Here is a 55,589-nt window from a genome sequence, read left to right on the forward strand (position 1 = left end):
GCACATGGTGTGGATCGTGTGATTACAGACGGTATCAAGGAGGGCCTTCTGTACGCCAATCACGACGCGGTGGATTTCTATCATCAGTATCCTGGCGACATCGCATTGTTTGCTGATATGGGGTTCAAGTGTTTCCGCACTTCAATTGCCTGGTCACGCATTTTCCCTCTCGGTGATGAACTGGAGCCGAACGAAGAAGGGCTGCGTTTTTATGACGCGCTGTTCGATGCGCTGCTTAAACAGGGTATTCAGCCCGTCATTACGCTCTCACATTTCGAGATGCCCAATCATCTGGTCACGGAATATGGCGGCTGGAAAAACCGCAAAGTGGTGGATTTGTTTGTCAGATTCAGTGCGGCAGTCTTGAAGCGTTACCAGCATAAAGTGAAATACTGGATGACGTTCAATGAGATTAACAATCAGCGTAACTGGAAAACCCCGTTGTTTGGCTACTGCTGTTCCGGGGTGATCTTCACCCAGGAGCCGAACCCGAAAGCATGCATGTACCAGGTGCTGCACCACCAGTTCGTTGCCAGTGCGCAGGTGGTGAAACTCGGGCATGAGATTAACCCGGAGTTACAGATTGGCTGCATGATCGCCATGGTGCCGTTGTATCCCTTCTCCTGCCATCCCGACGATGTGATGTATGCTCAGGAAGCCATGAGAGAGCGCTTCCTGTTCGGTGATGTACATATGCGCGGCTATTATCCGTCGTACATCCTGAAAGAGTGGCAGCGTAAAGGGTATGACATTGTGATGGCGCCGGGTGACGCACAAATCCTGCGTGAAGGTTGCGCCGATTATATTGGCCTGAGTTATTACATGAGCAATGCCGTCAGCAGCGAACAGGCCGGCAGCGGTTCTGCCCTGTCAGGGTTTGAAGGCAGTGTGCCTAATCCGCATGTCAAAGCCTCAGACTGGGGATGGCAAATCGATCCGGTGGGTTTGCGTTATGTGCTCAATATTCTGTATGAGCGTTATCAGAAACCGCTGTTTATTGTCGAGAACGGCTTTGGTGCGGTGGATGTAAAAGAGGAAAGCGGCGAGGTCAATGATGACTATCGTATCGCCTATCTCCGTTCTCACATTGAGCAAATGAAAAAAGCTGTTCTTGAGGATGGCGTTGACGTTATGGGGTACACCCCCTGGGGCTGCATTGACTGTGTCTCCTTCACCACCGGGCAATACAGCAAACGCTACGGCTTTATCTATGTTGATAAAAATGATGACGGCAGCGGCACCTTTGTTCGGTCGAAAAAGAAAAGTTTTCACTGGTATAAAAAGGTGATTGCCAGCAACGGCGATACGCTCTGAGCAATATTAAACGATACATCATACGCGACAGGGAGGTCGCTCAATAATAAAGGTTGGAAGATGAAAAAAAGAACCTCTCTGTCCCTTACTCTGTTTATAAGCCTCAGTATTACCACGTATCACGCACAGGCAGATTTATCCGTCATACAAAACAGTTTGCTGACCGAACTGCAACAAAAGCCCTTGCTGGTTGAGGATTTAAGTCATCCGGCATTTAGCTGGGCACTGTCAGGCAGTGGTCGGAGTGAAAAGCAAACGGCTTACCGCATTATCGTGGCCACCAGTGACGCGGTGATTAACCCTGCGGGTCGTTTGACCAGAGAAAAAAACGTTGTCTGGGATTCCGGAAAAATACCCTCTGCGCAATCTTCGGCGGTGCCATATAGCGGGCCGCAACTCAGCCGTGCTACCCGCTATTACTGGTCAGTACAGGTGTGGGATCGGCAAGGACAGGTATCGGCGTTTGCTCCTCTCTCTCGCTTTGATACCGCATTGAAAGCGGGCTGGCAGGCAAAACCCATTTGGTCTGAAGCGCAGCCCAACTGGGCCTTCTTCCGACACAGTTTTCGGGCAAAAAATAAACCCATCAGCCGCGCGATCCTTTATGCGACAGGCCAGACGCCCGAAGATACCCGACAGTATGTCTATAAGGTGAATGTGAATGGTACGTTTGCCGGGTTGGGGCCTGTCAGAGGCTACAACAACCAACATTTCTATAACGCCTTTGATGTCACGGCACTGCTGCGTCAAGGGCAAGACAACGCGCTGGGGGCACTGGCGTTTACCTACGGTAAAAAGAAAAGCTTTATGGCGGAACTGCGCATCCATTATCAGGATGGAGAGGTGCAGACGATTGCTACTGATGAGCGTTGGAAAGTGCTGGATGGCACAGCGGCATTCCCTTATGCAGGCGATGTTCATGCTCAGGAGGCGGTATCCTGGGTGGGTTTCCGCTATCCCCATGAAAATATCGTCGCTAAAAATTATCCAGCCGGTTTCGACGTCACGGGTTTTGACGACACGACCTGGTCAGCACCGCGTGTACAGTCACCGATTGATAATCTGACGGGTTACCCGGCAGAGAATCTGACACAGATAGAGGTGAAGCCGCGTAAGGTGACATCACTGGGTAAAGGCCACTTCCTGCTGGATTATGGAACGACGGTCGTCGGTGGTATGACGCTGACCCTGGATAACCGACAGTCGATCGCTAACGACGTCACGATCAAAACGGGGGAGATACTGGCCGCCGATGGCGCCGTAAAATGGCAGACTGCCGCGTTAATTAACAACCTCGATAAATGGCAGCTAAAACCCGGCAAACAGACGCTTGAACATTTTGGTTTCCGCGTCTTCCGCTATGCGGAAATTTCTGGATTGCCGGATGCACTGACTGCCAGTCAGTTGGGTGAAATGCTAACAACGCAGGCGTTACGTTATCCGTTCGATGACGGTGCGGCCACATTCAGCTCATCGAATAAGACCTTGAATGATATCTGGGCGTTCTCAAAAGCGTCAATCAAGGTACTGAATCACGATCTCTACGTTGATTCTCCTAACCGTGAACGTGCGCCTTACGAAGCGGATACTTACATCCAGCAGTTGAGCAATTACCAACTCGACAAGGGTTACCCGCTGGCGCGCTTTTCCACGGAATGGTTGATCGACCACTCGACCTGGCCGATGGAATGGAAGGTCTACAACATCCTCAATGCCTGGAATGATTACCTGTACACCGGCGATGATCGTCTGATCCGCACGTATTATTCGCAGCTCAAAGGTAAAATTCCGGCGAAGCTGACCGCAGGTTTTGATGATAAAACCGGGCGGGTGACAGCGAATTATGGCGATGGGGCGCCGGGACCGGATCATGACATCGTGGACTGGCCTGCCTCATTACGTGCCGGTTATCAGTTCTCCAATACTCACAATGTGACCAATGCGTTCTTTTCTAAAGGAACGCAGACGCTGGCGGACATCGCCGGGGCATTAGGTGAACGTCAGGACCAGCAGCATTATCGCCAGCTGGCGGATGCCTCAGCCCGTGGCTTCCGTTCGGGCTTTTATGACGCCGGGGCTCAGGCCTTTAAAGACAATATTGGCGGTAAACATCATCTCTCCAGCCAGGCGAATGCATTTGGTGTGGCGTTCGGTCTTGCGACGCCTGAAGAGGCCCGCCATGCGGCGACATTCCTGGCAGATAAAAAGATGCTGGAAGGCAGTGTATATAGCGCGCTGTTTGCTCTGAGTGCGATGGCAGAAAACGGCCAGGGAATGGAAGCTATCAATCAGATAACGGGCCTGAACAGTGATGGAACGCTCCGTCAAAATAGCCATAACTGGCGGCACATGATGGAACAGGGATCAGGCTCTACCATGGAAGCCTGGAATGAGTCTGACGACCTAACCGTCAGCCACTCTCATCCGTGGGGGACGGCACCAGTCATTGTCGCTTCTCAGGGGGTTTTTGGCGTAAAACCCCTCAAACCCGCGTATGAGCAGTTTCAGATCAAACCGATATTGCAAGGCCTGACAAAGGCCGACATCACCGTTCCGACTATCCGTGGAGAGATTAGCGCTTCGTTTGAGGTGAACAATCAGATCTGGCATTTGAATGTCGTGATTCCCGCGAATACGGAAGCCTTTATTTATATTCCAGCCCGCAATATCGATGACATTAAAGAAAGCGGTGTGGGATTAAATACGGTGAAGGATATTCAGTTTATTTCAGAGGGCAGTGGTTACGTTAAAGTGTTAGCAGGATCCGGGCACTATGCGTTTGTCTCGAATGGAAACTAAGCACGTTATTGTTTATTTATAAATAACACCCTCTGTTGATAATAAGCATCATTCCGGCAAAGCCGGAGGGGTGCTTATTATCTGAAAAAAATAATAGATAGAGATAATAATGAACACATTTAAAAAACTGCCCTTAACGGTGGCGGTCATTGCCGCGCTGTGCCCGTTTTCTGCTCTTGCGGAGCAAATGATTAGCCAGCAGCAGTTAGATAAGATTGTCGCTCAGGCGGTGGAAAAAGCGCTGGCAGAGCGTGAAGCAAGAGTGAGTGCCGCAACGCAGCCAACGCTAACGCCAGCGGCTGCCCCTGCTGCTGCAACATCCGCTGCGCCAGAAGCTCTCCCTGTTGCCGTCACACCCTCCGCCGATATGGCCATCCCTTACGGACTGAAGTTTTCCGCGTATGCCCGTTATGGTGCCCATTTCCAGGGCGGTGACCAAAAATATATCGCGGTGGATGGTTCCTATAATGGTTCGTCGGGTATTGGTCGCCTGGGGAACGAAGGCTACGGCGGGGAGTATCAGCTGTCTAAAACCTTTAAAGCGGAAAATGGCGCCATCTGGGATGCCAACGTGATGATCGATCACTGGAGCGACGAGCTTAATTTAAAGAAAGCCTACGTTGGCGTTACCAACCTGTTTGAATCGCAGCCCGATGCGTATCTCTGGGCCGGACGTGATTTCCATCAACGTCCACAGCAGGAGCTGAATGACTACATGTGGATGAGCCATGACGGGCAGGGGGCGGGGATTAAGAATCTCGATCTCAACGGCGTGCTGTTTGATCTGGCCGCCGTGGGGGCGGTGGAGTCCTGTGACGCACGGGTGGTAGAAGATGGCGATAATCCTTCGCGAATTTCCTGTACGGGTGGGGCCGGCACGGGTGAAAAAGGCAATTATGCGCTGACGTCAAAAATCCATGGCATCACAGTCGGTCCGGTTGATGTGGCGCTGTACGCCAACTACGGGCTTGACTCAAAAGCGGTAGAAAGCGATGAACGTACCAAAGCGTGGCAGGGGGCCGTAGTACTCAGCCACACGACCGATCGCTCAATGAACCAGTTCATCACGCGCTATTCAGACAACGCAGATAATAGCGTTTATAACAAAACGGACGCGCTGCGCTCGATTTATACCAGCTTTGATGGGGTCTACACCGTTAACCCTCAGACCACCGTCAGGTATCTGTTGGCCTTCCAGGACTATCGTAACAGCGAACTGAGTGAGGATAACCGCAGAAACTACGCCGCGATAATCCGCCCAATGTATTTCTGGAACGAAGTACATTCGACCTGGCTTGAAGGCGGCTATCAGCGCGTTAACTACGAAGAAGGGGGAAGCAACAAAGGGTGGAAGATGACGCTTTCGCAAAATATCTCTTTTGCTATGGGGCCAGACTTCAGACCAATGCTGCGTTTCTATGTCACCGGGGGGGAAGTGGATAACCAGCATACGGCGCGCACCACGGACACTGAGGACACTCGCCTTGATTCCTTCAACGTCGGCGCGATGTGGGAAGCGTGGTTCTGATTCGACCCATCATCGTCTGATCAGCCAGCGGTGTTGTGATGCCGCTGGTTCGTTGCTCTGAGCAGTGAAGCATGACTTGAGCACATGGCAGATGCTATTCTGTGTGGCGTATCCCCCTTTCAACACGCCGCAGCATCCTTGAGCCAGGCACGCATTCAATTATAGTGAGTAACGAATAGTGAGTTTTCAAAGTACTAATGACAGGATCATCGTTCTCGATACCGAAACCACCGGTATGAACATGATTGGTGTCCACTATGAAGGGCATCGCATTATTGAAATTGGTGCCGTTGAGGTGATTAACCGCCGCCCGACGGGCAATAACTTCCATGTGTATCTCAAGCCCGATCGGCTGGTGGACCCGGAAGCCTTTGGCGTACACGGTATTGCAGACGAATTCCTGCTGGATAAACCCACCTTCGCTCAGGTGGCAGATGACTTCCTGGCGTATATTGATGGCGCAGAGCTGGTGATCCATAACGCGTCGTTCGATATCGGCTTTATGGACTATGAGTTTGCCAAACTGCAGCGTGGCATTGCCAAAACCGAAACCTTCTGTCAGATCACCGACAGCCTGGCGATGGCGCGTAAGATGTTCCCCGGCAAGCGTAACAGCCTTGATGCGCTGTGTTCACGCTATGAGATAGACAACAGCAAACGTACGCTGCACGGCGCACTGCTTGACTCCGAAATACTGGCCGAAGTCTTCCTGATCATGACCGGCGGGCAGACCTCGCTGACCTTCTCAATGGAAGGGGATCGTGAAGAACAGGATGATGGCGAAACCATTCACCGCATTACCCGGCCATCCTCGGGGCTGCGCGTGGTGCGTGCCAGCGAGCAAGAGCGGATCGCGCATGAGGCGCGTCTTGATCTGGTGCAGAAAAAGGGCGGCAGCTGTTTATGGCGCCCGATCGATGCCAGTGATGTATAAGTGATTAAAAAGCAGGCGAAAACGCACTTTCGGTGAAAAAGAGAGCAGTTGAGATAATTCCACAGAAAAAGCGTTGACGCAGCGCAGGCCGCCCCGTAATATGCGCCTCGTTCCCGACGGGGAACATCGGTGGAGCGGTAGTTCAGTTGGTTAGAATACCTGCCTGTCACGCAGGGGGTCGCGGGTTCGAGCCCCGTCCGTTCCGCCAAGCATTTAGAGAAAGGCCGATTCGAAAGAATCGGCCTTTTTCGTTTTACGACGATGATGCCCTTCCTGAATATCTCACCCATCCTGTCTGCTTATCCTTTCGATCGTTATCGTGCTGCCGCGCGGTGAATCACCTTATATCGTAAAATATCTATAGATAATGACCGGGAGTCGATGTATCACTTTCCATCCCTCTGATATAAGAAAAAAGATGAAGATTAAACCGTTCAAGGAGGAGCGATGATAAAGCCGATATTTCTCTTCACCGTACTACTGATCGTTACACTCGCATCCGGATTACAAGCGGCCCCCGTTTATGCCGATAAACCTACTGCTGAAGCATCGGATCTCATGAAGCAATATGTCATATCGTCGGTGGCGGAGCGTGCTGAGGTTCTGCACAGACTGGAAGTGCTCTCTACCAAAAACCCTGATAATGTTAACGTAAGACGGATGTATGCCAACCTGCTAGTCTCTGACAGAAAATATGATAGTGCCATCTCACAATATGAAATGCTGAATAAAAAAAATCCGCGCCCGGTGCTCTTACTACCGGAATGTATGTTGAAAGAAAGGGTGGGTAAGAAAGACAAAGGGTGTTACCAGTCTGTCATTGCGATCGCTGAAGAGAAAAACATCCTGGATAGTGATTATCTTACCGCGCTGTATTTTGCGGACGATCAACGTTTCTTGGCAGAGAAAGAGAAACTTATTAACGCTAATAAAATGACAAAGGCTGAACTTGCTGTTTTTTCATTAAGCCGTGATCGCATTCTTTATACCCTGTATCCGTAACTGCGGGCAGGCTTACGGTACAACAAGAAAGCCCAGGGACCAGAAAATCTCTGGCCCCTGGTCATATCACTCTTTCTGCATCGCGACTTTCGCGTTATAGCCTTGTGTTGCGGCATTCTCCACATCGCCACGGGCGATCCAGCGATAGCTGCCTGCGCCCAGTGCCACCCCGATAAACCAGCTAAAGTTTGCCACCGCATGCAGCGAAGGAATAAAGCTGATCACCAGGCCAATGGCTACCGATGGCAGCAGCGCCACAATCGCTTTCGGGTTAAAACCACCGCGATACCAGTATTTACCTTTTGGCGTGGCATCAAACAGATCATCAACGGAGATCTGGCTGCGTTTGATCAGATAGAAATCGGCCAGCAGGATGCCGAACAGTGGCCCGATAAACGCGCCCAGCACATCCAGCGTATAGTGGATCAGCTCCGGTGACTGGAACAGATTCCACGGCGTCAGCAGCACGGAACCGACCGCTGCGATCATCCCGCCGGTGCGGAAGCTGATCTTCTGTGGCGAACAGTTGGAGAAATCGAAAGCCGGAGAAACAAAGTTGGCCACGATGTTGATGCCGATGGTGGCGGTAATCATCGTCAGCAGACCAATCGCCACTGCCAGATCGTTACCGACCATACTCACTGTCTCAATCGGGTCGGTGATCATTCGGCCAAACAGCGACTGTGTACCCGAAACAATCACCACGGTGACCAGCGAGAACAGCAGGAAGTTAAACGGCAGGCCCCAGCGGTTTCCCCGGCGGATTTCACCCATACTTTTACCGTAGCGAGAGAAATCACCGAAGTTCAGCAGCGGGCCAGAGAAGTACGACACCACCAGCGCGGTAGCCGTCAGCATCTGCCATGCCTGCTCGCCGCCCGTCAGCGTCTTGCTTGCCAGGGTGAAGGAGATACCGTCAAACCCGGTTTTGTATACAATCCATCCTGCCAGCGCCACCATCACCACGTACACCGCCGGGCCAGCCACATCAATGAAACGCTTAATCGCGCTCATTCCGTGCCAGAACACCATCGCCTGCAACAGCCACATAATACCGAAGCAGATCCAGCCGAGCTGCGATAATCCCAGCCAGGAGGCGTGCGTCAGTGACGACAGCGCAGGCCAGAACTTCAGCGAGACCAGCATCAGTGCATTCGCTGCAAGGTACGTCTGAATGCCGTACCAGGCAAAGGCGATTAACCCGCGGATCACCGCCGGGATATTGGCACCAAATACGCCGAATGCCTGACGACAGATCACCGCATAGGGCACGCCCGCCATCTGGCTGGGTTTCGCCACCAGGTTGGCACAGACCTGCACAATACAGATGCCGACTAGCAGACACAGCAGCACCTGCCAGCTGGCGAGGCCCAGCGTGAAGAAGCTCGCGGCCACCACATAGCCACCCATGCTGTGTACATCGGACATCCAGAAAGAAAAGATATTGTACCAACTCCAGTTCTGGTCACGCGTTGGCGCCAGATCCTCATTGCACAGCCGTGGGCTGTAGTTGACGGTGGCGTCTGACGCCGCTGCCGGGGAAGAACCATGACTATTTGGCATGAAACCTGCTCCTGTGAATACAGTTATCAATAAACCGGGTTACAGGAGACATTGCAGGATCCAGGCCAGAATGTAATTTCATGTATACAAAAGTCAGTTTTCATGTGTACGATTCTTGACGGAAATGATGTTTACCGGAGTAGGGAATGAAGAGTGAAACCGGGCTGAAAACGGCCTCCGACCTGAGTGACAAGGATGAGCCTATCTATCAGGCGCTGATGACGGCAATCGTGGAACATCAGTTACCACCGGGCAGTAAATTACCGGAGGAGGCACTCTCCGAGGTGTTCGGCGTCAGCCGTACCGGCATTCGTAAAGTGCTGCAACGCCTCGCCGCAGTGCAAATGATCACGCTGACGCCCAAACGTGGTGCGCAGGTCGCCACGCCAACCGTTGAGGAGGCGCAGGATATCTTCCGTACTCGCAGCCTGATTGAGTGCGCGAACCTGTCTGAGGTATTAATGCACTGCCAGGCCCCTCATCTTGCTGCCCTGGAGAAACTCAATCTCCAGGAGCAGCAGGCCCACGAAAATCACGATGGTGCAGCGGCGATCCGCCTCTCAGCGGCATTCCATATTCAGTTACAGGCGATTTCGGGCAACCAGGTGCTGACCGAAATCGTGACGCGGCTGACCCAGCGCTCCTCGCTGGTGGTTGCGGCATATGGTGCGCCCTGGCAGCAGGGCTGCCGCTGTGACGATCACGATCGGCTGGTGGTGCTGCTACGGGAAAAATCACTGACTCAGCTGACTGACGCACTACGGCAACATTTCGATCATATCGTCGCCAGTCTGCGCTTTGAACGCAGCGGCGAAACGCTGCCGGACTTTTCCCGGTTGTTTGCGTCAAAAGGAGCATGATGATGAGTAGCAAACAGGTCATTCAGGTGATCAACCCCAACACCAGCCTGGCAATGACGGAAACCATCGGTGCAGCGGCACGTGCGGTGGCGGCAGGGAATACCGAGATCCTGGCGGTGTGCCCGACGCAGGGCGTGCCGTCGATTGAAGGGCATTTTGATGAGGCTATCGCTGCCATTGGCGTGCTGGAGCAGATCAAAATCGGCCGTGAGCAGGGCGTCTGTGGCCATGTGATTGCCTGTTTCGGCGATCCGGGATTACTGGCCGCACGCGAGATGGCGCAGGGACCGGTAGTCGGGATTGCCGAAGCCGCGATGCATATGGCAACCCTGGTGGCCACACGATTTTCCATCGTCACCACGCTGCCGCGAACCCTGATTATTGCCCGCCATCTGCTTCAGCAATATGGCTTTGAGCATCACTGTGCAGCCCTGCACGCCATCGACCTGCCGGTGCTGGCACTGGAAGATGGCAGCGGGCTGGCGCAGGAGAAAGTGCGCCAGCGTTGTATACAATCCATCCGCGAAGATGGCTGCGGTGCCATCGTGCTCGGCTGCGGTGGTATGGCCGATCTGGCGCAATCGCTGACACGTGAACTGGGCGTACCGGTGATCGATGGCGTGACGGCTGCCGTGAAAATGGTGGAGTCGCTGGTAGCATTAGGTCTGAACACCAGTAAGCACGGCGATCTTGACTACCCGATACGAAAAAACCTGTCGGGCCAGTTTGAGCGCCTAAACTGAACAGTCGGGTCCCATTTCTTTTTGCGACGTTAAGGACTGAGACGATGAGCAACACTTCGGAAAAAAAAGAGTACAGCTTCAACAAAAACTATCCCCGTGACCTGCGCGGCTATGCGGGCAACCCGCCCCATGCGGCCTGGCCGGGTAACGCGAAGATCGCGGTGCAGTTTGTCCTCAACTACGAAGAGGGCGCCGAAAATAATGTTCTGCATGGTGATACAGGCTCCGAGCAGTTCCTCTCCGATATCATTGGGGCGGCCAGCTATCCTGAGCGCCATATGTCGATGGATTCACTGTATGAATATGGCTCACGCGCCGGATTCTGGCGCATCCATAACGAATTTCAAAAACGTGGCCTGCCGCTGACGGTCTTTGGCGTGGCCATGGCGCTGGCACGGCACCCGGAGATCGTCGAGGCGATCAAAGCCGCTGATTACGATGTCGTCAGTCATGGCTGGCGCTGGATCCACTATCAAGGCATGGATGCAAAAACAGAACGCCAGCATATGCAGCTGGCGCTGGATACCCTGACCGACCTGTTTGGCAAGACGCCAACGGGCTGGTATACCGGTCGCGACAGCCCCAACACCCGGCGTCTGGTCGTGGAACAGGGCGGCCTGACCTATGACAGCGACTATTATGGCGACGATCTGCCGTTCTGGACGCAGGTCACCTGTCAGGATGGCACGGTGAAACCGCATCTGATCATCCCTTATACGCTTGAAACTAACGATATGCGTTTTGCCACGCCGCAGGGGTTTAACACCGCGGAGCAGTTTTACACCTACCTGAAAGACAGCTTTGATGTGTTGTACGAAGAAGGGGACAGCACACCGAAAATGCTGTCGATTGGTATGCACTGCCGTCTGCTGGGCCGCCCTGGCCGTTTCCGCGCCTTACAGCGCTTCCTTGACCATATCCAGCAGCATGAAGGGGTGTGGATCTGTACCCGCCAGCAAATCGCTGACCACTGGGTGAAAACCCACCCGGCACCGAAAGCGTAATGCTGACAGCGAGGCTTGCCTCGCTGCCCTGAGCCCGTCCTGTATTATCGCAGAGACCACCAGGTCTCTGCGTACCTGTCAGCTCATCAAACTGACCTGCGCCGCCACAATGCGCCAACCACAGGGGAGCCTGACCCAGGTCTGCTGCTGACGGCCGATTTTGTCGCTGCCCTCGCGGGTGAACTCTGTGCTGCACACCGCAAAATCATCGCCGTAGCTGGTGATCACCGTATTCTGTAACTGACGGAATAACCCGGCTGAAGGACGTGCAGCCCGAAATTCGCGAATCGCATCGATACCGTACAAGTTCTCTCCCGCACCCAGGCGCACTGTGCGTTCGTCGTGCCAGAAAAGTTCATCCAGCACCGCAATGTCATTACTGATTAACGCCTCTTCGTAACGATAAAACGCGGCGGTAACTTCGGCGAGGATCGCCGGGCGGTCAATATGTTCACTTTTCATGATCAATGCTCCCTATCCGCAGGGGCCGCGTGCGTAATGCCCATCTGCTCCAGCGCGCTGGCGGCACGCAGGCAGGCGGCTTCATTAAACGGGGCGGCAATCAGTTGCAGACCGATGGGTAACCCGCTACGGGTACGTAATGGCACCGTGGTCACCGGCAGGCCGAGGAACGAAATGGGCTGGGTTAACATGCCCATGCTGGCGCGGATCGGCAGGTCACTGCCGTTAATGTGCATGGTCTCCTGACCAATCAATGTGGCGCTGGTGGGGGTAGCCGGTGCAATCAACACATCCACATGATCGAACAGCGGCAGCACCTGCTGCTGGAAGTAACGGCGGAAGCGCTGGGCCTGAATGTACCAGGCGGCGGGGATCATCGCCCCGGCCAGCAGGCGCTCACGCGACAAAGGCTCAAAGCGCTCAGGTGCACGGCGCAGGGCGGGGAGGTAATGATTCCCGCCCTCAGATGCGCTGATAATAAACGCCGACGTACGTGCCAGTTCGGCTTCCGGCAGCACGACCTCTTCGCTGGCATTCAGTGCGCTGGCTGCAACCGCCACCGCAGCGCGGGCGTCGTCATCGCACCACTGCTGAAAGTAACCGCCCAGCACGCCAAAGCGCAGCCCTTCACTACCGCGCTCCAGCAGAGGGCTGACCGCCTGCATGGCTTTATCAGCCTGGAAGCTATCGGCAGGATCGCTGCCCTGTAATACATCGTAGACGTGGGTGAGATCGCTGACGCGGCGGGCAAACGGACCAATATGGTCAAGGCTGGCGACAAACGGATGACTGCCGCTGCGCGACAGGCGACCGTAGGTCGGCTTCAGACCAAAGATTCCGCACAGTGAGGCCGGAACGCGGATCGAGCCGTTGGTATCCGAACCGAGGGAGAAATGGACCAGCCCGGCGGCCACGGCGGCGGCCGACCCCCCCGACGATCCCCCGGCAATCCGCGCCAGATCGTGTGGATTACGCGTGGCACCATAATGGCTGTTTTCGGTGGTGAAACCGTAGGCATACGCATCCATGTTCAGCATCCCGGACAGCAGTCCGCCGCCGGCTGCCAGCTTCTGCACGGCCCAGGCATCCTGACATGCCACCGGACGATCGCTGAATAAACTGGCCCCGGCCAGCGTCGCGTGTCCGGCCACATCAAACAGATTTTTGACTGCGTAAGGCACCGCTGCCAGTGGGGGGAGCGGCAGGTTGCCCTGTTTCAGGCGATCAACCCGGTCCGCCTCCTGCAACATGCGCTCCTGGGTAATCTGGGTCCAGGCATTCAGCTCAGGGTTATGCTGCGAGATCGCCGACAGCGTATGCAGGGCGATCTCGCGTGCACTCAACTCACCTTTAGCCAGCAATTGGGTCAGTTCGGCAATCGACAGTGCGGCCAGATTCATGCTTTATACACTCCAGCCACTTCCAGGCGATCGTCCAGCGGGAAGGCCATCAGCGGCGCGGCCATGCCGGCAATGCGGTTGAACTGGGTCAGCAGCTCGGCACGGCGTGCGTCGTCGAGTTCCAGTGCTAGCACCTGCTCCATCTGCGTGACATAGGCTGCCCAGTCGGGCGCCTTTTGCTTGATACTCATCTCAGTTTCCCTCTTTTTTAAAACCCGGCCGCGCTGCCGTTGCTACGCGGATCGAATGCCCCTTCGAGCATCCCGTTGTTGTGACGCACAATCGCGCCCGCATGGCCCACGGCTTCGCTGAAATCAGGCAACAGCTCAACTTCATGGCCCAGCGCCCGCAGCGTGGCAATGGTTTCTGGCGGGAAGCGACCTTCCAGTTTGAGTGAATCGGAGGCCTGACCCCAGGTGCGCCCCAGCAGCCAGCGTGGCGCACTCACCGCCTGCTGCAATCCCATGCCCTGTACCACATGGCGGGTAAAAATGGCCGCCTGAGTCTGTGGCTGGCCATCGCCGCCCATCGATCCGTATACCATCGTCCTGCCATCGTTCAACCGTGCTGCCGCTGGGTTCAGCGTGTGGAATGGCTGTTTACCCGGCATCAGCGCCAGCAGGTGATCGGGATCGAGGCTGAAAGCCGCGCCGCGATTTTGCCAGGTAATACCCGTGCCGGGGATCACCACACCGCTACCAAATTCGTGATAAATGCTCTGAATAAAGGAGACGGCCAGCCCGCTGCTGTCCATCACGCCCATCCACACGGTGTCGCCCGGCCCTTTACCCGTGCCCCACGGCGCCGCCTGATTGACATCGATCTGCGCCGCCATCTGTTGCAGACGATCGCTGTCGAGCAGCGTTTGCATCTGTTCACGCATATGCTGCGGGTCGGTGATGTAACGGTCGCGCAGGCCAAAGGCCAGCTTGGTGGCTTCCACAATGCGGTGAATGGTTTGTGCCTCATCGGCATCGGCCATATTCAGATGGTCGGTGATCCCCAGGATCGCCAGTGATACCAGGCCCTGCGTGGGCGGTGTCATATTAAAGACATCGCCGTACTGATGGTGGATACGCAGTGGCGTCCGGCGTTTAGCCTGCTGACGGTTCAGGTCTTCCAGCGTGACCGGCATTCCCAGCCGTGACATCTCACTGGCGAGCTGACGGGCAAGCGGGCCGCGATAGAAGCTGTCCAGACCGGCTTCGGCCAGATGAATGAGGGTGTTTGCCAGATCGGGCTGGGTAAAACGGCTGCCACACGACGGCACTTCGCCATCGGGTAAGAAGGTGGCGGCAAATCCCGGTTGATTCACCAGTTCGGCTTGTTTACTGGCGGTGGCGGTCGCCTGGGAGGCGGTGACCGGAATGCCATCGGCGGCATAGCGGATCGCATCCGCCAACAGGCGCGGCAATGGCAGTTGCTGACCGCCCAGTTCACGTGAGATGTCCAGCGCTTCTGACCAGCCGCTGACCGTACCCGCCACCGTCAGGGCCGATTTCGGGCCGCGATGGGGAATGCTGCTGCTGCCCTGATAAAAGTCGATTGTCGCCAGCGAACCTGCCGCACCGCTGGCATCGATCGCCACCGGGTCACCCTTCGGCGGGACAATCAGCCAGAAGCCATCGCCTCCCAGGCCATTCATATGAGGATAGGCAACGGCAACCGTCGCGGCAGCAGCCACCATCGCTTCAATGGCATTCCCCCCTTCGCGTAAAATACCCAGTGCGCTTTCACTGGCCAGATGGTGCGGCGTCACCGCCATGCCCAGCGGGGCCATATTACTTTGATTCATTCCATTCCCGTCGTTCAGATAGCTGATAGGTTGACTAAAGCAATAGCCGTTCCAGTTTGTCGAGCGGCAGAATGTTAACAATTGAATATCTGTCGTATGGCTCCGGTTTTTGATTCAAAACCGGCCGATTTTCAGCCCGCAACGGTGTGAGCTACAGACAGGCACGTTATTTGTATATCATTCTGAGGATGAAACAAACGTTACAGGGTTAATCACATGATGCAGCTTGATGAACGCCTGCGCAGCCACTACGCGCAGCTTTCGCCGCAGGAACAACGTATCGCTGATTTTGCCTTCGATCATTTCGATGACCTGATCAGCTACAACAGTGCCGATCTGGCACGTCTCAGCGGGGTGTCCAAGGCCACGGTAAGCCGTCTGTTTAAGCGCCTGGGCTATGAAAAATATAAAGATATGCGCGACGAACTGCGCACCCTGCGCCAGAGCGGGATGCCGCTCACTGACCACCGTGATGCGGTGCAGGGCAACACGTTGCTGGCCCGTCACTATAAGCAGGAGATGGCCAACCTCACCCAGTGGGTGAACGGGATTGATGCGGCGCACTTTGGCGAGGTCGTTCAGGCGCTGGCAAACAGTAAACGTATTTTTATCATTGGGATGCGTAATGCATACCCGGTGGCGCTGCACCTGCGCCAGCAGTTATTGCAGGCCAGAACACAGGTGCAGGTGCTGCCACAGCCGGGGCAGACGCTCTCTGAAGAGCTGGTGGATCTGACACCGGAGGATATGGTGGTGGTGATGGCGTTCCGGCGCCGCCCACGCATTATCCGCCCGTTGTTACAGCAGCTACAGCACAACGGCATTCCTGTGCTAGCACTGTGTGAACCCCAGGCGCAGGCGGTGATTGCCCTGGCGCGCTGGCAGCTGTGCGCGCCGCTGGACAGTGTCTCTGCCTTCGACAGCTATGCAGCGGCCAACAGCCTGATCAACCTGCTGGCCAACGCATTACTGCACGAATTACTCAGTGACGGTCGTCAGCGTATTCATCAGATTGCTGACCTCTACACCCAGCTGGATGAACTGGAACAGCGCTAATGGGGCGCTATTCTGGTGCATTGCATGGTTTTGGGGCGCCGCAAGGCGCCCTTTTTCGGACCCTTTTTCCCGCCAGTGTTTCCCTCTTTTGCCCGGTTTTTCTGTACTGAATATCAGTTTTTTGGCCTGTAATAACGCTTAATGTTTGGATTTAACACACTTTTTGTTTTCTGCGGTTTTACCATCGCGTAAAAAATGTGAGGCAGATAACGCGCTGGCACATTAGTTGCAATTAAATTCTTTAAGAATCTTTCGTTTCATGATGTATTAACCGGGGAAGTGAAGATGAAAAAAGGTTTAATCGCATTACTGGCAGGTGCCGTGCTGTTTTCTCAGGCCATCACGGCGCATGCCGATCAGTTACAGGACATTGAAAAACGTGGCGTTATCCGCATCGCGGTCCCTCAGGACTTCCCACCGTTTGGTTCCGTCGGTACCGATTTACAGCCGCAGGGCTATGACATCGATATGGCGAAGTACCTGGCGAAACAGATGAAACTTAAGTTGCAGCTGGTGCCCGTGACCAGCGCCAACCGCGTCCCTTATCTGCAAACCGATAAAGTGGATCTGGTGATCTCCAGCCTGGGCAAAAACCCGGAACGTGAGAAAGTGATCGACTTCAGCCGTGCCTACGCGCCGTTCTTCCTCGGTGTGTTTGGCCCGAAAGACGGCACGCTGAAAGATGCGGCTGCACTGAGCGGTAAATCGATCGGCGTCACCCGTGGGGCGGTGGAAGATATGGTGCTGACCGGCATCGCGCCGAAAGAGGCACAGGTGAAACGTTATGAAGATAACAACACCACGCTGTCGGCTTATCTGTCGGGTCAGGTGGAATATGTGGCCACCGGCAACCTGGTGGTAGCAGCCATTGCTCGTCAGAACGCGGATAAAGCGCCCGTGGCGAAATTTATGCTGAAGGATTCACCGTGCTTTATCGGCATGAAGAAGAATGAACCGGCACTGAAGGCCAAAGTCGATGCGCTGATTGAGCAGGCGATTCAGGACAAAACCCTGAACGGTCTCTCTGAGCAGTGGCTGAAAGCACCACTGCCAGCCGATCTGGGCTAGTTGGGGCTGACTGATGATGGGGCAACTGAATTTTCCTGCACTGTGGCCCTTCTGGCCGGAGCTTCTCTCCGGCCTGTGGGTGACGATCCAGCTAACGGTGATGGCAACGGTGGGCGGGGTAGCGCTGGGTATCTTCGGCGCGGCGCTGCGCAGCGGTAAACCGTCGACGTTGAGCCGTATCTGGGGTGTATATGTCGAGCTGATCCGCAATACGCCGTTTGTGGTCCAGCTGTTTTTTATCGTCTTTGGCTTGCCCAATCTGGGGTTGAAACTCACGGCAGGGGAAGCGGCGCTGCTGGCGATGCTGATTAACCTGGGCGCTTACAGCACGGAAATTATCCGCGCCGGAATACAGGTGACGCCAAAAGGGCAGTGGGAAGCAGGGCGGGTGCTGGGCCTGACGCGCACGCAGACCTTTATTCGGGTGGTGTTGCCACCGTCAATGAAGCGTATTTATCCGGCGCTGGTCAGCCAGTGCATTATCGTGATGCTCGGTTCATCGGTGGTGTCGCAGGTCTCTTATGAAGAGCTGACCTTTGCTGCCAACCTGATCCAGTCGCGCACCTTTTTGAGTTTTGAAGTCTACCTGGTGACCACGCTGATGTATCTGGCGCTGTCGATTGCCATGCGTCAGTTATTACTGGCCGCGGGCCGTAAGTGGTTTGGAGAGCAGCCATGATGACAACCTTTACTGACTGGGACATCCTGCGCAACCTGCTGCTGGCGGCGCGCTGGACGATTGCGCTCTCCCTGACCGCCTTTTTCGGTGGCACGCTGGTGGCGATGCCGCTGGTGATGGTGCGCCTCAGCGGGCGTAAATGGCCGAACCGCATTATCCGCTGCTATATCGAACTGTTCCAGGGGACGCCGTTGCTGATGCAGCTGTTCCTTGCCTTCTTCGGCGTGGCGCTGTTCGGCATAGATGTGTCGCCTTGGACGGCGGCCTCGCTGGCCCTGACGTTTTACACCAGTGCCTTTTTAGTTGATATCTGGCACGGCAGCATCAAAGCCCTGCCAAAAGGCCAGTGGGAAGCCTGCCGCTGCCTCGGTCTGAGTGTTGGCCAGACGCTTTACCGCGTGGTGCTGCCGCAGGCGCTGCGCATTGGCATTGCCCCCACGGTGGGCTTTGCCGTACAGGTGGTGAAAGGAACGGCGCTGGCCTCGATTATCGGTTTTATCGAGCTGACCAAGGCGGGCACCATTCTGAATAACGTCACCTATCAACCTTTCAAAGTGTTCGGATTAGTCGCCCTCGGCTACTTCCTGATGTGTTACCCGCTGTCACGCTACAGCCAGTATCTGGAGAAGAAATTCAATGCCGCTCATCACCATTAATCAGGTGCAGAAATATTATGGCGACAACCACGTACTGAAAGGCGTGGATCTCGACATCGAAATGGGTGAAGTGATCTCCATCATTGGTCGCAGTGGCTCGGGTAAAAGTACCCTGTTGCGCTGCATCAACGGGCTGGAAGGTTACCAGGAAGGCAGTATCAAGCTGGGCGGGATGACCATCACCGATCGGGATACCCAGGCCCGCGATATCAGCCGCTCCGTCGGCATGGTGTTTCAGAACTTCAACCTGTTCCCGCACATGACTGCGCTGGAAAATGTGATGCTGGCACCGCGCCGGGTACTGAAGAAAAAAGACGCCGAGTGCCGAGAGCTGGCGGCCCGGATGCTGGAAAAAGTCGGTCTGGGCGACCGAATGGATTACTATCCTGCCAATCTGTCCGGTGGCCAGCAGCAGCGCGTGGCGATCGCCCGTGCCCTGGCGATGTCACCCAAGGTGCTGTTGTGTGATGAAATCACCTCCGCGCTGGACCCGGAGCTGGTGGGTGAAGTGTTGAAAGTGCTTGAGCAGCTGGCCAAAGAGGGCATGACGCTGATCCTCGTGACGCACGAAATGAATTTTGCCCGTGAAGTCGGTGACCGCGTGGTGTTTATGCACCAGGGGCGGGTATGGGAGCAGGGCGACAGTAAAACAGTCTTCTCTGACCCACAAACGAATGAATTAAAACAGTTTATCTCCTCGGTGCGTGGGCTTTAGGCTACTTTGTTTGTCATTTTGAACCTGGGCAGTGCTCAGAATCCTCACGTACTAGGTGTACGCTCCGGTTCTTGTGCGCTGTCCGTGTTCAAACTGCCTGCACCAGTAACGCCTAAGGGGTTATTTCAATATAGGAATCGATGATGGATCTCTCTACATTTACCCAAATTAACCCGCCGCAGCGCCTGCTGATGGGGCCGGGACCGATCAATGCCGATCCGCGTGTGCTGCGTGCTATGTCCAGCCAGCTGTTGGGCCAGTACGATCCGGCGATGACGCAATATATGAACGAAGTGATGGCGCTGTATCGCGGCGTGTTTCGCACTGAAAATCGCTGGACGATGCTGATCGACGGCACGTCACGCGCCGGGATCGAAGCCATCCTGCTGTCGGCGATCCGCCCTGGCGATAAAGTGCTGGTGCCGGTATTTGGTCGTTTCGGCCATCTGCTGTGTGAAATCGCCCGCCGCTGCCGCGCTGAAGTCCACACCATTGACGTGCCGTGGGGCGAAGTATTCACCCCGGACCAGATCGAAGATGCCATTAAAAAAGTGAAGCCGCGCCTGCTGCTGACTGTGCAGGGCGATACCTCCACCACGATGCTGCAACCGCTGGAAGAACTGGGTGCCATCTGCCGCAAATATGGCGTGCTGTTCTATACCGATGCTACCGCTTCGTTCGCCGGAAATGTGCTGGAAACCGATGCCTGGGGATTAGATGCTGTCTCCGCCGGGATGCAGAAATGCCTCGGTGGCCCGTCCGGCACCTCGCCGATCACGCTGAGTCCGGCAATGGAAGAGGTGATCCGCCAACGCAAATGCGTGGAAGCCGGGATCCGCACTGATGCGCATCAGGACGGCGATGACGAGATGATCTACTCCAACTATTTCGATCTCGGCATGATCATGGACTACTGGGGCCCTGAGCGATTGAATCACCATACGGAAGCCACCTCGGCGCTGTTTGGCGCCCGTGAATGTGCGCGTCTGATCCTTGAAGAGGGGCTGGATAACGGCATTGCCCGCCACAAGCTGCACGGCGATGCGCTGCTTAAGGGCATCCAGGGAATGGGGCTGGACACCTTCGGTAACCTCGAACACAAAATGAATAACGTGCTCGGCGTGATGATACCGCCGGGTGTCAACGGCGATCAGGTCCGTAAGCTGATGCTGGAAGATTTCGGCATCGAGATCGGCACCTCATTTGGCCCACTGATCGGCAAGGTCTGGCGCATCGGCACCATGGGGTACAACGCGCGTAAAGACTGCGTGATGCAGACCCTGAGCGCACTGGAATCGGTGCTGAACTACCTCGGTTTCCGCAGTACTCAGGGTGCAGCGATGCAGGCGGCCTGGGATCACTACAACGGGAGCCGCGGATGAGTGAGAGCCTGATGAATGCCACTGCCGCCGCCGCCGCCGCTGCGCGCGTGATGGCACGCTGTGATGCGCTGGCAGAAATCAGTGAAACCCCGGGATACCTGACCCGCGTTTACCTTTCGCCGGAGCATCTGCGTGCCAATGCCATGGTGGGCAAGTGGATGAAAGCCGCCGGAATGCAGGTGTGGCAAGACAGCGTGGGTAATATCTGCGGGCGTTATGAAGGCGAGCGGCAGGATGCGAAAGCGCTGTTGTTGGGTTCGCATCTGGATACCGTGCGTAATGCCGGGCGCTACGACGGTATGCTCGGCGTGCTGGCGGCGATTGAAACCGTGCAGTATCTGCACGATCGCGGCGAACGCCTGCCGCTGGCGATTGAGATCATCGGTTTTGCCGACGAAGAAGGGACACGCTTCGGCATCACGTTGCTCGGCAGCCGTGGTCTGACAGGCACCTGGCCCGACAGCTGGCTGACGCACCCGGACGGCAACAGCATTACCGTGGGGCAGGCGATGAGGGATATCGGCTTTAACCCGGATCTGCTGTGGCAGGCTGCGCGTGACGTCGAAGATTTCGTTGCCTACCTGGAACTGCATATCGAACAGGGGCCTTGCCTGGAGCAGGAGCAGCTGGCGCTGGGGGTGGTTACGGCCATTAACGGTGCCCGCCGCCTGAACTGTCGTTTTACCGGCGAAGCCGGACATGCCGGCACGGTGCCGATGAGCCACCGGAAAGATGCACTGGCCGCCGCCGCCGAATGGATGGTGTTTATTGAGCAACGCACCCCGGAGCATAACCCGCAGCTGGTGGCGACCGTCGGGACACTCCAGTGCCATCCGGGTGCGGTCAATGTGATCCCGGGAGAGGTGACCCTGACGCTGGACGTGCGTGGACCGGAAGATCGGCCGCTGGCCGAATTGCTCTCTGAACTGCTTGTTCAGGGCGAAGCCATTGCGCTGCGTCGCGGACTGAGCTTTAGCGCTGAAGAGTATTATCAGATCCCGGCCACACGCTGTGATGACGGTTTGCAGGCGGCGCTGAGCCGTGCGGTGACCACCGTCCAGGGGCGCAGTCTGTCGCTGCCGAGCGGTGCCGGGCATGATGCGATTGCCATTGCCGAACGCTGGCCAGTAGGGATGCTGTTTGTGCGTTGCGATCGGGGTATCAGCCACCATCCGGCGGAATCCGTGATGACGGAAGACGTGGCGCTGGCGGTGCAGGCCTACGTAGAGGTTGTCGTAGGGGTCGGACATACGGCCTGGCCTTCGTAAGGGGTAGGCTTTCGTAGGGGTCGGACATACGGCCTGGCCTTCGTAAGGGGCAGGCTTTCGTAGGGGTCGGACATACGGCCTGGCCTTCGTAAGGGGGCAGGCTTTCGTAGGGGTCGGACATACGGCCTGGTCTTCGTAAGGGGGCAGGCTTTCGTAGGGGTCGGGCATGCCCGCCCCGGCTTGGTGGAGTGATGACTATGAACCTGACGCAGTTCAACCAGGTCAGCGCTGCCGATGCGCAGCACAGTATTGAACATTGTGTCGCGCTACCTGAGTGGGCTGCGGCAGTGGTAGATGCCCGGCCTTATGCTTCGCTGGCGGCGCTACTGGCGCAGGCTGAATCACTGTCGCAGACCTGGGATAGCGTTGCGCTAGCCCAGGCACTCACTGCTCATCCGCGTATTGGCGAGCGTGCGGGCGGGTCAGGCAAAGAGGCTGCACTGTCCCGCGGTGAACAGGGGCAGGTCAATGCTGCGGACCTTCCACTGGCGCAGGCATTACAGGCAGGTAACGCCATCTATGAACAGCGCTTTAGCCAGGTCTTTCTGATCCGCGCCAAAGGCCGCAGCGGTGAGCAGATCCTTACGGAGCTGCAACGCCGCCTGCAAAACGATGCGCAGCAGGAACAGCACGAAGCGCTGCAACAGCTACGCGACATCACGTTATTACGCTTAGAGGAGACGTTCCGTTGAGCACAGTAACCACGCATATTCTTGATACTGCCCTGGGGAAACCGGCGGCAGGTGTGACGATTGCCCTTGAACAAAACAGCCCGACAGGCTGGCAGCTCCTGGCCTCTGGTGTCACCAATGCTGACGGCCGCATTGGCGATCTGACGCCGCAGCCGCTGGCACCGGGCCACTATCGTCTGACGGCCGAAATCGGCGACTATTTTGCTGCCGACGGGCGTGAAACCCTGTACGTCAACGCGCAGATTGATTTCGTGATTGCCACCACCGGCCACTACCACTTACCCTTTTTGATCACCCCGTGGTCGTGGTCCACCTATCGCGGTTCATAAATTGGGGCGACTGGAAAAAAGGGTCGCCCACTCTGTTTTCATCGGCCCGTGACAATCACAAACGAAAACTGTCCGCATCACGCCATGCCGGGAATTTCTCGCGGTACTCGCGCAGGTTCTCCAGCGACAGCGTAGCATCCAGACGGGCAGGTTGATGCGGTTCACCCTGGGCTAAGATTTCTCCCTGCGGGCTGATGATCCGGCTGTCACCGCTGTAGGGGTGGCCGTTGCCATCGGTGCCCACGCGGTTACATCCGGCGATATACGCCTGGTTTTCAATGGCGCGCGCCTGTAACAGCGTCTGCCAGTGCAGCGCACGCGGCGCTGGCCAGTTGGCGACATACAGCGCCAGGTCGTAATCGTTCTGATTGCGGGAAAACACCGGGAAGCGCAGGTCGTAACAGACCTGCGGCAGAATACGCCAGCCACGCCACTCGATCACCTCACGGCGATCGCCCGCCAGATAGTGTTCATGTTCCCCGGCCATACGGAACAGATGGCGCTTGTCATAGAAATGCACCTTGCCCTCAGGTTCCACGAGGAAGAAGCGGTTCACCGCGCCTTTCTCCACCTGAATCGCGGCGCTGCCAGCCACCATCGCATGGGCCGCGGCGGCTTTCGCCTGCAGCCAGGCAATCACCTCGTTTTCGGGCAGTGAGCTCGCCGCCGCCTCCATGGCAAATCCGGTGGTGAACATTTCCGGCAGGATAATCAGGTCACGATCCTGAATATCGGCGAGCAGACCGTCGAAAAAGGCCAGGTTAGCCGGGCCATCCATCCATACCAGCGGCTGCTGAAGGACGGTAATGTTTAAAGTTGACACAGGCGCTCCGCGGCAGCGTCCAGCGTGGCTTCCTGTTTGGCGAAGCACAGGCGGATCAGTTTATGAGGGAAGGCATCAGCGCAGAATACCGACAGCGGTATGGCGGCCACGCCCACTTCTTTGGTCAGCCACTGGCAGAATGCCACATCATCCAGATCGGAGATGGCGCTGTAATCGGCCAGCAGGAAATAGGTGCCTTCGCACGGCAGCAGTTCGAAACGACTGCCCGACAGGGCTTTCACAAAGCGGTCACGGCGCGCACGGTAGAAGTCCGGCAGTTCGCGATAGTGTTGCGGTTCAACCTCCAGCATATCCGCGATGGCCAGCTGTGCAGGCGTATTCACCGAGAAGGTCAGGTACTGGTGGACTTTGCGCACTTCAGCACTGATTGCCGTCGGGGCCACGCAGTAACCCACTTTCCAGCCGGTCATATGGAAGGTTTTACCAAATGAAGACACTGCAATAGCACGGGCACGCAGCTCAGGATGTGCCAGCACGCTGGCGTGACCGTTCTCATCGAAACAGATGTGTTCATACACTTCGTCGCTGAGAACGTAGATTTCCTGCTGGCGAATGGCTTGCCACAGCTGGGCGAAGTCGCTCTGCTGCCACACGGTGGCTGACGGATTATGTGGGGTATTGAGGATCACCAGCCGCGTTTTTGGCGACAGCAGTGCGGCAAACGCCTGCCAGTCAGGGCGGAAGCCAGGTGGCTGCAAGGCGATGCGTTTCATCACGCCGCCAGCCAGCGTAACGGCGGGCGCATAGCTGTCGTAGCTCGGGTCAAAGCAGATCACTTCATCGCCCGGACGGACCAGCGCGGTAATTGCAGCATAAAGGGCTTCGGTAGCGCCAGCGGTCACAGTAATTTCGGTGTTTACATCCGGCGCGTAGCCGTACAACCCGGCGGTTTTCTTCGCAATCGCTTCACGTAACGGGGCGACTCCTGTCATCGGGGCATACTGATTTGCGCCCTGGCTGACATGATGTGCCAGACGCTGTTGCAGATACTGCGGGCCGTCAAAGTCGGGAAAACCCTGGGACAGATTGATGGCGTTGTACTGCTGCGCGAGCGCGCTCATCTGAGTGAAAATGGTGGTGCCCAGCGTAGGCAGTTTGCTCTCTGGGGTGAACGGCGTCTGGCTCATCAGTAATAACCCTTTTGCAACGCAGAAATGTGATGTTGGAGTCCTGTATTGCTGCCAATATAACACGATGTTACTATTTGGCAATCAAGACGCTTAGACGTCTATATCTACCTTTATCATCTTTCACACTAAGGAAAGAGATGACGCAAAGCTCTCAGTTAGATCAATTAGTTGCTGCCTGTCACTGGATTGGTGCTCGCGGCTGGGCCCCGGCCACGGGCGGTAATATGTCCGTGCGCCAGGATGCGCAGTTCTGCCTGCTGAGTGAGTCCGGCAAAGACAAAGGCAGCCTGACGCGTGACGACTTTATCCAGGTCGATATTGCTACCAATCTTGTCCCCTCCGGGCGTAAGCCATCGGCGGAAACGGGTCTGCATACGCTGATCTACCGCCTGTTTCCTGATGCGGGAGCGGTGCTGCATACCCACACGGTGAATTCCACCGTGCTGTCGCGTGTGGAGAAAAGTGCGGCGCTGACATTGCAGGGCTATGAGATGCAGAAGACGCTGGCCGGACAACACTCGCATCTTGATGCGGTGCCGATTGCCCTGTTCGATAACGACCAGGATATTGACGCGCTGGCACAGCGTATTGAACAGTTTGCGGCCCATACCCCGCTGCGTTATGGTTTTCTGCTGCGCGGTCACGGGCTGACCTGTTGGGGCAAAGACGTCAATGACGCGCGCCGTCATCTTGAAGGGCTGGAGTTTTTATTCCAGTGTGAATTACAACGTCGCGTTCTGGAGAAATCATGATCCGCGCCATCATCACTGATATTGAAGGCACCACCAGCGATATTCGCTTTGTGCATAACGTCCTGTTCCCTTATGCGCGTCAGCATCTTCCCGCTTTTATTACTGAACATCAGCAGCAACCGGCGGTGGCCCAGGCGCTTGACGATCTGCGTGTGGAGGCCGGCAATCCGCAGGCGACACCGGATGAACTGGTGCAGGTGCTGTTCGGTTATATGGATCAGGATCGTAAATCCACCGCGCTGAAAGCCTTACAGGGCATGATCTGGCGTGCGGGCTATGAGAATGGCAGTTTTACCGGCCATCTGTATGCCGACGTGCTGCCTGCATTAAAACAGTGGCAGCAGCAGGGCGTGGCGCTGTATGTTTATTCATCTGGCTCCGTAGCTGCGCAGAAATTGTTATTTGGCTACAGCGACGCCGGTGATATCACTGGCCTGTTTAGCGGATACTTTGATACCCATGTGGGTGCCAAACGTGAAGTCGATGCTTATCGCAACATTGCCAGCCAGATTGGGTTGCCCGCAGAGAATTTGCTGTTCTTATCCGATATTCATCAGGAGCTGGACGCCGCACAGGATGCAGGCTGGAACACCGTGCAGTTAATACGCGGCGACGCGGACACTGAGAGCCGTCATCGTCAGGTTGCAGGTTTTGATCAGATTAACCAGGAGCTGTTGAACTCATGAGTGCACTGACTATTTTTACCGATACCGAAGCGACCACACCGGTCTGGCACAGCACCGATGCGGCAGAGATTGCCGACAAGTTGCACAGTAAAGAGGTGCGCTTTGAGCGTTGGGAAGCGGACCGTGACCTGGGTGAAAATCCGGATGCCGCAACGGTGATCAACGCCTATCAGCATGCCATTGATCGTCTGGTGGCAGAAAAAGGCTATCAGAGCTGGGATGTCATCAGCATGCGTGCAGATAACCCGCAGAAAGAGGTGCTGCGCACCAAGTTTCTTTCTGAGCACACCCACGGTGAAGATGAAGTGCGTTTCTTTGTGGAAGGGGCGGGGCTTTTCTGTCTGCACCTTGACGGGCACATCTACCAGATCCTGTGTGAGAAGAATGATCTGATTTCGGTACCCGCCGGAACGCCGCACTGGTTTGATATGGGATCGTCACCCAACTTCACTGCTATCCGTATTTTCGATAACCAGGAAGGCTGGGTCGCGAAGTTTACCGGTGACACCATCGCCGATGCGTATCCGCGTTTACCGTAATCCCCGTCATTCTTCCAGCTGCAGCTGCGTTGACTGCAGCTGCTCACCCTGGTCACATAGCTACCTATGCTCCCAGGGACTCACAGCTTTGCCGCCTTGCTGCAACTCGAATAATTTAGGGAATTCATCGTTCTTAAAGCCGTGGCTGAAACTCACCCGCTTCTACCTGCACAGGGGTGACGACCCCGGTATCCAGCACCCAGCCGCTAATCAGTGAGGCAGGCGTCACATCAAACGCCGGGTTATACACCTGCGCATCGTCTGGCGCCCACTGCACATCACCAAAGCTTCCGGCTACACCGGTCACTTCGCGGGCAGCGCGCTGTTCAATCGGGATGGCCTCTCCGTTCGGGCATTCACGGTCCAGGGTGGTATGCGGTGCCGCAACGTAGAACGGAATGTTGTGATACTTCGCCAGTACCGCCAGGCTGTAAGTGCCAATCTTGTTGGCCACGTCACCGTTGGCAGCAATGCGGTCAGCGCCTACCCAGATAGCATCAACCTGTCCCTGAGCCATCAGACTGGCGGCCATCGAGTCACAAATCAGGCGGTAAGGGATACCCAGCTCACCCAGCTCCCAGGCGGTCAGTCGGCCACCCTGCAACAGGGGGCGGGTTTCATCCACCCAGACACTGGCGACCGTGCCTTCCTGCCAGCCACGTGCAATCACTCCTAACGCCGTGCCAACGCCTGCGGTGGCCAGCCCGCCGGTATTGCAGTGGGTCAGCAAACGGCTACCGGGCGTAATCAGTGCGCTACCGGCAACAGCAATGCTGTCGCACAGTGCTTTATCTTCATCGATCAGACGCAGTGCTTCTGTGCCCAGCGCGCTAACGAAATCATCCTGCGCCAGGGCCAGCTTCATGCGATCAAGGTTATTCATCAGATTCACCGCCGTCGGGCGCGAAGCACGCAACACCTCCAGCGCCTCAGCCAGCTGCGGTTTTGCCATGCCATTTTCGGCCAGCAGGGCCAGCAACAGGCTGGCAGACAGCCCGATCAGCGGAGCGCCGCGCACACGCAGGGCTTTAATATGACCCACCAGCCCGGCAACGTCCGGCGTCGGGCACCAGATTTTCTGCTGCGGCAGGGCCTGCTGGTCGAGGATCCAGAGCTGATTATCACGAACCTGTAAGCTGGTGGTACTGAGTGTTTGCATGAGTTAAATCCTGGTTGCTTTAATGCATCATATTGTGCCAACATGGTTAACGGATGTATAGACGTCTGAACGGCTTATTACAACGAAACATGGGTTATTTTTGAGGGGCAGATCAATGTCGCAATACCGTACGTTCACCGCAGCGGATGCCGTGGAATATGCTCGCCAGTTTGGCGGCGTGGCGAACCCCGAAACGCTGGTTGATTCGCAGGAAGTCGGCGATGGTAATCTCAACCTGGTGTTCAAGATTTTTGATACGGCAGGCGTCAGCCGGGTGATCGTCAAGCAGGCACTACCTTATGTGCGCTGCGTGGGCGAATCCTGGCCTCTCACCCTTGACCGTGCGCGTCTGGAAGCGGAAGTGCTGATTGAGCACGGAAAATTCTGCCCGCAGCATACGGTCAACATCCTTCACTACGATCCGGAACTGGCGGTGATGGTGATGGAAGATCTCTCTGACCATGCGATCTGGCGTACCGAGCTGGTGAACGGTGTTGAATATCCGCAGGCGGCAGGGCAGTTGGGTGAGTATCTCGCGCAAACCCTGTTCCATACCTCTGATTTTTTCCAGCATCCGTACCAGAAAAAAGCGGACGTGATCCGTTTTACTAACCCGGAGCTGTGCGATATCACTGAAGAGCTGTTCTTCAACGAACCCTACGAAGTTCATGAGCGAAATGCTTATCCGCGTGCGCTGGAGCCGCTGGCTGAATCCCTGCGGGATGATCAGGCCTTAAGGCTCGCCGTTGGCGGCCTGAAGCATCGCTTCTACTGCCACGCAGAAGCCTTACTGCATGGGGATGTTCACAGCGGTTCGATCTTTGTGAAAGAAGGCCGCTTGAAAGTGATTGATGCGGAGTTCGGTTTCTACGGCCCGATGGGCTTTGATATTGGCAGCGCACTGGGCAATTTGTTGATCAGCTACTGTGCAGCACCGGGCCTGCTGCCACCGCGTGAAGCGGCCGCCGCGCGTGAAAATCGTCTTAACGATGTGCGTGAAGTATGGCTGAGTTTCACCGAGGGTTTCCTGGCGCTGGCGGCAGAGAAGAGCCGCGATCGTGCGCTGGCCGTGCCGGGCTACTCCCGCGAATTCCTGCGTAAGGTGTGGAGCGATACCATCGGCTATTGCGGCACTGAACTTATCCGCCGTACCGTGGGGATGTCGCAGGTCGCAGATATCAAGAAGATTGAAGATGAAGCGATGCGCATCGAATGCGTGCGCCAGGCGATAATCCTGGGGCGCAGCCTGATCCTGCTGGCTGATCATGTGCCGGATGTGGAAGCACTGATTGCACGTATCCGCCAGAACGGTTAACGTTTTATTGCCTCTCAGTGAATAAAGGCCGATCGATAACGTCGATCGGCCTTGTTACTTTATGCCGCTTCGATTTTACGTGGTGGCTTTACCTCTTTTACCGGTTGAGTTGCCAGCGCATCGGCGTCAAATTCATCCACGTTAATTGAGCGCAGGCGGCTGACTTCAGCACGGATCAGAATATCGGCTTCTTCCTGGGTGACCCATCCCGCCTCCAGCCCTTGTGCTGCCAGTGCATCCAGACGGGTAAACGACAGATGTTTTTTCTGCTGTTTACACAGGCGGTCATGAATCGCTTCTGCGGCCATCACATCGTGCAGCGCTTCTTCCAGCTGGCCTGCCGGGTTGTGTTCACTCGGTGCGAGATACTGACCGCGCCCCAGGCGGTTGCGGGTGGCGGATGGCACCTGCAAAATAAGCGCCAGTTGATGATCCAGGCGGTCGGACGGCGCCCGGCTGTGACGGCCGGTCGGGAACACCACGGCGCGTACCAGGCCCGCCACCAGGCGGTTCGGGAAGTTGCGCAGCAGGTCGTCGATAGCCGTGTCTGCCTGATTCAGCGCATCCTGAACGCCCCAGTGCAACAGCGGTAAGTCTGCTTCGTTACGTCCTTCATCCTCATAACGCTTCAGCGCTGCCGAGGCCAGATAGAGCTGGCTCAGGGTATCGCCAAGGCGCGCCGAAATGCGCTCGCGGCGTTTCAGGCTGCCGCCCAGCACGGACATTGAGACATCCGACAGCAGTGCAAGGTTGGCACTGACGCGGTTCAGATGCTGATAGTAACGACGGGTGGCATCGCGAGTCGGCGAGGCGCTGGTGCGGCCACCCGTGAGCCCCAGCCACAGGCTGCGCAGCGTATTGCTGCCCACGTGGCCGATATGGCTGAACAGCGCCTTATCAAAGGCTGTCACATCATTATTCTGCGCTGCCGCCATCTCTTCCAGCACGTAAGGGTGGCAACGAATAGCACCCTGGCCGAAGATAATCATACTGCGGGTCAGAATGTTGGCGCCTTCCACCGTAATGGCAATCGGCGCCCCCTGATAAGCGCGGGCAAGGAAGTTGCTGCTGCCGAGCATAATGCCTTTACCGCCCGCAATATCCATGGCGTCAACAATTGCCCGCTGACCGCGATGAGTACAGTGGTATTTCACGATGGCGGACAGCACCGCCGGTTTTTCACCAAGCATAATGCCACTGGTGATCAGCGTGGCGGCGGCATCCATCACATAGGTGTTCCCGGCGATGCGTGCCAGCGGTTCTTCAATCCCCTCCATCTTGCCAATCGGCAGGCGGAACTGACGACGAATATGCGCATACGCGCCAATCGCCAGTGCAATGCTTTTCAGGCTGCCGGTGGAGTTGGACGGCAGGGTAATGCCACGGCCCACGGACAGACACTCAACCAGCATCCGCCAGCCCTGTCCGGCCATTTCCGGGCCACCGATAATAAAATCAATCGGTACAAAGATATCCTTGCCGCGTGTCGGGCCGTTCTGGAACGGTACGTTGAGCGGGAAGTGCCGTTGACCAATTTCCACGCCCGGTGTCTGCGTGGGGATCAGCGCACAGGTGATCCCTAACTCTTCCGTTTCACCCAGCAAATGGTCGGGGTCGGAAAGCTTAAACGCCAGGCCGAGCACCGTGGCAATTGGAGCCAGGGTGATATAGCGTTTGTTCCAGGTGAGGCGCATACCCAGCACCTGATGACCTTCCCATTCGCCCATGCATACCACGCCAACATCCGGGATGGCACCGGCATCGGAGCCCGCTTCCGGGCTGGTCAGGGCAAAGCAGGGGATCTCCTGGCCCCGTGCCAGACGAGGCAGGTAGTGATCTTTCTGCGCTTCAGTCCCGTAATGCTGGAGCAGTTCGCCCGGGCCAAGGGAGTTAGGCACACCCACCGTGATCGCCAGAATACCGGAAACCCCTGACAGTTTTTGCAGCACGCGCGCCTGAGCGTAGGCCGAAAATTCAAGGCCGCCATACTCTTTCTTGATAATCATGGCGAAGAAGCGGTGCTGTTTGAGATACGCCCACAGCTCAGGCGGCAGATCGGCCATTTCATGGGTGATCTGGAAGTCATTTGCCATACGGCAGGCTTCTTCTACCGGACCGTCAATAAAAGCCTGCTCTTCCGGCGTCAGTCGCGGCTGCGGATAGGCATGAAGTTTTTTCCAGTCCGGTGTACCACGGAACAGATCGCCTTCCCACCAGGTGGTACCGGCATCGATGGCTTCTTTTTCGGTGCGTGACATCGGCGGCATCACTTTCTGGAAGGTGTTCAGCGTGGGTTTGCTGAACAGCGCCTGGCGCATGGGCAGGAGATTAAATGGCAGCAGAATAAGCACCAGCGGAACCAGCAGCCAAAGTGTCCACAGCCCTGCCAATCCGAGCACAGCGGTCCAGAGCAGCAACGCAGCACTGGCAGCCAGCAGATTAATACGGTGATAAAACAGGGCGCCAATCAGCACGATCGTCGCCACAATACTGAGAACCATCATAACATGTGCTCCGTAAGTAGTAAGAGGTCCGACCTGTTGGGTATATGTTTAGATTACCACGGCGTCAGGTGCAATCTGTTTACATAATAATTACAACCTGGCTCACAAAGCGGTGGCACGAAGCGTTAATCCCTCTGGGGGGCGGGGAGATCGCTTCCCGGCTCTCTGGCAACTTGATAAACTCCTACAGTAACTCTTTCCTAAAAGGACATCCCTATGTATCAGGACATCATTCGCGCCGAGCTGAACGAAGCGGCAGAGACGCTGAATAAATTTCTTAGTGAAGATGCAAACATCGAGGCGATCCAGCGTGCGGCCGTGCTGCTGGCTGATTCATTTAAAGCAGGTGGTAAGGTTCTCTCCTGTGGTAATGGCGGTTCCCACTGCGATGCGATGCATTTTGCTGAGGAGTTGACGGGGCGCTACCGTGAAAACCGCCCTGGCTATCCGGCGATCGCGATTTCTGATGTCAGCCACCTGTCCTGCGTCAGTAATGACTTTGGCTATGATTTTGTTTTCTCACGCTACATTGAAGCGGTGGGGAAAGCAGGGGATGTGCTGTTAGGGATCTCCACATCGGGTAACTCCGGTAATATTATTAAAGCGGTTGAAGCTGCGCGCGCCAAAGGGATGAAAGTAATCACCCTGACCGGTAAAGACGGCGGCAAAATGGATGGCGTGGCCGACGTAGAAATTCGTGTGCCGCACTTCGGTTATGCTGACCGTATTCAGGAAATTCACATCAAAGTGATTCATATCCTGATGCTGCTCATCGAAAAAGAAATGGTCAAATAATCCCCTTCATCTTTCACGCCGCAGGTGCGTTGGCTGCTCTCGTGAACCCCGGTCACTTATTCGTGTAAGTTCCCGGGGATTCACTCGTTTGCCGCCTTCCTGCAACGTGAAATCCATTGGGGATAGAATCTATTTTCACGAGGTAATCCTGTGTGCGAACTACTTGGGATGAGCGCGAACGTCCCGACGGACATCTGTTTTAGTTTTACCGGGCTGGTGCAGCGCGGTGGCGGAACGGGTCCGCATAAAGATGGCTGGGGCATTACCTTTTATGAAGGGAAAGGCTGCCGCACATTTAAAGATCCGCAACCCAGTTTTCAATCGCCGATTGCCCGACTGGTGCAGGAATATCCGATTAAGTCCTGTTCGGTGGTGGCGCATATTCGCCAGGCGAACCGGGGTGAAGTATCGCTGGAAAATACGCACCCGTTTACCCGCGAACTGTGGGGACGTAACTGGACTTACGCGCACAACGGGCAGCTTAAAGGCTATAAAAACCTGGATACCGGCCCTTATCGCCCCGTGGGTGAAACCGACAGTGAGATTGCCTTCTGCTGGTTGTTGCATAAGCTGACCACTCGCTATCCGCGTACGCCGGGCAACTGGCCAGCCGTCTTCCGCTACATTGCGGAACTGGCGGCAGAGATGCGTGAGAAAGGGGTGTTTAACATGCTGCTGTCAGATGGCCGCTATCTGATGGCGTTCTGTTCGACCAATCTGTTCTGGATCACCCGACGTGCCCCGTTCGGCAAAGCCAAATTGCTGGATCAGGATGTGGAAATTGATTTTCAGAAGCAGACCACGCCAAATGACGTGGTCACAGTGGTGGCCACTCAGCCGCTGACGGCGAATGAAACCTGGCACAAGATTGAGCCAGGTGAATGGGCGTTATTTTGCCTGGGTGAGCGCGAGCGCTGATTCCTGTACGGCTGAGTTGCCTGTCATCGGGCGGCTCAGTACGTACTTGCCATCGCTAACGTTGACCGCCGGAGGCTGTTTGGTCTGCACGAACTGCGTGTAACCCGGCTGCAATTGCTTCCAGAAATTGATGTAAGTGGAGTAGCGATGGCGCTGCATGTTGCTGTCGGTCATGCGGAACGGATAAATACTGACTTCAACACGTGGCTGGCCATTGCGCAGCGCGGCTTCCACATAGTGATAAATTTCATCCATATAGGCATCGGTCATGGCATAGCAGCCAATTGACACGCAGTTGCCGTGGATCATCAGATATTTCCCCTGATAACCCTGCTGGCGATCGTATTCGTTCGGAAAGCCGACGTTAATCGCACGATAAAAGCGGCTGTCTGGTTTTAACTGGGAAAGTCCCACGCTGTAAAAACCTTCCGGACTTTTGAAGTCGCCCTGTACGCGTTTTGGCCCCAATCCACCCGAAAAATTACAGATGCGGTAGCTGTTAAGCAGGCGGAATTCGTTGCCGATTTTGCCGTACAGTTCCAGCGTGCGTTCTTCTTTGAAGATTTGCAGGTACACGGGGGTACCAATCAGTTGTTTCTTTAACTCTTTGCTTACCGGGGCCAGTGGGGTAACCGAATCCGGTACGCTGGCGAAGACAACGGCTGGCAGAAAAATCATCGCAAACAGCAGTGCGATTTTGCCCATTCTGGTTCCCTTGAAATGTAGGGGTTGAAAGCAACGCCGGAAGGCGTCTGTACTGACAATATCGGATAATTCCGCTATCGCTGCGTCACCTTAGCATTGTCTATTTTTTTATCAAGATAGCGAAGAATAAAAACCTTAATTTATGTGCGTTCCGTTGCGTATTGAACTCTGGCTTTTTGACTGTATACTTATACAGTATTATCGGAGGGGGCTATGCGTAAAATCATTCACGTGGATATGGACTGCTTTTTTGCCGCAGTGGAAATGCGCGATAACCCCAGCCTGCGTGATATCCCCATCGCGATTGGCGGCAGCGAAAAACAGCGCGGCGTCATCAGCACGGCGAATTATCCTGCGCGGAAATTTGGTGTGCACAGTGCGATGTCAACGGCGATGGCGCTTAAGCTCTGCCCGCACCTGACGGTGATTCGGGGCCGCTATGACGCTTATAAAGAAGCCAGCGCCCATATTCGTGACATCTTTTCCCGCTATACTGCCCTGATTGAACCCCTGTCGCTTGATGAAGCTTACCTGGATGTCACTGACAGCCAGCATTGCCATGGATCGGCCACGCTGATCGCGCGTGAGATCCGCGATACGATCCAGCAGGAGCTGAATCTCACCGCATCAGCCGGGATAGCGCCGATTAAATTCCTGGCAAAAATCGCCTCCGATATGAATAAACCTAACGGCCAGTTTGTCATTACGCCGCAGCAGATGCCTGACTTCCTGCTGGCCCTGCCGCTGGCGAAAATTCCCGGCGTGGGAAAAGTCACGGCGCGTAAGTTAGAAGAGATGGGGCTGAACACCTGTGCCGATGTGCAAAAAACCGATTTGGTCACCTTGCTGAGGCGGTTTGGTAAGTTTGGCCGCGTGCTGTGGGAGCGCAGTAATGGCATTGATGACCGGGAAGTCATCACTACCCGTGAGCGTAAATCTCTTGGCGTGGAGCGGACGCTGTCGGAGGATATTCATAGCTGGGAAGCCTGCCTGGAAATTATCGACCTGCTGTACGATGAGCTGGCACGACGGCTGGATAACATTAAGCCGGATCGCCAGATTGCCCGTCAGGGCGTAAAACTGAAGTTTAATGATTTCCAGCAGACCACGCAGGAGCATGTCTGGCAGGTACTGAATAAGGCCGATCTGATTGAGATTGCGCGAAAAAGCTGGGATGAACGGCGTGCAGGGCGCGGCGTGAGGCTGGTGGGATTGCATGTGACGCTGCTGGACCCGCAGCTGGAAAGGCAATTGTTATTGGGATTGTAAGAGCGTGTCAGGCATACCTGACCCCTGCGAGTGTCGCGATTGTGACAGGGCGCGGGGCATGCCTGTATAGAGGCTGTCGTAGGGGCGAGGCAGGCCTCGCCCGTATCATATGCGCAGCATTACTTAACCGGGATCGCCTTCAACAGCGCAGTCAGCAGCTGCCAGTACAGGTCAACGCTTCCAATATGCACCTGCTCATCCGGGGAGTGGGGTCCGGTGATGGTCGGGCCAATCGATACCATGTCCATCTGTGGGTACGGTTCTTTAAACAGACCGCACTCCAGACCGGCGTGGATAACCTGGATGTTCGGGGTTTTATCGAACAGTTTTTCATAGGTTTCACGCACCAGCGCCATCACCGGTGAGGTGGCATCCGGCTGCCAGCCTGGATAGCTGCCTTTGGCGAGGGTTTTCGCCCCGGCCAGTTGGCCGAGCGCAGTGAGCATTTCCACCACGTACTCTTTGCCGCTGTCGATCAGTGAACGGATCAGTGAGTTGATCTTCGCTTCATTGCCTTCAAACGTCACCACACCGACGTTCAGTGAGGTTTCCACCACGCCTTTCATTACATCTGACTGACGGATCACGCCATTCGGTGTGCTGTTCAGCAGAGCGATAAACGCATCACGGCTGGTGGTGCTCAGAGCCTGCTCCGCATGGGCCAGATCCTCGACCACCACGGCAATGTTTTTCTCTTTCAGGCTCAGCTCATTTTGCAGCGTCAGCAGATAGCCGGCTGCCAGTGACTTCAGCTTATCGAGGTTCGCAACAGGAACCGCCAGCGTGGCGAAGGCTTCACGTGGGATCGCATTCCGCAGCGTACCGCCGCTGAAATCCACCAGACGCAGGTCAAGATCCGCCGCATGGGAGAACAGGAAGCGCGCCAGCAGTTTGTTGGCATTCCCCAGACCCACGTGAATATCACAACCGGAGTGACCGCCTTTCAGGCCTTTCAGCGTCAGTTTCACCGTCTGATAACCGGCCGGAACCGCTTCACGGGTCAGCGGCAGTGTGCTGGTAAAGTCGATACCGCCAGCACAACCCATATAGATCTCACCTTCCTCTTCGGAATCGGTGTTAATCAAAATATCGGCCTGCAACCAGCCTGCTTTCAATCCGAAGGCACCGACCATGCCGGTCTCTTCGGTCATGGTCAGCAGCACTTCCAGCGGACCATGTTCCAGGCTGTTATCAGCCAGCACGGCCAGAGCTGAAGCCATACCAATACCGTTATCGGCACCCAGCGTGGTGCCGCGTGCTTTTACCCACTCGCCATCGATCCAGGGCTGAATCGGGTCTTGGGTAAAGTCATGCACCGTGTCGTTGTTTTTCTGCGGCACCATATCAAGGTGCGCCTGAAGCGCCACGGGTTTACGATTTTCATAACCCGGCGTGGCAGGTTTACGGATCAGGATGTTACCCACCTGGTCGCGCTCATTACAGAAACCCAGCTCCGTCGCCCAGGCGATCACATGGGCAGCCAGTTGTTCTTCATGATAAGAAGGATGGGGAATGGAGCAAATTTTGGCAAAAATATCCCACAATGGTTGTGGGGATAATTGAGACAATTCAGACACGATAACTCTCCTGTGTCAGCACTCCCTTTCTGCCGTGCAGGCAGGAAGCATGCGCTGATATCGGTTGGAAAATTCCCGTCAGCGAATCTGACGCGATGGCAAAAGAATATCACCGATTTCTGACACATGCTCACGATGCCCCAGGAAAAAAGGGGGATACAAGGTGCAGCGGGCTGGTTTTTAGTGCCTCAGATCACTATAATTTCGCGCAACCGCTCCCCTTGCACAATTTTTAAGCCAATTTCATTGGCCGGGATTCTTTTAATGAGTGAAAAATACATCGTCACCTGGGACATGCTGCAAATCCATGCCCGTAAACTGGCCGAGCGCCTTCTGCCCGCTGAACAGTGGAAAGGCATTATTGCCGTCAGCCGTGGTGGTCTGGTACCTGCCGCCTTACTGGCGCGTGAGCTGTGTATCCGCCACGTCGACACGGTTTGCATCTCCAGCTACGACCACGATAACCAGCGCGAAATGACCGTGCTGAAGCGTGCAGAAGGGGATGGTGAAGGTTTCATCGTGATCGATGACCTGGTGGACACCGGCGGCACTGCACAGGCTATCCGTGAGATGTACCCGAAAGCGCATTTCGTGACGATTTTCGCTAAACCAGCCGGACGCCCGCTGGTGGATGATTATGTTATCGACATCCCGCAAAACACCTGGATTGAACAGCCGTGGGACATGGGCATTGCCTACCTTCCCCCGCTGGTAAAAAGCTGATTGATTCACTCTGTCATCAGAGACATTTAGTGTGTTAGATCAAAACACGCCCGATTCTGTCGGGCGTGTTTGTTTTTACCCTTCGCGTGAAACTCCCTGCTACGGTAGACTCAAATCCTACCCGTACGCCAGAGGAACGCCCTGTTATGTCGCCGAAAAACCTCAGCGAAGAACTCTTCAAGCCGCGTTTTAAACACCCGGAAACCTCATCGCTGGTGCGACGTCTGCATCATCATCGCCCGTTGAGCATCCAGTCTGCGCTGGATGGCGAAACCCATGCCGGCTGGTATCGGATGATTAACCGCCTGCTGTGGACCTGGCGTGGACTGACGCCGCAGGAAGTGAGTGAAGTGCTGGCACGTATCGCCGTCAGCACCGTTGAACATACCGATGATCAACTGCTGGATACGGTGATTGGCTATCGCGGCGGCAACTGGATCTATGAGTGGTCAAAGCAGGCGGCGCTTTGGCAGCAGAAGGCCACCGAATGTGATGATGACGCGCAAGCGGGCCAGTACTGGCTCCATGCGGCACACCTTTACAGCGTGGCGGGCTATCCGCATCTGAAAGAGGATGAACTGGCAGAGCAGGCGCAGGTGCTGGCCAGCCGTGCTTATGAAGAAGCCACCCACCGTCTGCCTGGCGAACTGAAAGCACTGGAGTTTGCTATTCCTGGTGGCAGCCCGGTGACCGGTTTCCTGCATATGCCGCCGGACGTGAAAGCCCCTTATCCGACGGTGCTGCTGTGTGGTAGCCTGGATGCGCTGCAAAGCGACCATTACCGTCTTTTTCATGACTACCTTGCCCCGCGTGGCATTGCGATGCTGACGCTGGATATGCCATCGGTGGGCTTTTCCTCTAAATGGAAACTGACCCAGGATTCCAGCTTCCTGCACCAACAGGTATTGCGTCAGCTGGAAAATGTGGCCTGGGTTGATCACACGCGCGTCGCCGCCTTTGGTTTCCGTTTTGGGGCTAACGTGGCGGTCAGACTGGCCTATCTGGAAAGCCAGCGCCTGCGCGGCGTAGCCTGCCTTGGGCCAGTGGTACACAGCCTGCTTAGCGATACCAACTTACAGGATCGCGTACCTGAGATGTATATGGATATGCTGGCCAGTCGCCTTGGCATGTCAGGGACATCCGACAGTGCATTACGCACTGAACTGAGCCGTTTCTCACTGAAAATTCAGGGACTGCTGGGCCGCCGTTGCCCGACGCCGATGCTGTCCGGTTACTGGGCTCATGACCCGTTTAGCCCGGAAGAAGAATCACGGCTGATCACCAATTCCTCCAGCGCCGGGCGTTTGTTAAAGATTAACACCTCCCCGGCGATGGCGAATTTTGATAAAGGCCTGCGTGACATTTGTGACTGGCTGGCGCAGCGCTTAGACGTATGAGTTGCTAATATTCAATAGTTTGCTACAACTATAGACTCAATTATGGAGGTTTTAACGATGACGTTACCGAGTGGACATCCTAAGAGTCGGCTGATCAAGCGCTTTCACTCTTTGGGTCCTTACATCCGTGAAGGCAAATGTGAAGGCGACCGCTTCTTCTTTGATTGCCTGGCCGTTTGCGTCAATGTGAAACCTGAACCGGAACTGCGTGAGTTCTGGGGCTGGTGGATGGAGCTGGAAGCCCAGACTGACCATTTCACCTATGAGTATCACTTTGGTCTGTTTGATAAAGAAGGCAACTGGAAGCCGAGCACGGTAAAGGGTAAGGATAATAATGCCCGTCTTGAAGAGACGTTACGTAACTTCCATGAGCGTTTAAAGGCGCAGTTAGCAGAGATCGAGCTGGGCCTGGTTCCGGCAGCCGGTTTTGCTGACAAGCCGGTTAAACTGACCGCGTAGTCCTGCCTGTTCATTCCTGACCCCCCATAAGAAAAGGCTGGATTGCTCCAGCCTTTGTTTTAGACACATAACGAGGGGTAAATCATTTATCGCTGTGGCAGTGGCGTGTCACAGCGTCAAAGGGATTAGAACTGGTACATCACACCTACAGCAACGATATCGTCGGTGTTCAGGTTCAATTTGTTGTCATCGCTCAACAGGTTAACTTTGTAATCGACAAAGGTAGACATGTTTTTGTTGAAGTAGTACGTCGCACCGATATCAACAAATTTGTACAGATCAGCATCACCAACGCCATTTTCCATATCTTTGCCTTTCGTCTGCACATAGGCCAGTGATGGACGCAGGCCCCAGTCGAACTGGTACTGTGCCACAACTTCAAAATTCGACAGTTTATTCACATAACCTGACACGGCGGTTGTTGTGCCGTTAGCCTGAGTGAAGGTTGCACCGCTGTTGATTGGGTTCATGTTACGCGTTTCAGCGTAGGTCGTTGCCAGGTATACACCGTTGTTGTCATATTTCAGACCGGTTGCCCAGGCTTCCGCTTTGTCACCAGAACCGAATGCCGCATTTTTCTGGCCAAGGCCTGGTGTAGTCTCATTGGCGATCAGGCGGTTAGAAGAAGAAAATGCCCCATTGACACTCAGACCATCAATGATTTTATAAGAAAGAGATGCGCCGTAACCATCGCCGTTACTCACGTTACCCGCACGTGTTGATGAAGCGTCGTTTTTACCCTGATACTGCAAGGCAAATTTCAGACCATCGACCAGACCGAAGAAGTCGTTGTTACGGTAGGTCAGCATGCTGTTACCACGGGTCAGCATATAGGTGTCAGCGCGGGTGTAACCGGTGCCGCCGAACTCAGGCATCATATCGGTCCAGGCTTCCACGTCGTAGATCACACCGTAGTTACGGCCGTAGTCGATAGAACCAAAATCGTTCAGTTTCAGACCGGCGAAGCCCAGACGGGTTTTGTTACCGGCTTGCGCATCAGCACCGCCTTCTGAGTTGCTGGCGCTGAAGTTGTATTCCCACTGGCCGTAACCGGTCAGTTGGTCGTTAATCTGGGTCTGGCCCTTGAAGCCGATACGGACGTAGGACTTGTCAGCGTTGTTGCTGGCATTGGTGTCCGCTTCACTCATGTAACGCATTGCTTTAACTTTACCGTAGAAATCCAGTTTGTTGCCGTCTTTGTTATAGACTTCTGCGGCTTGTGCAGCGGTGGACAGGGCCAGAGCTGCGGTTAAGATTGCCAGTGCGCTTTTCTTCATCATTTTGCTATCAATCCCGAAAGAGTAAAAGTAATAAACGGCCCGAAGGCTCTGTTCGAAGCACGGACTTTTTACCCTTTCTCCATTAAAGTTTTATTACAGTTTTCAACACTTCTTGTTAATTGCGAACTTTTGGACTAGCAAGTGGTCAGGGCTTTTTCGCCCTTTTCCCGCGCTGGCTGTTGGCTTCGGGCACCACACCTGCTAAAACGTTTCTTTGTACTCTTTTTTACGAAATGGCAGGAAATAATGAGCAGCAGCCAGACCCTGGTGGTGAAACTGGGGACCAGCGTACTGACCGGCGGATCGCGTCGGCTGAATCGGGCCCATATTGTGGAGCTGGTGCGTCAGTGCGCACAGCAACATGCCGCGGGCCATCGGATTGTGATTGTGACCTCTGGCGCGATGGCGGCAGGACGTGAGCACCTTGGCTATCCTGAACTGCCCCCGACCATCGCCTCTAAGCAGCTGCTGGCTGCGGTGGGGCAGAGCCGTCTGATCCAGCTGTGGGAACAGCTGTTCTCGATCTACGGTATTCATATCGGCCAGATGCTGCTGACCCGCGCAGACCTTGAAGATCGCGAGCGTTTCCTTAACGCCCGTGACACCATGCGCGCGCTGCTCGATAACCATATCGTGCCCGTCATCAACGAAAATGACGCGGTCGCCACTGCTGAAATCAAAGTGGGTGATAACGACAACCTCTCTGCGCTGGCGGCTATCCTTGCTGGTGCCGATAAGCTGCTGCTGCTCACCGATCAGCAGGGATTGTTTACTGCCGATCCGCGTAATAATCCGGAAGCCGAACTGATCCGCGATGTTCACGGTATCGACGATGCGCTGCGTGCGCTGGCGGGTGACAGTGTTTCAGGCCTGGGAACGGGCGGTATGGCGACTAAACTCCAGGCGGCGGATGTGGCCTGTCGCGCCGGTATTGATACCATTATTGCGGCCGGTAACCGTCCTGGTGTGATTGGTGATGTGATTGCCTCCAACCCGGTTGGGACCCGCTTCCACGCTTTTGAAACCCCGCTGGAAAATCGCAAGCGCTGGATCTTCGGTGCGCCTCCGGCCGGTGAGCTGGTGGTGGATGATGGGGCGCTGTCAGCGATTCTGGAACGCGGTAGCTCCTTGTTGCCAAAAGGTATCCGTGAAATTAGCGGCAACTTTTCCCGTGGTGAAGTGATCCGTATTCGCAGTTTGCAGGGGCGCGATGTTGCCCACGGCGTATCGCGCTATAACAGCGATGCCATGCGTATGATTGCCGGACATCACTCCCAGCAGATCAGCGAAATTTTAGGTTATGAATATGGTCCGGTGGCGATACATCGTGACGATATGATTGTTTCTTAAGGAATACGCATGCTTGAACAAATGGGTAAGGCCGCTAAGGCCGCTTCGTATCAGCTGTCGGTGCTGTCGACCGCACAGAAAAATCAGGTGCTGATGACGATTGCTGACCATCTGGAAGCGCAGAGCGCATCCATACTGGCCGCCAACGAACTCGACCTGGCAGATGCACGCCAGAACGGCATGAGTGCCGCACTGCTGGACCGCCTGATGCTGGATCAGACGCGCCTGAAAGGGATTGCCGATGATGTGCGTCAGGTGTGCCGTCTGGCCGATCCGGTGGGTGTGGTGATCGACGGCGGTAAGCTCGACAGTGGGCTGCGTATTGAGCGCCGCCGCGTGCCGCTGGGTGTGGTCGGCGTGATTTATGAAGCGCGTCCGAACGTGACCGTGGACGTTGCCAGCCTGTGCCTGAAAACCGGTAATGCGGTGATCCTGCGCGGTGGCAAAGAGACGTATCGCACCAACGGTGCCACCGTGCGGGTGATTCAGGATGCCCTGAAACAGCATGGTCTGCCAGCAGGTGCGGTGCAGGCGATTGAAAGCCCGGACCGTGAGCTGGTGAATCAACTGCTGAAGCTCGACCGTTACGTGGATATGCTGATCCCACGCGGCGGTGCCGGGCTGCATAAGCTGTGCCGTGAGCAGTCCACCATTCCGGTGATCACCGGCGGTATCGGCGTTTGCCATATCTATGTTGATCGCAGCATTGAACAGGATGCGGCACTGAAGGTGATCGTTAACGCCAAAAAACAGCGTCCAAGCGCCTGTAACTCGGTGGAAACCCTGCTGATTGATGCGGCGATTGCCGACACGTTCCTGCCTGCCCTGAGCGCCCGGATGGCGCAGGAAGGCATCAGCCTGCATGCGGATCCGCGCTCGCTGCCGCTGTTAAGCAACGGTCTGGCCAGCGTCAGTGCGGTCACTGAAGCGCAATATCGCGATGAGTGGCTGGCACTGGATCTGAACGTCAAGCTGGTGGACTCACTGGATGAGGGCATTGCCCACATCCGTGAGTACGGCACGCAGCACTCTGATGCGATTCTCACGCGCACCATTCAGAATGCTGACCGCTTCGTTAACGAAGTGGATTCGTCGGCAGTTTACGTCAACGCCAGCACCCGCTTTACCGATGGCGGCCAGTTTGGTCTTGGCGCCGAGGTGGCGGTCAGTACCCAGAAGCTGCATGCACGTGGCCCGATGGGACTGGAAGCACTGACCACCTATAAGTGGGTGGCGTATGGTGACGATACGGTGCGCGTTTAACGAATAAAAAGAGGCGGTTGAAATGGTTACGCTTTCCCAGCTTTTACCCTTTGCCGCCATCGCCCTTGGGATGGTGTTAACCCCCGGCCCTAATATGATTTACCTGATCTCGCGCTCCCTTTGCCAGGGACGCAGGGCCGGGTACATCTCTTTGTGCGGTGTAGCGCTGGGCTTTATGTTTTACATGATTTGCGCTGCGCTGGGGATTACGGCATTGGTGATGGCGGTGCCGATGGCTTATGACGCACTGCGCTTAGCCGGTGCGGCCTATCTACTGTGGATGGCATGGCAGGCACTGTTCGGGGGGAAATCCCCGTTTCAGCTGCGCGATCTGCCACCGGACAGCCCGCGTAAGCTGTTTACTATGGGGTTGCTGACCAATCTGCTGAATCCCAAAACGGCGGTGATCTATCTCACCCTGTTGCCGCAGTTTATCCACCCGGAACAGGGCAATGTCCTGGCGCAATCCCTGACGCTGGGTTTCACGCAGATCGCCACCAGTATGCTGGTGAACAGCCTGATTGTTTTTGCCGCTGGTACCATTGCCGCCTTCCTTGCCAGCCGCCCCGGCTGGCAGAAAGCCCAGCGCTGGCTGATGGGAACGGTACTGGCGGGGCTGGCGGTCAAAATGGTGATGGATAAACGCTGAACGGGCCGCCCGGCAGGGCAGCCCACACGTCATCTATCCCTGTCGTGCATGCGCCGCCGCTTTGCGGAACAGGGCATCATCGGGCCGAACGCCGGTATACAGCGCAAACTGTTCCACTGCCTGAATAGCAAACACTTCAGAACCGGTAATGACAGTCTTCTTCTGGCTGCGCGCGTACTGTACCAGCGGTGTCAGTTCCGGTAACGCCACCACTTCAAAAATCACGCTGGCAGCGTCAATAGTCGCACGATCAAATGACAATGCATCGGCATCTGCACCGCCCGCCATTCCGGTAGGCGTGGCATTGATCAGCAGCCCAGGCTGTAGCCCTTCCAGGTCAGCACGCCATTCAAAACCGTACAGCTCCGCCAGTTCGCGCCCACTGGTTTCGTTGCGTGCAATAATATAGCCCTGATGGAAACCGCTGTCTTTTAAGGCGCAGGCCACCGCTTTTGCCATGCCACCGCTGCCACGCAGAGCGAAGGTCAGTCCGGTGGGGACCTGATACTGTTTCAACAGGTTATGGATGGCAATATAGTCGGTGTTATAAGCCTTCAGGTAACCCTCGGTATTGACAATGGTATTCACCGAATTGATGGCTTTGGCGGAGGCGTCCAGCTCATCCAGCAGCGGAATGCAGGCCTCTTTAAATGGCATTGAAATGGCACAGCCACGGATACCCAGCGCCCGCACGCCGCCAATCGCCGCGCTTAAGTCTTTGGTGGTGAAGGCTTTGTAGAGGTAATCGAGATCGAGGGCGTCATAGAGATAGTTATGGAAACGGGTGCCAAAATTGCCGGGCCGTGCCGCCAGTGACATGCAGACCTGGGTGTCTTTATTCAGATTTTTGGTCATCGGGTTGTCTCTGTGAAGGGAGTGGCATCCAGCATGGACTAAAATCACGAGATAAAAAACTGCTGAATTCGCTGACAAATTTCCCCTTTTAAGCAGAACAGAGCGTCAAAGACGCTATTTATCTATTTTGTTGATTAATCAAGATTTCAGAGATTAAATTTCAACATTTTGTTTAGTTTTCTGGAGTGGAATGCTAACCTGCTGGGCGATAATCTCCTCATTGTTGAGAACCTGATTGATGACGGACAGAGCGTATTACCACAACGACAGCCTCGAAATGACCAGCGAAGTGATCAGCTGCCAGCCGGATGACAATGGTCAGTACCGGGTGATCCTCTCTTCAACGCTGTTTCATCCGCAGGGCGGTGGGCAGCCCTCTGACCAGGGAACGCTCGGGGGGATTGAGGTGGTGAAAGCCAGCCAGGAAGAGGGGCAGGTGATCCATCTGTTGGCAACCAGCGTGCCGCTCGGGCCGGTGGCGATCAAGGTTGATGGGCAGGTGCGCGTGCACCATACCCGCATGCACTCGGCCGGGCATCTGATCGGTGTCGTCGGCGAGCAGTTTGGCTGGTATGCCACCAAAGGTGATCATCGCCCCGGTGCCGGGCGCATTGTTTTTGCACCGGGAGAACAGCCTGTGAAAGCCGTGGACGTGGCAGAACTGGAGCGCCTGACCCAGGCGCTGGTGGCGGCAGATTTGCCACGCGTGCTGAGTGAGCAGGAAGGGATGCGTAAAGTCACCTGGGGAGCGCTGCCTGCTTACGCCTGCGGCGGTACGCACGTATTGTCGACCGCGCAGGTTGGCCTGGTGCGCATCACCAGTGCCAAAGAGAAGAAAGGGCAGTTATCCGTTCAGTACGAACTGGACTGAGGGTCAGCCGCGCAGTGCGGCGGCCATTTTTTGCAGGTGTTCAAGGCTGCTGGTGGCACCGCCGCAGACAATGACCAGCAGGTTTTGATAAGCGGCGATCTGCGGATGCTGGTCATAAACCACGGCAAGGCTGGCCCCGCAGGCCGGTTCTACCAGCACCCGGTGATCGTCAAGAAAGCGTTCGCAGGCGGTGACGGCGGCAAGATCTGACACCAGCAGGCTGTGTATCGGATGTTCACCGGCGCAGCGTAGCGCCTGGTCGCACACCCGCTTTGCGCCCAGCGAAGAGGCAATACTGCGGATCTCCGCCAGTTCGACGCTCTTCCCGGCGGCCTGCGCCGCATGGAAAGATGCGGCGCCTGTTGTTTCAACGGCCAGCACAGGAACGTCCTGCCAGCCATTACGCTGTAGCCCGGCCACCACGCCCGCCAGCAAGCCGCCACCGCCCACCGACAGCAGCACGGCGTCAGGTTTCATCCCGCTCTGCGCCACTTCATCAATCATCGTTGCGTGCCCCTGCCACAGCAGCGGATCGTCGAACGGATGCAGAAACGCATCCTGTTTGCCCGTCAGTGACTGTGCATATTGATTCGCTTCCTGCCAGGAGCTGCCGTGTACGATCACCTCAGCGTGCTCCTGCCGCAACAGCTCCTGTGCCCGCAACGGGGTGGTTTCCGGCACCACAACGGTGACGGGCACACCGAGATGGCGCCCGGCCCAGGCCACGGCCAAACCGGCATTGCCCCCTGACGAAGAGACAAAACGCTGTGCCCCCCGGCGCTGCCAGGTTTCGCAGGCAAGGCCAATACCACGGATTTTAAAGGAACCGGGCGGCTGTAACGCCTCCATTTTCAGCATCACTTCGCGGCCTGCCAGCAGGCTTAACGGGCGTGAAGAGAGAAGCGGGGTGGTGATATGCAGGCTCATAAGGTGCTCCCTGACTGTTCGTCGCGGATTTCATCCAGATAGTTGTAAATGGTGTAGCGGGTGACGCCCAGCGCTGCTGCGGCTTTCTCAATCCCGCCCTTGACGATAAACATACCGCGATCCTGCATTTTTCGAACCGCCGCCAGTTTGGCCTGCTTACGCGACACGCGCAGGTTGCCATTCAGTTCACTCAGCGAGTCAGCAATGATATCCGCCATTAGCTGCCCCATATCCACGCTCTCTTCTGTTTGAGGGGGCGGCGCGTCTGCGTTGAGCAGGCTATCAAGGCAGCGTTTCGCCGCCAGCAGTTCGCTGTTATCAGTATTGATGCAGAGTGCGGCAAACGGCTGACCATTGCTGTCACGATAAAGTGCGGTCGCGCTGCGCAGGGTCTGGCCGTTTTTACCCCGGGTGGGATAGTCAGGGATCACTGTCGGCGTCGTATTGCTCGCCTGTGCGTTATCGTTGAGCAGCGCGCGCAGCCCCTGATCCTCTAAGGGAACAGCCAGTACCGGGCTGCCTGGCACGCGGCCGGTGATATGACCGTGAGTGATGGCCAGCACTGATTTTTCCGGGTGTTCCAGGTCATGCAGAACGATTTCAGTATTACGCCCAACCACACTGCCCAGGGCTGTGATTGCGGCGTTCAGGGTTTGCAGGATCAGTGCGCGTTCGCGGGCAATATCTGGGGAATGTGATGTCATAATGACTCAACGAGGGTAAGAGAACAGAATGCAGTAGGTTATCAACAGGATGTTTAGCTATCAACATTTTGTTGATTTTAAGCGAGGATATCGTTTAACAGGCCACTTGCAAAACCTGTAGGCGCTGATTATCTTAAATGCCATAAGGTGATGGTGTTCCACCTTTCCCAACCGCCCTGACTGTAAGGGCTGATGACGCCTGATAACCCTGACTCTGTTTAACCAGAGGTCGGTGTATCAGGCCGTGTATTATTTGCCTGTTGGCACCTTCCTCTCCATTTCTGAGGATTTTATGTTGAAACCATTACTGGCTGTCATGATTGGCGGCTGTGCGGGCTGCGTGATCCGCTGGTTGCTGGCCGTGCGTCTGAATAGCCTGTTCCCCAACCTGCCACCGGGCACGCTGCTGGTGAATCTGGTGGGCGGCTTTATTATTGGCGCAACGGTGGCCTGGTTTGTGCGCCACCCGGGGATTGATCCGGCCTGGAAGCTGCTGATCACCACCGGGCTGTGCGGCGGCATGACGACATTTTCCACCTTCTCGCTGGAGGTGGTGACGCTATTGCAGGCAGGAAATTATCTGTGGGCGATGACCTCGATTCTGGTGCATGTGCTCGGATCGCTGTTGATGACCTTCGCCGGGTTCTGGCTGATGTCTCTTTTGTTCTGATTTAGCGTGCCAGCGCACTGGCGCTGGCCTCATCAAATAATGACAGGCTTTCTATCTGCTCCAGCATGATCACTTTGCGAAAAGCCATGGCCGATTTCGGTTCTGAATCAAGCGTGATGCCATGTTCGGCATACCAGCGGCTGTAATTATGCTCAATGCATAAATTCAGGCTTTTGCCATCGCGGTAACCACTCAGCATCGGGATCAGCACGACATTGGCTGTCGCGACATTGTCATAAGAGGCGGCGTGGATCATACCGATATAAATACGCCGCGATTTCAGCGTGATCCAGGCAAGCTCACCTTCTTCCATGCACTGAAACAGTAATCCCTCAACGCCATTGGCGCGGGAGAGCTTCTTGTACAGCTTTTTGCGGCCAAAGCTATCCAGTCGGGCGCTGCCTGACCAGCTTGAACGGTAAATGCAAAAGGCCACAGCAAAGGTGAGCATGATGACCACGGGTGCCTGAATGCCTAAAAAGCTCCAGGTCATAAATTCGATTTGCCACTGATGATGCAGGCCATCTGCCAGTGACGGAATGGCGTTAAAGGTTGCCGATACGGCCAGCAGCACTAACCAGATCAGTCCGGTGGCCAAAACACCCTGCAGGACAAAAATGCAGCCATACAGCGCCACCAGGAAGTAAACATCCCAGCCAAATGAACGTTTGATTTTGAAACGTGTAGAGAGGTCGCGGCTGGTGTACCAGTAGCCGCAGACCATTAACACCATAAAGATCGCCGTTCCCATCTCAGGCCCTCTTCAGTGCATTAACGTGCCGGGCAAAGTCTTCATGGACTTCCGGGCTGGAAAAATTGACCATCGCGCTGCCATCTTCATCAATCAGAATACGTTCACCCTCTTCGATCGACTCAGCAATATCGCGTTGACTCATCACCTGCAACAGGGACTCGGGGCTGGAAAACAAAGAGCAAATAAAGCGGAACATAGTTTCTCCTCAACGGGTGTCGGGGAAGCCTGGCAGCAGAGTGGCATTTCCGCTATCAGATGAAGGCGAAAACACACTGAGGGATTATCTGGAAATCGCGATCATTTGCCTTATCTTGCGGTCTGTCCTGTTTACCCGGATTGGGGAGAGTGGTAATTTCATACGGATAATCTGATAAGGATAATAGCGACATGAAGCAACTGGTCATCGATATTTTAATGAAGCTCGCCAAAATGGATGTGGATACGAAAGAGCTGACAGCCCAGGTTGAAGCACAATCCCTGCTGATTGCCGCGCTGTTGTTGACCGCAGGCAAAGAGGGATCATCCTCGATCTCTGAAAATATTCAGAATGCAGTACTCACTGCGTCACGCAGTGGCGATGGCTTTCTACAAACTGATGTGGATTTGCTGTTGACCCATGTCAACCGCCTGCTGGCGGTGACCCGTTATGTGGATGATGCTGCATCAACAGAAGACAGCTAACGATAAACCTCCCCACACAGCAGCACCACATTGGGGCGCCGCTTTAAGATCCGTTCGGCCATCTCTTCACAGGCGTATCGGGTGGGATAAATATGCTCGGAAACCGGAAGTGCGTCACAAGCATCATATCCACAGGCACTGACGAGTAATACGAAGCCGATTAACATCACTCACTCCTTTGACCGATCAGGGACTGATATTCAGTATAGGCGACAAGTTAAGGTGCGTGTAATCCGCTTGTGCTGAGCTGTTTGGGTTACTGTTATTGCACCATTTCTGTAACTTCTGGAGCTTTTGTCATGCTGTTTCGCGGACTTTCTGCTTTCCCCATAACGCCTCTAAATACGTCTGGCGTGGTTGATATTCCTGCTCTGGAAAAACTGCTGCTCAGGCTGAAACGAGCGGGGGTCGATTCAGTGGGGTTACACGGCAGTACCGGGTTGTATGCCTATCTCAGTCGTGAACAGAAGCAGCGATCCATTGAGGCTGCAGTGGCCTGTCTTGGCCCGGACATCCCGGTGATTCCCAGCGCGGGAGCGCTGCGTACTGATGAGGCTTGCCTGTTGGCTGAGGATGCTGAACGCGCCGGCGCTCAGGGAATTTTACTGGCGCCGGTTTCCTATACGCCACTGCGTGAAGAGGAAGTTTTCCAGCACTATTCTGCCGTGGCGCAGTCCAGTCATCTGCCCATTTGTATCTATAACAATCCTGGCACGACGCACTTTACCTTCACGCAGGGCTTACTACAGCGGCTGGCAACATTGCCGCAGATACAGGCGCTGAAGCAGCCCGGACAGGCCGATATGCGTCAGAGCGATGTAGCGGAGCTGCGAGCGTTGTTTCCAACAACGTTTGCCGTCGGCTACAGCGGTGACTGGCATGCGGCAGGGGCATTGCTGGCCGGGGGCGATGTGTGGTTTAGCGTGCTGGGAGGATTATTACCGCAACAGGCTCTGGCGCTAACCCGTGCTGCGCAGGGGGGAGAGGTGGATCGCGTTGCAGAACTCAACCAGCAGCTGGCGCCGTTGTGGCAATTGTTTCAGACGCTGAGTAGCCTGCGAGTGATGTATGCCGCCGCAGATATTCTGGGGATTTGCCAGCCCGTATTGCCACGGCCGTTATTGGGGCTGAACAGTGCCGAGTGTCGACAGGTTGAGCAGGTGTTGCATGCATTACCGGATGTGGAGTGATGTAGCAGAAATGGCCCTGCGGGTTCGCAGGGCCATTGAAAGCTTTATGAGACCGGCTTTCTACTTGCTGTGTGAAAGAATAATTAACGTGAAACGGTAGAGGTTGTGGTGGTCGTTGTTCCGGTATTGGAGCCATCACCGCCGCCGGAAGTCGCGAGAGCCACGCCTAACAGAGCAGCGACTGCGCCCACGCCGACGGCATCTGAAGTGCCATCTGACATGGATGATGCGCTACTACCTGCTGCCTCACCTGCCCCAGTAACGGCCCAGGTGTTGGCGCTGCCTGCCAGTAATACCAGCAGAAAAACTGATTTAACATATTTCATTTTATTATCCTAAGGTCTGGAGACAGCAGGTGCTGCCAGAGAAGGATAATGAGATTTATTGTGTTGTGATATGGGCATCTCACAGCGGTTTCAGCGGGACTCCAGTCGCAGTGGCAGGAAAAAAGATCCAGTCATAACTGTTCTGTCTTCTTGTCACAATACTGTCATAGTGGGGATTAGCGCAGCGGCGAAAATGCGATGAGAACTTTCTCGCGCTGAGTACGATTAATACTGGCTGTGAAACGTGGCCGCCTGTGGCTGGAAAACCGCACTTATTTTCAGAATATCCTCTTAGCATCATTATTCCTTCCCTGGATGCCCGCGCAGTGTGCGATTAATCCTGGTTTTTGCCAAATAGCCCAGCTTTTAAGAACTTGTTAAGCCAGTTATGGCCTACTGAAGATTGCCGTATTGAAGCGAGGGTTTATGTTGCTATCTGCACTGTCCTATATCAAAAATAAAACCGGGTATCTCCAGGAGTTTATTGCAGACCCCCGTAAAACGGGCACGATTGCCCCTTCGTCTAAGGCATTGTGTAAAACCATGTCAGATGCCGTCGACTGGCAGCATTGCCTGCGAATTGCAGAATTGGGGGCAGGGGACGGTGTGTTAACCCGTCACCTGCTGACCCGAATGCGCCCGGATGCCAGCCTGCTGACGTTTGAAACGAACCCACGTTTTCATCCTCGGCTGGCGGCACTTGAGGATGCGCGTTTGCAGGTGAGTGGCGAATCAGCGGAGACGTTGTGCGGAGAGTTTGATGCGATTTTTTCCGGCCTGCCGCTGTTATCGCTGCCGCATGAGGTTCGTCATCGTATTTTGCAGCAGGCTGCCTCACAGCTGAGTGCCAATGGTGTCTTTATCCAGTTCCAGTACACCTCGCTTTGCGAGCCGTTGCTCTCCGGGTATTTCGCCTGGAATCGCACGCGAGTACTGGCGAATCTGCCCCCGGCATGGGTCTATCGTGGCCATTCGCTGGCGCAGTTACCCTGGGCCAGTCGTGGACGTTAAATGAGATTGATCTGACTCTGGCTTGTTATTGGTGCAGCTTTGCTATGCTTAATCTTTAGCCCAAGAGGAGGACAAGATGAGCACTGAAGAAGCAGTACCAATTTCGAGTGAAGAAGAAGTCTGTACTATCATCGGTAAAGCCGTGGTTGACTTGAGTATTACGGGTCAGCCGGTTAACAAATCCACGCTGGGCTTAAAGCTGCTGGCGATGGCCGATCAGGATCAGGATGACGAACGTATTTTACTCTACTGGATTGCCCGCAGGGCCATCAATCAACCGCATAAATTTGCGGAGGCAAGGTTCTGATACTTGCCTTGTAAACGGTACATTTGCTACCGGACGACAACGGCCGTTCAGGCAATACCTGAACGGTCATTGCATCAGATAAGACGTTTCAGCCCCGGAACGCGGTCTATCAACGAGATTAGCAGTACTGACAGCAGATAGCTGACCAGCGCTATGGCTGGGATCGTCAGTACCGAAGAATAGTTATCAAAGCTGATGGGATACAACCGCATTAGCGTTTCCAGTACCAGCATGTGCACAAAGTAAACCCCTACGCTAAGCCTGGCCAGATTGCGGATGATCAGATTCACGCGCCGTGAAAACTGCAAAGGAGCATGCAGCAGCATAAAGAAGCAGGCCAATGCGAGTGTGACAATCGTGGGTGCTGAATAAAACAGGAAAATCTCATTAGGTTGACCAATGCTTTTCGACAGCGAATACCCCATCACTGCCGTTAATACTGCGCTGAGGATAAATATAATCGCCGCAATGGTGACTTTGGGCGACGGCTTATAACGACGAACCACCCCGCCAATAATATAAAATCCGGAGAGATAAACCACCATGTCGATATTGCTGGGCGTGGGTGCTATCCGGTTTTCCAGTACGGTCTCTTTGAAGTTATCAAATAACATATACACGGAGGCCAGCGCAAACCAGACGGCAATAATGTAGTTAATTCTCTTCTGACTTCCGTTTTGAATAAACGTATTCAGCAGCGGCGTCACCAGGAACAGCAGAATCAGGGTATAGATAAACCACAAATGCTCGTAGGCTGGGGTGCTCAGCAGATCCAGTAAGCTGAAAAGGGTCGTGCTGTCGTTGATTAAGCGGTCGTAAATAAAATAAATACCTGTCCAGGCAATCAGGGGTAACAACAAATTCAACACGCGAGTTTTCAGCGTGCTTAACAATGATTCATTTTTATTCAGTGAGATATAACCGGCGATCAGCAAAAACAAGGGAAATGAAATTCGTCCCAGCGCATCGTACATCACCGCGACTGACCAGGCGCTATGAAATGTGCTGAACGGTACCGCCGCCGTGTGCAACAGAACGACCAGATAAGTAGCGATGATCGTCAACAGTTTAATATTGAGGGTTTTCAAACAACGGTTTCCTTTGCCAGAGGGCTACACTGCATGGCATCTGCAGGTATTCACTGCCTTAAAGGTAACATATTTTGGGGCAAGTCTGATGTTTTACCTGCAAAAACGCCCGCAGTTTTAACTGCGTTGATTATTGATGATAATTTCCGGGGCGCAGGATTCACCCGGTTTGACGATGCGGAACTCTGCTTTACCCTTATGAACATAGATACAAGCCCGGCCCGCATCACCGCCATCCTGCTCCTGTGATAAAGAAATAACGGTTTTCTCTGCCATGGAAAAAGGCGTCAAAAGGATCAAACCCGCAAACAAGAGAAATAGCGGGTAGCGTTCAGTGAATTTTATTTTGTCGCTAAATTGCGACATAGCGTGCCCTCCATTAGCCTGTGTTAGGTCGTAGCCAATAAGCGCAGGTCACCATGACCTTTTCGCACTACGACCGTAACCTGTTATAAACCGGAGGCAATATCGGTGTTAATGGGGGCGCTTCTCTATGAGAATACTCTCATTTTATCTGGATCTGAAGTAAAGGCGGAAACAATTGCGTTCCCGCGCGAAGACACAGCGATTAATGCTGTAAAAACTGATGCTTGATGTGTTTGTAGAAGAAGGCGCCTTTAGAGGGAGCCGCCATAAAAAAATGCCAGGTCGTCAGAGGGACATTGCGATAAGTCGACGTCCCATGACCGAGTAATTCAACTTCCAGTATCCGTTTGTCAGCATCGTAGCCGACAGAGTGAATTGCAGATGAGGCAACAATTTGTCGTTTCATATCCCCTCCTGAACCAAATCGTGTGATTAAAATTTAACCTATAAACACGAGTTCATCTTGTCCTGAATCAAATTCATTGAGGTTTAGGCACATTAAGACAAGCGAGGCGGGGAGCGACAGAGAGAAGCGGATAAAAATGAGCCTCGGGAAGTGGGAAACCCAGCAACACTTCCTGAGGCCATGCAAATGCATGATTCGTTACAGGGCTACTGTACATGCCTAGCCAAACTTGTACAAGAATATTTTTTTTGCATAGATTTGGTGATTTGTATGGAGAGGCAAAAAGGATGACGGAGGACGATCAAACTTGCTAAAGTGCTTTTTTTCACTGGTTTAGCGGAATTTGATATGTCGAATGAAATTGCACACCCGTCCAACAGCCCGAAGCAGGCTGCCTTACAATTGGTGATTGAACTGGTTCGCGCCGGGAAATTGAGCCCGTTGCAGGGCGATGCGGCCAATATGATCTCGATCTATGAGCAGTTTAAGACGCATTTTGAAGCTGAAAAACATAAGCACGCGTCTGACTCCGCGATTTCCTGAGACTCGTTTCAGATAACCAGACGTTCAGCTACGGGCAAGGCCCGTAGCTGAAATGCACTACTTTTTACTGACCAGATCGAAATAGAGCAGGCTGTTGCCCACGCCCTGATAGTCGCCCTGGACATTGTTGCCCAGCCCCACCTGTTTCTGCCCCTGTAATGACACCACATACGGCGAGTTTTGCTGGATGTCGGTTTGCAGTTCCTGATAAAGCGCCGTGCGTTTTTTCACATCGCTCTCTGCGGCGGCCGCACGTGTTTTGGCACTCAGCTCAGGAATAGTCCAGCCGACGCGCCAGGCCAGTGTTTTCGGCCCGCCCTCAACGTT

59 protein-coding genes, 1 tRNA gene and 1 riboswitch (2 of these 61 cut by a window edge) are annotated in these 55,589 nt (G+C 55.1%); of the genes, 39 read left to right on the forward strand and 21 right to left on the reverse strand.

What is annotated here, in order from left to right; genetic code table 11:
* The 6 genes from WH277_RS10490 to WH277_RS10515 form a co-directional block, all read left to right on the forward strand.
* On the forward strand, window positions 1–1,314 hold the 3' portion of the coding sequence (locus tag WH277_RS10490) for a 6-phospho-beta-glucosidase (protein ID WP_339505590.1). 123 nt of this gene lie to the left of the window's left edge; 1,314 of the gene's 1,437 nt are visible here — the last part of the coding sequence; the start codon falls outside the window, past its left edge; its stop codon occupies window positions 1,312–1,314.
* Window positions 1,315–1,374: 60 nt separating this feature from the next.
* Window positions 1,375–4,113 (forward strand): family 78 glycoside hydrolase catalytic domain, encoded by a 2,739-nt coding sequence (locus tag WH277_RS10495; protein ID WP_339505592.1) that lies wholly within the window; start codon window positions 1,375–1,377, stop codon window positions 4,111–4,113.
* 109 nt (window positions 4,114–4,222) lie between these two features.
* Window positions 4,223–5,641, forward strand: a complete 1,419-nt coding sequence (locus tag WH277_RS10500) for a carbohydrate porin (RefSeq protein WP_133846194.1) — start codon at window positions 4,223–4,225, stop codon at window positions 5,639–5,641.
* 178 nt (window positions 5,642–5,819) lie between these two features.
* Entirely contained in the window at window positions 5,820–6,575 is a 756-nt protein-coding gene (gene dnaQ, locus WH277_RS10505) for a DNA polymerase III subunit epsilon (protein ID WP_259150958.1), read from the forward strand.
* A gap of 131 nt (window positions 6,576–6,706) precedes the next feature.
* A tRNA-Asp gene (locus WH277_RS10510) sits at window positions 6,707–6,783 on the forward strand.
* A 239-nt stretch (window positions 6,784–7,022) separates the two neighbouring features.
* Window positions 7,023–7,577, forward strand: a complete 555-nt coding sequence (locus WH277_RS10515; protein ID WP_339505596.1) for a hypothetical protein — start codon at window positions 7,023–7,025, stop codon at window positions 7,575–7,577.
* Window positions 7,578–7,643: 66 nt separating this feature from the next.
* On the opposite strand, the gene WH277_RS10520 is transcribed toward WH277_RS10515, so the two are convergent.
* Complete coding sequence (locus WH277_RS10520; RefSeq protein WP_133846196.1) at window positions 7,644–9,140, reverse strand: NCS1 family nucleobase:cation symporter-1; 1,497 nt, start codon at window positions 9,138–9,140, stop codon at window positions 7,644–7,646.
* A 146-nt stretch (window positions 9,141–9,286) separates the two neighbouring features.
* Between WH277_RS10520 and WH277_RS10525 the strand changes: the two genes are divergently transcribed.
* From WH277_RS10525 to puuE, 3 genes are read left to right on the forward strand one after another with little or no spacing between them, the layout of a single operon-like run.
* Complete coding sequence (locus WH277_RS10525; protein WP_133846197.1) at window positions 9,287–10,000, forward strand: GntR family transcriptional regulator; 714 nt, start codon at window positions 9,287–9,289, stop codon at window positions 9,998–10,000.
* A gap of 2 nt (window positions 10,001–10,002) precedes the next feature.
* On the forward strand, window positions 10,003–10,743 hold the full coding sequence (gene hpxA, locus WH277_RS10530; RefSeq protein WP_133846198.1) for an allantoin racemase: 741 nt from the start codon (window positions 10,003–10,005) through the stop codon (window positions 10,741–10,743).
* Window positions 10,744–10,787: 44 nt separating this feature from the next.
* Window positions 10,788–11,747 (forward strand): allantoinase PuuE, encoded by a 960-nt coding sequence (gene puuE, locus WH277_RS10535; RefSeq protein WP_133846199.1) that lies wholly within the window; start codon window positions 10,788–10,790, stop codon window positions 11,745–11,747.
* Between the two features lie 78 nt (window positions 11,748–11,825).
* On the opposite strand, the gene hpxZ is transcribed toward puuE, so the two are convergent.
* From hpxZ to WH277_RS10555, 4 genes are read right to left on the reverse strand one after another with little or no spacing between them, the layout of a single operon-like run.
* Window positions 11,826–12,209 carry an oxalurate catabolism protein HpxZ gene (hpxZ, locus tag WH277_RS10540; RefSeq protein WP_133846200.1) on the reverse strand — a complete coding sequence of 128 codons (384 nt, stop codon included), beginning with the start codon at window positions 12,207–12,209 and terminating at the stop codon, window positions 11,826–11,828.
* A 2-nt stretch (window positions 12,210–12,211) separates the two neighbouring features.
* Window positions 12,212–13,609 carry an AtzE family amidohydrolase gene (locus WH277_RS10545; RefSeq protein WP_133846201.1) on the reverse strand — a complete coding sequence of 466 codons (1,398 nt, stop codon included), beginning with the start codon at window positions 13,607–13,609 and terminating at the stop codon, window positions 12,212–12,214.
* The gene (gene hpxX / locus WH277_RS10550; protein WP_197931283.1) at window positions 13,606–13,800 is read right to left on the reverse strand and encodes an oxalurate catabolism protein HpxX; all 195 of its coding nucleotides are present in this window, start codon (window positions 13,798–13,800) and stop codon (window positions 13,606–13,608) included. Before hpxX ends, WH277_RS10545 begins: the two co-directional genes overlap by 4 nt.
* A gap of 17 nt (window positions 13,801–13,817) precedes the next feature.
* Window positions 13,818–15,404, reverse strand: coding sequence for a gamma-glutamyltransferase family protein (locus WH277_RS10555; protein WP_133846202.1), 1,587 nt, complete (start codon window positions 15,402–15,404; stop codon window positions 13,818–13,820).
* 216 nt (window positions 15,405–15,620) lie between these two features.
* On the opposite strand from WH277_RS10555, the gene hpxU reads away from it, so the two are divergent.
* The 9 genes from hpxU (at window position 15,621) to uraH (ending at window position 23,249) form a co-directional block, all read left to right on the forward strand.
* A complete protein-coding gene (gene hpxU, locus WH277_RS10560) occupies window positions 15,621–16,460 on the forward strand; it encodes a MurR/RpiR family transcriptional regulator HpxU (RefSeq protein ID WP_159337606.1) in 840 nt (279 codons plus the stop codon).
* A gap of 285 nt (window positions 16,461–16,745) precedes the next feature.
* Window positions 16,746–17,528: a transporter substrate-binding domain-containing protein gene (locus WH277_RS10565; protein ID WP_159337607.1), complete on the forward strand. Its 783-nt coding sequence runs from the start codon at window positions 16,746–16,748 to the stop codon at window positions 17,526–17,528.
* Between the two features lie 13 nt (window positions 17,529–17,541).
* A complete protein-coding gene (locus WH277_RS10570; protein ID WP_133846205.1) occupies window positions 17,542–18,207 on the forward strand; it encodes an amino acid ABC transporter permease in 666 nt (221 codons plus the stop codon).
* Window positions 18,207–18,863 (forward strand): amino acid ABC transporter permease, encoded by a 657-nt coding sequence (locus WH277_RS10575; RefSeq protein WP_133846326.1) that lies wholly within the window; start codon window positions 18,207–18,209, stop codon window positions 18,861–18,863. Before WH277_RS10570 ends, WH277_RS10575 begins: the two co-directional genes overlap by 1 nt.
* Window positions 18,844–19,578 carry an amino acid ABC transporter ATP-binding protein gene (locus WH277_RS10580; RefSeq protein WP_133846206.1) on the forward strand — a complete coding sequence of 245 codons (735 nt, stop codon included), beginning with the start codon at window positions 18,844–18,846 and terminating at the stop codon, window positions 19,576–19,578. The genes WH277_RS10575 and WH277_RS10580 overlap by 20 nt, the downstream gene beginning before the upstream one ends.
* Window positions 19,579–19,721: 143 nt before the next feature.
* Complete coding sequence (locus WH277_RS10585; protein WP_339506334.1) at window positions 19,722–20,960, forward strand: pyridoxal-phosphate-dependent aminotransferase family protein; 1,239 nt, start codon at window positions 19,722–19,724, stop codon at window positions 20,958–20,960.
* Window positions 20,957–22,228 carry an allantoate amidohydrolase gene (hpxK, locus tag WH277_RS10590; protein ID WP_159337608.1) on the forward strand — a complete coding sequence of 424 codons (1,272 nt, stop codon included), beginning with the start codon at window positions 20,957–20,959 and terminating at the stop codon, window positions 22,226–22,228. Before WH277_RS10585 ends, hpxK begins: the two co-directional genes overlap by 4 nt.
* A gap of 197 nt (window positions 22,229–22,425) precedes the next feature.
* Window positions 22,426–22,920, forward strand: a complete 495-nt coding sequence (gene uraD / locus WH277_RS10595) for a 2-oxo-4-hydroxy-4-carboxy-5-ureidoimidazoline decarboxylase (RefSeq protein ID WP_133846208.1) — start codon at window positions 22,426–22,428, stop codon at window positions 22,918–22,920.
* Window positions 22,917–23,249, forward strand: coding sequence for a hydroxyisourate hydrolase (gene uraH, locus WH277_RS10600; protein ID WP_133846209.1), 333 nt, complete (start codon window positions 22,917–22,919; stop codon window positions 23,247–23,249). The genes uraD and uraH overlap by 4 nt, the downstream gene beginning before the upstream one ends.
* Before the next feature lie 55 nt (window positions 23,250–23,304).
* Here uraH and WH277_RS10605 read toward each other — a convergent pair whose 3' ends face one another.
* Together WH277_RS10605 and WH277_RS10610 are read right to left on the reverse strand one after the other, a co-directional pair.
* Window positions 23,305–24,072, reverse strand: a complete 768-nt coding sequence (locus WH277_RS10605) for an amidohydrolase (protein ID WP_339505605.1) — start codon at window positions 24,070–24,072, stop codon at window positions 23,305–23,307.
* Window positions 24,060–25,220 (reverse strand): pyridoxal phosphate-dependent aminotransferase, encoded by a 1,161-nt coding sequence (locus WH277_RS10610; protein ID WP_339505607.1) that lies wholly within the window; start codon window positions 25,218–25,220, stop codon window positions 24,060–24,062. The genes WH277_RS10605 and WH277_RS10610 overlap by 13 nt, the downstream gene beginning before the upstream one ends.
* A gap of 140 nt (window positions 25,221–25,360) precedes the next feature.
* On the opposite strand from WH277_RS10610, the gene WH277_RS10615 reads away from it, so the two are divergent.
* Genes WH277_RS10615 through WH277_RS10625 form a run of 3 tightly spaced genes read left to right on the forward strand, consistent with a single transcriptional unit; the run spans window position 25,361 to window position 27,200 of the window.
* Entirely contained in the window at window positions 25,361–25,975 is a 615-nt protein-coding gene (locus tag WH277_RS10615) for a methylthioribulose 1-phosphate dehydratase (RefSeq protein ID WP_167864041.1), read from the forward strand.
* Complete coding sequence (gene mtnC, locus WH277_RS10620; RefSeq protein WP_133846213.1) at window positions 25,972–26,661, forward strand: acireductone synthase; 690 nt, start codon at window positions 25,972–25,974, stop codon at window positions 26,659–26,661. Before WH277_RS10615 ends, mtnC begins: the two co-directional genes overlap by 4 nt.
* Window positions 26,658–27,200 carry a 1,2-dihydroxy-3-keto-5-methylthiopentene dioxygenase gene (locus WH277_RS10625; protein WP_133846214.1) on the forward strand — a complete coding sequence of 181 codons (543 nt, stop codon included), beginning with the start codon at window positions 26,658–26,660 and terminating at the stop codon, window positions 27,198–27,200. Before mtnC ends, WH277_RS10625 begins: the two co-directional genes overlap by 4 nt.
* Before the next feature lie 133 nt (window positions 27,201–27,333).
* Here the strand turns inward: WH277_RS10625 and mtnA are convergent, their stop codons facing one another.
* Window positions 27,334–28,359 (reverse strand): S-methyl-5-thioribose-1-phosphate isomerase, encoded by a 1,026-nt coding sequence (gene mtnA / locus WH277_RS10630; protein ID WP_133846215.1) that lies wholly within the window; start codon window positions 28,357–28,359, stop codon window positions 27,334–27,336.
* Between the two features lie 115 nt (window positions 28,360–28,474).
* Here mtnA and mtnK point away from each other — a divergent pair, with 115 nt between their 5' ends.
* Window positions 28,475–29,674 carry an S-methyl-5-thioribose kinase gene (gene mtnK / locus WH277_RS10635; RefSeq protein ID WP_133846216.1) on the forward strand — a complete coding sequence of 400 codons (1,200 nt, stop codon included), beginning with the start codon at window positions 28,475–28,477 and terminating at the stop codon, window positions 29,672–29,674.
* 59 nt (window positions 29,675–29,733) lie between these two features.
* On the opposite strand, the gene fadE is transcribed toward mtnK, so the two are convergent.
* On the reverse strand, window positions 29,734–32,178 hold the full coding sequence (fadE, locus tag WH277_RS10640; RefSeq protein ID WP_339505610.1) for an acyl-CoA dehydrogenase FadE: 2,445 nt from the start codon (window positions 32,176–32,178) through the stop codon (window positions 29,734–29,736).
* 216 nt (window positions 32,179–32,394) lie between these two features.
* On the opposite strand from fadE, the gene lpcA reads away from it, so the two are divergent.
* On the forward strand, window positions 32,395–32,973 hold the full coding sequence (lpcA, locus tag WH277_RS10645; RefSeq protein WP_133846218.1) for a D-sedoheptulose 7-phosphate isomerase: 579 nt from the start codon (window positions 32,395–32,397) through the stop codon (window positions 32,971–32,973).
* Between the two features lie 150 nt (window positions 32,974–33,123).
* Window positions 33,124–33,891: a class II glutamine amidotransferase gene (locus WH277_RS10650; protein WP_133846219.1), complete on the forward strand. Its 768-nt coding sequence runs from the start codon at window positions 33,124–33,126 to the stop codon at window positions 33,889–33,891.
* On the opposite strand, the gene dpaA is transcribed toward WH277_RS10650, so the two are convergent.
* Window positions 33,862–34,596, reverse strand: coding sequence for a peptidoglycan meso-diaminopimelic acid protein amidase (gene dpaA / locus WH277_RS10655; protein ID WP_133846220.1), 735 nt, complete (start codon window positions 34,594–34,596; stop codon window positions 33,862–33,864). The two genes, WH277_RS10650 and dpaA, sit on opposite strands and share 30 nt — an antisense overlap.
* 213 nt (window positions 34,597–34,809) lie before the next feature.
* Between dpaA and dinB the strand changes: the two genes are divergently transcribed.
* A complete protein-coding gene (gene dinB / locus WH277_RS10660; protein ID WP_159337620.1) occupies window positions 34,810–35,865 on the forward strand; it encodes a DNA polymerase IV in 1,056 nt (351 codons plus the stop codon).
* Window positions 35,866–35,984: 119 nt separating this feature from the next.
* On the opposite strand, the gene pepD is transcribed toward dinB, so the two are convergent.
* A complete protein-coding gene (gene pepD / locus WH277_RS10665; RefSeq protein ID WP_339505614.1) occupies window positions 35,985–37,442 on the reverse strand; it encodes a beta-Ala-His dipeptidase in 1,458 nt (485 codons plus the stop codon).
* Window positions 37,443–37,706: 264 nt separating this feature from the next.
* Here pepD and gpt point away from each other — a divergent pair, with 264 nt between their 5' ends.
* From gpt to crl, 3 genes are all read left to right on the forward strand, one after another.
* Window positions 37,707–38,165, forward strand: a complete 459-nt coding sequence (gene gpt, locus WH277_RS10670) for a xanthine phosphoribosyltransferase (protein WP_133846223.1) — start codon at window positions 37,707–37,709, stop codon at window positions 38,163–38,165.
* A gap of 146 nt (window positions 38,166–38,311) precedes the next feature.
* The gene (gene frsA, locus WH277_RS10675) at window positions 38,312–39,562 is read left to right on the forward strand and encodes an esterase FrsA (RefSeq protein ID WP_339505616.1); all 1,251 of its coding nucleotides are present in this window, start codon (window positions 38,312–38,314) and stop codon (window positions 39,560–39,562) included.
* A 57-nt stretch (window positions 39,563–39,619) separates the two neighbouring features.
* On the forward strand, window positions 39,620–40,021 hold the full coding sequence (gene crl, locus WH277_RS10680; RefSeq protein WP_133846225.1) for a sigma factor-binding protein Crl: 402 nt from the start codon (window positions 39,620–39,622) through the stop codon (window positions 40,019–40,021).
* Between the two features lie 125 nt (window positions 40,022–40,146).
* On the opposite strand, the gene WH277_RS10685 is transcribed toward crl, so the two are convergent.
* A complete protein-coding gene (locus WH277_RS10685) occupies window positions 40,147–41,301 on the reverse strand; it encodes a porin (protein ID WP_272952614.1) in 1,155 nt (384 codons plus the stop codon).
* A gap of 246 nt (window positions 41,302–41,547) precedes the next feature.
* Between WH277_RS10685 and proB the strand changes: the two genes are divergently transcribed.
* From proB to WH277_RS10700, 3 genes are read left to right on the forward strand one after another with little or no spacing between them, the layout of a single operon-like run.
* A complete protein-coding gene (gene proB, locus WH277_RS10690) occupies window positions 41,548–42,651 on the forward strand; it encodes a glutamate 5-kinase (protein WP_133846226.1) in 1,104 nt (367 codons plus the stop codon).
* 9 nt (window positions 42,652–42,660) lie between these two features.
* Window positions 42,661–43,914, forward strand: coding sequence for a glutamate-5-semialdehyde dehydrogenase (gene proA, locus WH277_RS10695; RefSeq protein WP_159337624.1), 1,254 nt, complete (start codon window positions 42,661–42,663; stop codon window positions 43,912–43,914).
* Window positions 43,915–43,936: 22 nt separating this feature from the next.
* Window positions 43,937–44,563 carry a LysE family translocator gene (locus tag WH277_RS10700; protein ID WP_133846228.1) on the forward strand — a complete coding sequence of 209 codons (627 nt, stop codon included), beginning with the start codon at window positions 43,937–43,939 and terminating at the stop codon, window positions 44,561–44,563.
* Window positions 44,564–44,596: 33 nt separating this feature from the next.
* On the opposite strand, the gene WH277_RS10705 is transcribed toward WH277_RS10700, so the two are convergent.
* A complete protein-coding gene (locus WH277_RS10705; protein ID WP_159337626.1) occupies window positions 44,597–45,418 on the reverse strand; it encodes a shikimate 5-dehydrogenase in 822 nt (273 codons plus the stop codon).
* A 238-nt stretch (window positions 45,419–45,656) separates the two neighbouring features.
* On the opposite strand from WH277_RS10705, the gene WH277_RS10710 reads away from it, so the two are divergent.
* On the forward strand, window positions 45,657–46,289 hold the full coding sequence (locus tag WH277_RS10710; RefSeq protein ID WP_171148806.1) for an alanyl-tRNA editing protein: 633 nt from the start codon (window positions 45,657–45,659) through the stop codon (window positions 46,287–46,289).
* A gap of 3 nt (window positions 46,290–46,292) precedes the next feature.
* Here WH277_RS10710 and WH277_RS10715 read toward each other — a convergent pair whose 3' ends face one another.
* Window positions 46,293–47,216, reverse strand: a complete 924-nt coding sequence (locus WH277_RS10715) for a pyridoxal-phosphate dependent enzyme (RefSeq protein WP_133846231.1) — start codon at window positions 47,214–47,216, stop codon at window positions 46,293–46,295.
* Entirely contained in the window at window positions 47,213–47,920 is a 708-nt protein-coding gene (locus tag WH277_RS10720) for a helix-turn-helix transcriptional regulator (RefSeq protein WP_212813789.1), read from the reverse strand. The genes WH277_RS10715 and WH277_RS10720 overlap by 4 nt, the downstream gene beginning before the upstream one ends.
* A gap of 137 nt (window positions 47,921–48,057) precedes the next feature.
* A riboswitch (Fluoride riboswitch) is annotated at window positions 48,058–48,129 on the forward strand.
* Window positions 48,130–48,212: 83 nt separating this feature from the next.
* Here WH277_RS10720 and crcB point away from each other — a divergent pair.
* A complete protein-coding gene (crcB, locus tag WH277_RS10725) occupies window positions 48,213–48,590 on the forward strand; it encodes a fluoride efflux transporter CrcB (RefSeq protein ID WP_133846233.1) in 378 nt (125 codons plus the stop codon).
* A 1-nt stretch (window position 48,591) separates the two neighbouring features.
* On the opposite strand, the gene WH277_RS10730 is transcribed toward crcB, so the two are convergent.
* Together WH277_RS10730 and WH277_RS10735 are read right to left on the reverse strand one after the other, a co-directional pair.
* Window positions 48,592–49,341, reverse strand: coding sequence for a hypothetical protein (locus WH277_RS10730; protein WP_167864047.1), 750 nt, complete (start codon window positions 49,339–49,341; stop codon window positions 48,592–48,594).
* A 1-nt stretch (window position 49,342) separates the two neighbouring features.
* Complete coding sequence (locus WH277_RS10735) at window positions 49,343–49,540, reverse strand: hypothetical protein (protein WP_133846235.1); 198 nt, start codon at window positions 49,538–49,540, stop codon at window positions 49,343–49,345.
* A 191-nt stretch (window positions 49,541–49,731) separates the two neighbouring features.
* On the opposite strand from WH277_RS10735, the gene iraP reads away from it, so the two are divergent.
* Both iraP and WH277_RS10745 read left to right on the forward strand, forming a co-directional pair.
* Window positions 49,732–50,025 (forward strand): anti-adapter protein IraP, encoded by a 294-nt coding sequence (iraP, locus tag WH277_RS10740; RefSeq protein ID WP_133846236.1) that lies wholly within the window; start codon window positions 49,732–49,734, stop codon window positions 50,023–50,025.
* Between the two features lie 299 nt (window positions 50,026–50,324).
* Window positions 50,325–51,215, forward strand: coding sequence for a dihydrodipicolinate synthase family protein (locus tag WH277_RS10745; RefSeq protein ID WP_133846237.1), 891 nt, complete (start codon window positions 50,325–50,327; stop codon window positions 51,213–51,215).
* Window positions 51,216–51,298: 83 nt separating this feature from the next.
* On the opposite strand, the gene yjbE is transcribed toward WH277_RS10745, so the two are convergent.
* Window positions 51,299–51,541 carry an exopolysaccharide production protein YjbE gene (yjbE, locus tag WH277_RS10750; protein ID WP_133846238.1) on the reverse strand — a complete coding sequence of 81 codons (243 nt, stop codon included), beginning with the start codon at window positions 51,539–51,541 and terminating at the stop codon, window positions 51,299–51,301.
* Between the two features lie 429 nt (window positions 51,542–51,970).
* Between yjbE and WH277_RS10755 the strand changes: the two genes are divergently transcribed.
* Both WH277_RS10755 and WH277_RS10760 read left to right on the forward strand, forming a co-directional pair.
* Complete coding sequence (locus WH277_RS10755) at window positions 51,971–52,552, forward strand: class I SAM-dependent methyltransferase (RefSeq protein ID WP_133846329.1); 582 nt, start codon at window positions 51,971–51,973, stop codon at window positions 52,550–52,552.
* 76 nt (window positions 52,553–52,628) lie between these two features.
* Window positions 52,629–52,859 carry a hypothetical protein gene (locus WH277_RS10760; RefSeq protein WP_133846239.1) on the forward strand — a complete coding sequence of 77 codons (231 nt, stop codon included), beginning with the start codon at window positions 52,629–52,631 and terminating at the stop codon, window positions 52,857–52,859.
* 74 nt (window positions 52,860–52,933) lie between these two features.
* Here WH277_RS10760 and WH277_RS10765 read toward each other — a convergent pair whose 3' ends face one another.
* Window positions 52,934–53,947, reverse strand: a complete 1,014-nt coding sequence (locus WH277_RS10765) for an acyltransferase (RefSeq protein ID WP_339505630.1) — start codon at window positions 53,945–53,947, stop codon at window positions 52,934–52,936.
* A gap of 33 nt (window positions 53,948–53,980) precedes the next feature.
* On the opposite strand from WH277_RS10765, the gene WH277_RS10770 reads away from it, so the two are divergent.
* Complete coding sequence (locus WH277_RS10770) at window positions 53,981–54,196, forward strand: hypothetical protein (RefSeq protein WP_167864049.1); 216 nt, start codon at window positions 53,981–53,983, stop codon at window positions 54,194–54,196.
* A gap of 319 nt (window positions 54,197–54,515) precedes the next feature.
* Here WH277_RS10770 and WH277_RS10775 read toward each other — a convergent pair whose 3' ends face one another.
* The gene (locus WH277_RS10775; RefSeq protein WP_133846242.1) at window positions 54,516–54,719 is read right to left on the reverse strand and encodes a KTSC domain-containing protein; all 204 of its coding nucleotides are present in this window, start codon (window positions 54,717–54,719) and stop codon (window positions 54,516–54,518) included.
* Window positions 54,720–55,067: 348 nt separating this feature from the next.
* On the opposite strand from WH277_RS10775, the gene WH277_RS10780 reads away from it, so the two are divergent.
* Complete coding sequence (locus WH277_RS10780) at window positions 55,068–55,262, forward strand: hypothetical protein (RefSeq protein ID WP_133846243.1); 195 nt, start codon at window positions 55,068–55,070, stop codon at window positions 55,260–55,262.
* Between the two features lie 57 nt (window positions 55,263–55,319).
* On the opposite strand, the gene WH277_RS10785 is transcribed toward WH277_RS10780, so the two are convergent.
* Window positions 55,320–55,589, reverse strand: the 3' portion of a protein-coding gene (locus WH277_RS10785) for an ABC transporter substrate-binding protein (RefSeq protein WP_133846244.1). The gene runs 1,308 nt beyond the window's last position; the window shows 270 of its 1,578 coding nt (coding positions 1,309–1,578); its start codon lies beyond the right edge, outside the window — the gene reads right to left on this strand; it ends in the stop codon at window positions 55,320–55,322.

The sequence above is a fragment of the Erwinia sp. MYb416 genome (assembly GCF_037479575.1).
Lineage (GTDB): Bacteria > Pseudomonadota > Gammaproteobacteria > Enterobacterales > Enterobacteriaceae > Erwinia > Erwinia rhapontici.

Excerpts from the sequence above, each read along its gene's own strand:
- WH277_RS10555 (WP_133846202.1), bottom strand. The coding sequence starts at position 15,404 with ATGAATCAAAGTAATATGGCCCCGCTGGGCATGGCGGTGACGCCGCAC.
- hpxU (WP_159337606.1), top strand. The coding sequence starts at position 15,621 with ATGATGCAGCTTGATGAACGCCTGCGCAGCCACTACGCGCAGCTTTCG.
- mtnA (WP_133846215.1), bottom strand. The coding sequence starts at position 28,359 with ATGCAAACACTCAGTACCACCAGCTTACAGGTTCGTGATAATCAGCTC.
- WH277_RS10545 (WP_133846201.1), bottom strand. The coding sequence starts at position 13,609 with ATGAATCTGGCCGCACTGTCGATTGCCGAACTGACCCAATTGCTGGCT.
- WH277_RS10565 (WP_159337607.1), top strand. The coding sequence starts at position 16,746 with ATGAAAAAAGGTTTAATCGCATTACTGGCAGGTGCCGTGCTGTTTTCT.
- uraD (WP_133846208.1), top strand. The coding sequence starts at position 22,426 with ATGAACCTGACGCAGTTCAACCAGGTCAGCGCTGCCGATGCGCAGCAC.
- WH277_RS10700 (WP_133846228.1), top strand. The coding sequence starts at position 43,937 with ATGGTTACGCTTTCCCAGCTTTTACCCTTTGCCGCCATCGCCCTTGGG.
- lpcA (WP_133846218.1), top strand. The coding sequence starts at position 32,395 with ATGTATCAGGACATCATTCGCGCCGAGCTGAACGAAGCGGCAGAGACG.
- hpxX (WP_197931283.1), bottom strand. The coding sequence starts at position 13,800 with ATGAGTATCAAGCAAAAGGCGCCCGACTGGGCAGCCTATGTCACGCAG.
- WH277_RS10575 (WP_133846326.1), top strand. The coding sequence starts at position 18,207 with ATGACAACCTTTACTGACTGGGACATCCTGCGCAACCTGCTGCTGGCG.
- WH277_RS10780 (WP_133846243.1), top strand. The coding sequence starts at position 55,068 with ATGTCGAATGAAATTGCACACCCGTCCAACAGCCCGAAGCAGGCTGCC.
- WH277_RS10730 (WP_167864047.1), bottom strand. The coding sequence starts at position 49,341 with ATGGGAACGGCGATCTTTATGGTGTTAATGGTCTGCGGCTACTGGTAC.
- WH277_RS10685 (WP_272952614.1), bottom strand. The coding sequence starts at position 41,301 with ATGATGAAGAAAAGCGCACTGGCAATCTTAACCGCAGCTCTGGCCCTG.
- WH277_RS10520 (WP_133846196.1), bottom strand. The coding sequence starts at position 9,140 with ATGCCAAATAGTCATGGTTCTTCCCCGGCAGCGGCGTCAGACGCCACC.
- WH277_RS10705 (WP_159337626.1), bottom strand. The coding sequence starts at position 45,418 with ATGACCAAAAATCTGAATAAAGACACCCAGGTCTGCATGTCACTGGCG.
- puuE (WP_133846199.1), top strand. The coding sequence starts at position 10,788 with ATGAGCAACACTTCGGAAAAAAAAGAGTACAGCTTCAACAAAAACTAT.
- frsA (WP_339505616.1), top strand. The coding sequence starts at position 38,312 with ATGTCGCCGAAAAACCTCAGCGAAGAACTCTTCAAGCCGCGTTTTAAA.
- WH277_RS10770 (WP_167864049.1), top strand. The coding sequence starts at position 53,981 with ATGGCATCTGCAGGTATTCACTGCCTTAAAGGTAACATATTTTGGGGC.
- WH277_RS10735 (WP_133846235.1), bottom strand. The coding sequence starts at position 49,540 with ATGTTCCGCTTTATTTGCTCTTTGTTTTCCAGCCCCGAGTCCCTGTTG.
- WH277_RS10500 (WP_133846194.1), top strand. The coding sequence starts at position 4,223 with ATGAACACATTTAAAAAACTGCCCTTAACGGTGGCGGTCATTGCCGCG.
- dpaA (WP_133846220.1), bottom strand. The coding sequence starts at position 34,596 with ATGGGCAAAATCGCACTGCTGTTTGCGATGATTTTTCTGCCAGCCGTT.
- WH277_RS10625 (WP_133846214.1), top strand. The coding sequence starts at position 26,658 with ATGAGTGCACTGACTATTTTTACCGATACCGAAGCGACCACACCGGTC.
- WH277_RS10710 (WP_171148806.1), top strand. The coding sequence starts at position 45,657 with ATGACGGACAGAGCGTATTACCACAACGACAGCCTCGAAATGACCAGC.
- hpxK (WP_159337608.1), top strand. The coding sequence starts at position 20,957 with ATGAGTGAGAGCCTGATGAATGCCACTGCCGCCGCCGCCGCCGCTGCG.
- WH277_RS10720 (WP_212813789.1), bottom strand. The coding sequence starts at position 47,920 with ATGACATCACATTCCCCAGATATTGCCCGCGAACGCGCACTGATCCTG.
- WH277_RS10585 (WP_339506334.1), top strand. The coding sequence starts at position 19,722 with ATGGATCTCTCTACATTTACCCAAATTAACCCGCCGCAGCGCCTGCTG.
- fadE (WP_339505610.1), bottom strand. The coding sequence starts at position 32,178 with ATGATGGTTCTCAGTATTGTGGCGACGATCGTGCTGATTGGCGCCCTG.
- mtnK (WP_133846216.1), top strand. The coding sequence starts at position 28,475 with ATGTCGCAATACCGTACGTTCACCGCAGCGGATGCCGTGGAATATGCT.
- WH277_RS10715 (WP_133846231.1), bottom strand. The coding sequence starts at position 47,216 with ATGAGCCTGCATATCACCACCCCGCTTCTCTCTTCACGCCCGTTAAGC.
- iraP (WP_133846236.1), top strand. The coding sequence starts at position 49,732 with ATGAAGCAACTGGTCATCGATATTTTAATGAAGCTCGCCAAAATGGAT.
- yjbE (WP_133846238.1), bottom strand. The coding sequence starts at position 51,541 with ATGAAATATGTTAAATCAGTTTTTCTGCTGGTATTACTGGCAGGCAGC.
- dinB (WP_159337620.1), top strand. The coding sequence starts at position 34,810 with ATGCGTAAAATCATTCACGTGGATATGGACTGCTTTTTTGCCGCAGTG.
- WH277_RS10580 (WP_133846206.1), top strand. The coding sequence starts at position 18,844 with ATGCCGCTCATCACCATTAATCAGGTGCAGAAATATTATGGCGACAAC.
- mtnC (WP_133846213.1), top strand. The coding sequence starts at position 25,972 with ATGATCCGCGCCATCATCACTGATATTGAAGGCACCACCAGCGATATT.
- WH277_RS10615 (WP_167864041.1), top strand. The coding sequence starts at position 25,361 with ATGACGCAAAGCTCTCAGTTAGATCAATTAGTTGCTGCCTGTCACTGG.
- hpxA (WP_133846198.1), top strand. The coding sequence starts at position 10,003 with ATGAGTAGCAAACAGGTCATTCAGGTGATCAACCCCAACACCAGCCTG.
- hpxZ (WP_133846200.1), bottom strand. The coding sequence starts at position 12,209 with ATGAAAAGTGAACATATTGACCGCCCGGCGATCCTCGCCGAAGTTACC.
- WH277_RS10775 (WP_133846242.1), bottom strand. The coding sequence starts at position 54,719 with ATGAAACGACAAATTGTTGCCTCATCTGCAATTCACTCTGTCGGCTAC.
- proB (WP_133846226.1), top strand. The coding sequence starts at position 41,548 with ATGAGCAGCAGCCAGACCCTGGTGGTGAAACTGGGGACCAGCGTACTG.
- WH277_RS10745 (WP_133846237.1), top strand. The coding sequence starts at position 50,325 with ATGCTGTTTCGCGGACTTTCTGCTTTCCCCATAACGCCTCTAAATACG.
- crcB (WP_133846233.1), top strand. The coding sequence starts at position 48,213 with ATGTTGAAACCATTACTGGCTGTCATGATTGGCGGCTGTGCGGGCTGC.
- WH277_RS10570 (WP_133846205.1), top strand. The coding sequence starts at position 17,542 with ATGATGGGGCAACTGAATTTTCCTGCACTGTGGCCCTTCTGGCCGGAG.
- WH277_RS10525 (WP_133846197.1), top strand. The coding sequence starts at position 9,287 with ATGAAGAGTGAAACCGGGCTGAAAACGGCCTCCGACCTGAGTGACAAG.
- WH277_RS10610 (WP_339505607.1), bottom strand. The coding sequence starts at position 25,220 with ATGAGCCAGACGCCGTTCACCCCAGAGAGCAAACTGCCTACGCTGGGC.
- WH277_RS10495 (WP_339505592.1), top strand. The coding sequence starts at position 1,375 with ATGAAAAAAAGAACCTCTCTGTCCCTTACTCTGTTTATAAGCCTCAGT.
- WH277_RS10515 (WP_339505596.1), top strand. The coding sequence starts at position 7,023 with ATGATAAAGCCGATATTTCTCTTCACCGTACTACTGATCGTTACACTC.
- proA (WP_159337624.1), top strand. The coding sequence starts at position 42,661 with ATGCTTGAACAAATGGGTAAGGCCGCTAAGGCCGCTTCGTATCAGCTG.
- crl (WP_133846225.1), top strand. The coding sequence starts at position 39,620 with ATGACGTTACCGAGTGGACATCCTAAGAGTCGGCTGATCAAGCGCTTT.
- WH277_RS10760 (WP_133846239.1), top strand. The coding sequence starts at position 52,629 with ATGAGCACTGAAGAAGCAGTACCAATTTCGAGTGAAGAAGAAGTCTGT.
- gpt (WP_133846223.1), top strand. The coding sequence starts at position 37,707 with ATGAGTGAAAAATACATCGTCACCTGGGACATGCTGCAAATCCATGCC.